Origin of the sequence: Saccharopolyspora erythraea NRRL 2338 (assembly GCF_000062885.1) — a bacterium.
GTDB lineage: Bacteria > Actinomycetota > Actinomycetes > Mycobacteriales > Pseudonocardiaceae > Saccharopolyspora_D > Saccharopolyspora_D erythraea.
This window is the reverse complement of sequence record NC_009142.1, coordinates 686,008-743,678: the sequence shown is the minus strand read 5'-3', so window position 1 is coordinate 743,678 and position 57,671 is coordinate 686,008. Positions and strand designations below refer to the sequence as shown.

50 protein-coding genes and 1 pseudogene (2 of these 51 only partly in view) are annotated in these 57,671 nt (G+C 72.1%); 28 read left to right on the top strand and 23 right to left on the bottom strand.

The genetic code is table 11. The features are described 5' to 3' along the window. A protein-coding gene (locus tag SACE_RS03320) for a copper resistance D family protein (protein WP_009951165.1) crosses the window boundary here: on the top strand, positions 1–750 show its 3' portion. 306 nt of this gene lie to the left of the window's left edge; the window shows 750 of its 1,056 coding nt (coding positions 307–1,056); its start codon lies beyond the left edge, outside the window; it ends in the stop codon at positions 748–750. A gap of 856 nt (positions 751–1,606) precedes the next feature. On the opposite strand, the gene SACE_RS03315 is transcribed toward SACE_RS03320, so the two are convergent. Continuing rightward, positions 1,607–2,401 (bottom strand): GH25 family lysozyme, encoded by a 795-nt coding sequence (locus SACE_RS03315; RefSeq protein WP_009950626.1) that lies wholly within the window; start codon positions 2,399–2,401, stop codon positions 1,607–1,609. Between the two features lie 333 nt (positions 2,402–2,734). Between SACE_RS03315 and SACE_RS03310 the strand changes: the two genes are divergently transcribed. The 8 genes from SACE_RS03310 to SACE_RS03275 all read left to right on the top strand — a co-directional run bounded on the left by SACE_RS03310 (position 2,735) and on the right by SACE_RS03275 (position 10,946). Beyond that, the gene (locus tag SACE_RS03310) at positions 2,735–3,439 is read left to right on the top strand and encodes a DUF4232 domain-containing protein (protein WP_231849914.1); all 705 of its coding nucleotides are present in this window, start codon (positions 2,735–2,737) and stop codon (positions 3,437–3,439) included. Between the two features lie 316 nt (positions 3,440–3,755). Continuing rightward, complete coding sequence (locus SACE_RS03305; RefSeq protein WP_009950628.1) at positions 3,756–4,559, top strand: alpha/beta fold hydrolase; 804 nt, start codon at positions 3,756–3,758, stop codon at positions 4,557–4,559. Between the two features lie 235 nt (positions 4,560–4,794). Continuing rightward, a complete protein-coding gene (locus SACE_RS03300; protein ID WP_009950629.1) occupies positions 4,795–5,187 on the top strand; it encodes a PRC-barrel domain-containing protein in 393 nt (130 codons plus the stop codon). Positions 5,188–5,909: 722 nt separating this feature from the next. Continuing rightward, the gene (locus SACE_RS03295; RefSeq protein ID WP_009950631.1) at positions 5,910–6,725 is read left to right on the top strand and encodes a hypothetical protein; all 816 of its coding nucleotides are present in this window, start codon (positions 5,910–5,912) and stop codon (positions 6,723–6,725) included. Positions 6,726–6,892: 167 nt separating this feature from the next. Continuing rightward, entirely contained in the window at positions 6,893–7,153 is a 261-nt protein-coding gene (locus SACE_RS03290) for a hypothetical protein (protein ID WP_011873122.1), read from the top strand. Between the two features lie 3 nt (positions 7,154–7,156). Then, entirely contained in the window at positions 7,157–7,408 is a 252-nt protein-coding gene (locus SACE_RS03285) for a hypothetical protein (protein ID WP_009950634.1), read from the top strand. 330 nt (positions 7,409–7,738) lie between these two features. Further along, positions 7,739–10,564, top strand: a complete 2,826-nt coding sequence (locus SACE_RS03280; RefSeq protein WP_009950635.1) for an FtsK/SpoIIIE domain-containing protein — start codon at positions 7,739–7,741, stop codon at positions 10,562–10,564. After that, positions 10,557–10,946, top strand: coding sequence for a hypothetical protein (locus tag SACE_RS03275; protein ID WP_009950636.1), 390 nt, complete (start codon positions 10,557–10,559; stop codon positions 10,944–10,946). The genes SACE_RS03280 and SACE_RS03275 overlap by 8 nt, the downstream gene beginning before the upstream one ends. Before the next feature lie 45 nt (positions 10,947–10,991). On the opposite strand, the gene SACE_RS03270 is transcribed toward SACE_RS03275, so the two are convergent. Then, positions 10,992–11,504 carry a DinB family protein gene (locus SACE_RS03270; RefSeq protein ID WP_009950637.1) on the bottom strand — a complete coding sequence of 171 codons (513 nt, stop codon included), beginning with the start codon at positions 11,502–11,504 and terminating at the stop codon, positions 10,992–10,994. A gap of 229 nt (positions 11,505–11,733) precedes the next feature. On the opposite strand from SACE_RS03270, the gene SACE_RS03265 reads away from it, so the two are divergent. Continuing rightward, entirely contained in the window at positions 11,734–12,750 is a 1,017-nt protein-coding gene (locus tag SACE_RS03265) for a LacI family DNA-binding transcriptional regulator (RefSeq protein ID WP_009950638.1), read from the top strand. A gap of 122 nt (positions 12,751–12,872) precedes the next feature. Here the strand turns inward: SACE_RS03265 and SACE_RS03260 are convergent, their stop codons facing one another. From SACE_RS03260 to SACE_RS03245, 4 genes are all read right to left on the bottom strand, one after another. Beyond that, positions 12,873–13,580: a sulfite exporter TauE/SafE family protein gene (locus SACE_RS03260; RefSeq protein WP_011873121.1), complete on the bottom strand. Its 708-nt coding sequence runs from the start codon at positions 13,578–13,580 to the stop codon at positions 12,873–12,875. Beyond that, positions 13,577–14,929 carry an amidohydrolase family protein gene (locus SACE_RS03255; protein ID WP_009950639.1) on the bottom strand — a complete coding sequence of 451 codons (1,353 nt, stop codon included), beginning with the start codon at positions 14,927–14,929 and terminating at the stop codon, positions 13,577–13,579. Before SACE_RS03255 ends, SACE_RS03260 begins: the two co-directional genes overlap by 4 nt. Then, positions 14,910–16,247 carry a uracil-xanthine permease family protein gene (locus SACE_RS03250; protein ID WP_009950641.1) on the bottom strand — a complete coding sequence of 446 codons (1,338 nt, stop codon included), beginning with the start codon at positions 16,245–16,247 and terminating at the stop codon, positions 14,910–14,912. Before SACE_RS03250 ends, SACE_RS03255 begins: the two co-directional genes overlap by 20 nt. Before the next feature lie 545 nt (positions 16,248–16,792). Next, positions 16,793–18,442 (bottom strand): FAD-binding oxidoreductase, encoded by a 1,650-nt coding sequence (locus SACE_RS03245; protein ID WP_009950643.1) that lies wholly within the window; start codon positions 18,440–18,442, stop codon positions 16,793–16,795. A gap of 16 nt (positions 18,443–18,458) precedes the next feature. Here SACE_RS03245 and SACE_RS03240 point away from each other — a divergent pair, with 16 nt between their 5' ends. The 9 genes from SACE_RS03240 (at position 18,459) to SACE_RS03195 (ending at position 29,558) form a co-directional block, all read left to right on the top strand. Next, the gene (locus SACE_RS03240; RefSeq protein WP_009950644.1) at positions 18,459–19,190 is read left to right on the top strand and encodes a TetR/AcrR family transcriptional regulator; all 732 of its coding nucleotides are present in this window, start codon (positions 18,459–18,461) and stop codon (positions 19,188–19,190) included. 517 nt (positions 19,191–19,707) lie between these two features. Continuing rightward, a complete protein-coding gene (locus SACE_RS03235) occupies positions 19,708–21,288 on the top strand; it encodes a glycerol-3-phosphate dehydrogenase/oxidase (protein ID WP_009950646.1) in 1,581 nt (526 codons plus the stop codon). 500 nt (positions 21,289–21,788) lie between these two features. After that, positions 21,789–22,612, top strand: a protein-coding gene (locus tag SACE_RS36000; protein ID WP_085982273.1) for an IS5 family transposase whose coding sequence is annotated in 2 segments (ribosomal slippage) — positions 21,789–22,131 and positions 22,131–22,612 — 825 coding nt in all. Because the reading frame shifts where the segments join, the coding sequence is not laid out codon by codon here. Positions 22,613–22,800: 188 nt separating this feature from the next. Continuing rightward, positions 22,801–23,643, top strand: a complete 843-nt coding sequence (locus SACE_RS03220; RefSeq protein ID WP_241868529.1) for an ABC transporter ATP-binding protein — start codon at positions 22,801–22,803, stop codon at positions 23,641–23,643. After that, positions 23,640–24,815 carry an ABC transporter permease gene (locus SACE_RS03215; RefSeq protein ID WP_009950017.1) on the top strand — a complete coding sequence of 392 codons (1,176 nt, stop codon included), beginning with the start codon at positions 23,640–23,642 and terminating at the stop codon, positions 24,813–24,815. The genes SACE_RS03220 and SACE_RS03215 overlap by 4 nt, the downstream gene beginning before the upstream one ends. Positions 24,816–25,078: 263 nt before the next feature. Continuing rightward, on the top strand, positions 25,079–26,266 hold the full coding sequence (locus SACE_RS03210; RefSeq protein WP_009950018.1) for a class I SAM-dependent methyltransferase: 1,188 nt from the start codon (positions 25,079–25,081) through the stop codon (positions 26,264–26,266). Between the two features lie 15 nt (positions 26,267–26,281). Continuing rightward, positions 26,282–27,433 carry a nucleotide disphospho-sugar-binding domain-containing protein gene (locus SACE_RS03205; protein WP_009950020.1) on the top strand — a complete coding sequence of 384 codons (1,152 nt, stop codon included), beginning with the start codon at positions 26,282–26,284 and terminating at the stop codon, positions 27,431–27,433. Between the two features lie 47 nt (positions 27,434–27,480). After that, positions 27,481–28,749, top strand: coding sequence for a cytochrome P450 family protein (locus tag SACE_RS03200; protein ID WP_009950021.1), 1,269 nt, complete (start codon positions 27,481–27,483; stop codon positions 28,747–28,749). After that, a complete protein-coding gene (locus SACE_RS03195; protein ID WP_009950022.1) occupies positions 28,746–29,558 on the top strand; it encodes a TylF/MycF family methyltransferase in 813 nt (270 codons plus the stop codon). The genes SACE_RS03200 and SACE_RS03195 overlap by 4 nt, the downstream gene beginning before the upstream one ends. Positions 29,559–29,731: 173 nt before the next feature. Here SACE_RS03195 and SACE_RS03190 read toward each other — a convergent pair whose 3' ends face one another. The 3 genes from SACE_RS03190 to SACE_RS03180 all read right to left on the bottom strand — a co-directional run bounded on the left by SACE_RS03190 (position 29,732) and on the right by SACE_RS03180 (position 33,421). After that, positions 29,732–31,036 (bottom strand): citrate synthase, encoded by a 1,305-nt coding sequence (locus tag SACE_RS03190; protein ID WP_009950023.1) that lies wholly within the window; start codon positions 31,034–31,036, stop codon positions 29,732–29,734. Positions 31,037–31,832: 796 nt separating this feature from the next. After that, on the bottom strand, positions 31,833–32,762 hold the full coding sequence (locus tag SACE_RS03185; RefSeq protein WP_009950025.1) for a carbohydrate kinase family protein: 930 nt from the start codon (positions 32,760–32,762) through the stop codon (positions 31,833–31,835). After that, positions 32,759–33,421, bottom strand: a complete 663-nt coding sequence (locus SACE_RS03180; protein ID WP_009950026.1) for a TetR/AcrR family transcriptional regulator — start codon at positions 33,419–33,421, stop codon at positions 32,759–32,761. Before SACE_RS03180 ends, SACE_RS03185 begins: the two co-directional genes overlap by 4 nt. Before the next feature lie 160 nt (positions 33,422–33,581). Between SACE_RS03180 and SACE_RS03175 the strand changes: the two genes are divergently transcribed. Then, positions 33,582–34,727, top strand: coding sequence for an acyl-CoA dehydrogenase family protein (locus SACE_RS03175; protein ID WP_021341619.1), 1,146 nt, complete (start codon positions 33,582–33,584; stop codon positions 34,725–34,727). A 1,048-nt stretch (positions 34,728–35,775) separates the two neighbouring features. On the opposite strand, the gene SACE_RS03165 is transcribed toward SACE_RS03175, so the two are convergent. From SACE_RS03165 to pdxH, 4 genes are all read right to left on the bottom strand, one after another. Then, on the bottom strand, positions 35,776–36,702 hold the full coding sequence (locus SACE_RS03165; RefSeq protein ID WP_009950032.1) for an aldose 1-epimerase family protein: 927 nt from the start codon (positions 36,700–36,702) through the stop codon (positions 35,776–35,778). Positions 36,703–36,736: 34 nt separating this feature from the next. Continuing rightward, entirely contained in the window at positions 36,737–38,128 is a 1,392-nt protein-coding gene (locus SACE_RS03160; protein ID WP_009950033.1) for an APC family permease, read from the bottom strand. A 119-nt stretch (positions 38,129–38,247) separates the two neighbouring features. After that, a complete protein-coding gene (locus SACE_RS03155; RefSeq protein ID WP_009950034.1) occupies positions 38,248–39,570 on the bottom strand; it encodes an MFS transporter in 1,323 nt (440 codons plus the stop codon). A gap of 170 nt (positions 39,571–39,740) precedes the next feature. Continuing rightward, positions 39,741–40,409 (bottom strand): pyridoxamine 5'-phosphate oxidase, encoded by a 669-nt coding sequence (pdxH, locus tag SACE_RS03150; RefSeq protein ID WP_009950035.1) that lies wholly within the window; start codon positions 40,407–40,409, stop codon positions 39,741–39,743. A gap of 317 nt (positions 40,410–40,726) precedes the next feature. On the opposite strand from pdxH, the gene SACE_RS03145 reads away from it, so the two are divergent. Then, positions 40,727–41,323 carry a TMEM175 family protein gene (locus SACE_RS03145; RefSeq protein ID WP_009950036.1) on the top strand — a complete coding sequence of 199 codons (597 nt, stop codon included), beginning with the start codon at positions 40,727–40,729 and terminating at the stop codon, positions 41,321–41,323. Positions 41,324–41,488: 165 nt separating this feature from the next. On the opposite strand, the gene SACE_RS03140 is transcribed toward SACE_RS03145, so the two are convergent. The 6 genes from SACE_RS03140 to SACE_RS03115 are packed head-to-tail and all read right to left on the bottom strand — an operon-like array spanning position 41,489 to position 46,138. Continuing rightward, positions 41,489–42,256: an urease accessory protein UreD gene (locus tag SACE_RS03140; protein WP_009950037.1), complete on the bottom strand. Its 768-nt coding sequence runs from the start codon at positions 42,254–42,256 to the stop codon at positions 41,489–41,491. A gap of 3 nt (positions 42,257–42,259) precedes the next feature. Beyond that, complete coding sequence (ureG, locus tag SACE_RS03135) at positions 42,260–43,006, bottom strand: urease accessory protein UreG (RefSeq protein ID WP_009950038.1); 747 nt, start codon at positions 43,004–43,006, stop codon at positions 42,260–42,262. Then, positions 42,996–43,697, bottom strand: a complete 702-nt coding sequence (locus tag SACE_RS03130; RefSeq protein WP_009950039.1) for an urease accessory protein UreF — start codon at positions 43,695–43,697, stop codon at positions 42,996–42,998. Before SACE_RS03130 ends, ureG begins: the two co-directional genes overlap by 11 nt. Continuing rightward, positions 43,697–45,424 (bottom strand): urease subunit alpha, encoded by a 1,728-nt coding sequence (locus tag SACE_RS03125; protein ID WP_009950040.1) that lies wholly within the window; start codon positions 45,422–45,424, stop codon positions 43,697–43,699. The genes SACE_RS03130 and SACE_RS03125 overlap by 1 nt, the downstream gene beginning before the upstream one ends. Further along, positions 45,421–45,789, bottom strand: coding sequence for an urease subunit beta (locus SACE_RS03120; protein ID WP_009950042.1), 369 nt, complete (start codon positions 45,787–45,789; stop codon positions 45,421–45,423). Before SACE_RS03120 ends, SACE_RS03125 begins: the two co-directional genes overlap by 4 nt. A gap of 46 nt (positions 45,790–45,835) precedes the next feature. Further along, positions 45,836–46,138 carry an urease subunit gamma gene (locus tag SACE_RS03115; RefSeq protein ID WP_009950043.1) on the bottom strand — a complete coding sequence of 101 codons (303 nt, stop codon included), beginning with the start codon at positions 46,136–46,138 and terminating at the stop codon, positions 45,836–45,838. Positions 46,139–46,436: 298 nt separating this feature from the next. On the opposite strand from SACE_RS03115, the pseudogene SACE_RS03110 reads away from it, so the two are divergent. The 4 genes and pseudogenes from SACE_RS03110 to sepH all read left to right on the top strand — a co-directional run bounded on the left by SACE_RS03110 (position 46,437) and on the right by sepH (position 50,805). Next, positions 46,437–47,572, top strand: a pseudogene (locus SACE_RS03110) (citrate synthase 2). A 60-nt stretch (positions 47,573–47,632) separates the two neighbouring features. Beyond that, the gene (locus tag SACE_RS03105) at positions 47,633–48,250 is read left to right on the top strand and encodes a tetratricopeptide repeat protein (protein WP_011873112.1); all 618 of its coding nucleotides are present in this window, start codon (positions 47,633–47,635) and stop codon (positions 48,248–48,250) included. Positions 48,251–48,423: 173 nt separating this feature from the next. Continuing rightward, positions 48,424–49,569, top strand: a complete 1,146-nt coding sequence (gene serC / locus SACE_RS03100; protein WP_009950047.1) for a phosphoserine transaminase — start codon at positions 48,424–48,426, stop codon at positions 49,567–49,569. 279 nt (positions 49,570–49,848) lie between these two features. Beyond that, positions 49,849–50,805, top strand: coding sequence for a septation protein SepH (gene sepH / locus SACE_RS03095; RefSeq protein ID WP_011873111.1), 957 nt, complete (start codon positions 49,849–49,851; stop codon positions 50,803–50,805). Between the two features lie 125 nt (positions 50,806–50,930). Here the strand turns inward: sepH and SACE_RS03090 are convergent, their stop codons facing one another. The 3 genes from SACE_RS03090 to SACE_RS03080 form a co-directional block, all read right to left on the bottom strand. Beyond that, complete coding sequence (locus SACE_RS03090; protein WP_009945121.1) at positions 50,931–51,158, bottom strand: hypothetical protein; 228 nt, start codon at positions 51,156–51,158, stop codon at positions 50,931–50,933. A 314-nt stretch (positions 51,159–51,472) separates the two neighbouring features. Further along, positions 51,473–52,159, bottom strand: a complete 687-nt coding sequence (locus SACE_RS03085; protein WP_011873110.1) for a DUF2537 domain-containing protein — start codon at positions 52,157–52,159, stop codon at positions 51,473–51,475. Between the two features lie 4 nt (positions 52,160–52,163). Beyond that, entirely contained in the window at positions 52,164–52,976 is an 813-nt protein-coding gene (locus SACE_RS03080; protein ID WP_009945124.1) for a TrmH family RNA methyltransferase, read from the bottom strand. A gap of 143 nt (positions 52,977–53,119) precedes the next feature. Between SACE_RS03080 and SACE_RS03075 the strand changes: the two genes are divergently transcribed. From SACE_RS03075 to SACE_RS03065, 3 genes are all read left to right on the top strand, one after another. Then, a complete protein-coding gene (locus SACE_RS03075) occupies positions 53,120–54,412 on the top strand; it encodes a multidrug effflux MFS transporter (protein ID WP_011873108.1) in 1,293 nt (430 codons plus the stop codon). Between the two features lie 64 nt (positions 54,413–54,476). Then, positions 54,477–55,412, top strand: coding sequence for an aldo/keto reductase (locus SACE_RS03070; protein WP_009945126.1), 936 nt, complete (start codon positions 54,477–54,479; stop codon positions 55,410–55,412). A 155-nt stretch (positions 55,413–55,567) separates the two neighbouring features. Then, positions 55,568–57,064: a glutamate-cysteine ligase family protein gene (locus tag SACE_RS03065; protein ID WP_009945128.1), complete on the top strand. Its 1,497-nt coding sequence runs from the start codon at positions 55,568–55,570 to the stop codon at positions 57,062–57,064. A 137-nt stretch (positions 57,065–57,201) separates the two neighbouring features. On the opposite strand, the gene SACE_RS03060 is transcribed toward SACE_RS03065, so the two are convergent. Continuing rightward, positions 57,202–57,671: the 3' portion of an ABC transporter ATP-binding protein gene (locus SACE_RS03060; protein ID WP_009945130.1), read on the bottom strand. The gene runs 319 nt beyond the window's last position; the window shows 470 of its 789 coding nt (coding positions 320–789); the start codon falls outside the window, past its right edge — the gene reads right to left on this strand; it ends in the stop codon at positions 57,202–57,204.

Below are 57,671 nucleotides of genomic sequence, written 5' to 3'. Positions count from 1 at the left end.
CGCACGCGACGCGTCTCGGTCATCACGGCTCTGGCGTGGATGTGCTTCGCACTGGCCTCGTTGCTGCTCCAGGTGCGTGAACTCGCCCCGGGCAGCGCGCTGACCACCACCGCCGTCGTCGACTACGTCGTCAGCGTCCCGGCCGGGCTGGGACTGGTCGTCAGCGCGGGAGCCGCCCTGGTCTCGGCGGCGCTGGGACTCGCGGCGCTGACTTACGGCGAGACGATCCCCGCCGAGTTGCGCACGGTCGTGGCGCTGCTCGGCGTGCTCCCGATGCCGCTGACCGGGCACGCGACGGACTGGGAGTACCACCAGTTCAGCATGCTCTCGATCGAGCTGCACGTGGTCGCTGCCGCGTTGTGGGCGGGCGGGCTCGCCGCCCTGCTGTTCTTCGTCGCGCCGCGGCGCGGACTGCTCGCGGTGGCCCTGCCGCGCTTCTCGAAGCTGGCGACGGCCGCGCTCGCGACTGTCGCGGTCACCGGGGCGTTCAACGGGCTGATGCAGCTGGCCATCACTCCCGGCGTCGGACTCGCGGGCCTGCTGACCACCGGATACGGGCAGCTCGTGCTGCTGAAGACGGCCTGCCTCGTCGCCGTGGCTCTGCTCGGGGCGCAGGTGCGATTCCGCCTGCTGCCCCGCGTCGAGCGGCACCAGAACAGCGCCCTGCTCACCTGGGCGGCAGCGGAGATCGTCGTCATGGCCGTGGCTTACGGCCTCGGCGCCGTCCTGGCCCGCTCCCCGGTCGCCTGACGAACCAGGTGGCGGCGGCCTGGCGAAGCCGGGAGGCCTGTGGCCTGGCGAAGCCAGGAGCGGCGACCCGCCAGGCCCGTGGCCGGGCGAAGCCAGGAGAAATCGGCGTTGCGCTGCGGGTCGCCGCGCGATCGCGGTGACGTGGTGCAGGCCGCTGGTGGCGATGGTCCTCGCGTAGGAGGCCTGTGGCCGGGCGAAGCCAGGAGGCCGGTGGACTGGGGAATCCGTGACCGGTGGCCTGGTGAAGCCGGAGACCAGCGGCCTTTGGCCAATCCGGGGCCGTTGGCCTGGCGAAGCGGTGAGCGTTGCCCCGGGTCAGCCCGGGGCAACTGGCCTGGCGAACTCCGTGGCCGATGGCCTGCTCAAGCCGGAAGCCGACGGCCTGGCCAGTCCGTGGCCGGTGGGCTGGCGAACGCCGTGACCTGGCGAAGCCGGAGACCGGCGGCCGGCCAACCCGTGGTCCGGCCGGTTCGTGGCCAACGGCCTGACCTACCCCATGACCTGGCGAACCCGGTACCGGTGGCCGAGCGGACCGGTCGTCGGACGGTCCCCTTCTGAGCTGCCGAGGTCGGCGATCTGCTTCCGCCCGCTGACCTGCTCCGCGCGGGGCGGGAGACTCGCGTGGTTCGACCGCCCTCGGCCTTCGTGCTGGCGGTTCGGCCCGGCGTGCGTGACCCCGTGGCCGACCCGTCTCACCTGCGCGCCCGCGGGCGCCGCGCCGTCGTCCGGTGGTCGGAGCCGGCGCGACGCCGCGACCCCGCCCGCCGCGGCCGGCGCCGCGGCTCCGGACCGGAGCGGGCAGCCGCGGCACGGGCGCTGCGCTGGTGGTCGGGCGCGGCCGCTGGCCCCGACCGGGTCAGCGCGGGATGCGCAGGACCTGTCCCACGTAGATGAGGTTCGGGTCCGCGATGCCGTTGACCCTCGCGATCTCCCGCCAGTCGACGCCGAGGCGGGCGCCGATCCCCGAGAGGGTGTCGCCGGGCTGCACGACGTAGGTCTCGGCCGGCGGCGGACCCGGCGGGGGCGGCGGCGGAGCGCCCGCTCCGGTGAGCACCGGCAGGTCGACCATCGAGACGTTGAGGTCGGTGTTGCCCGCGATGCCCGGGACCTGGCCGTCCGACGCGTGCTGGTGCATCACCACGCGGTCGGTGAGGTAGCCGGGCTCGCCCGGCGGGCGGCCGTAGTGCGCCACCCACAGGAACACGCCGGGGTCCACCCACGAGTCGGTGCCGAGCTTGCCCGCGAACCACGACGTCGAGGCGTAGACAACGACCTCGTGCCTTCCGGTGTGGCCGCGGATGGCGTCGATGAAGCCCTTCACCCACGCCGCCAGGTCCGGACCGTCGGTCTCGATGTCCAGGCAGGGCGGCAGGTTGCCCGCCGCGCTGGAGTTGAGCCGCCCGAGCTGCGCGGCGAAGTCCGCGGCGTCCTGCTGCGGGGAGTTCGTGTCGGGCCGCGCGAAGTGGTACAGGCCCGTGACCATCCCCGCGCCGCGCGCTCCGGCGAGCTGGGCGTCCAGCGTGGGGCTGACGTAGCCGATGCCTTCCGTCGCCTTGATGTAGGTGAACGCGTACCCGGCGCCGCGGACCGCGCCCCAGTCCGGCTCACCCTGGTATTTCGCAACATCGATACCCGGAATGCGCACCGCCATGCCAACCCCCTGAATTGCTTGCCTTCCCCTGATCAACCTATCGGAGATCCACCATCCGGTCGGCCCGCCGTCCGGGTCAAGATCCCCACCCGATTGGTCGACACAAGCCTGGAATAGGAGTCGAATGGAACGGTGAGCGTTCACCGGTGGGGAGCACCGCGGCGCCATTGGTGACCCTGTTCGGCGTGTTGCGTGCGTGAAATGGGTGATCTTCGAATTCCACGGGGAAAGCAGGGACGCGCATGCAACCCGCGCCCGGGTCGAACGTCTCCATGAACAGGAGAGCGAACATGACGCGCCCGCCGCGGCGGCGGGGATTGGGAGGTGGTCATCGTGGCTCTGCGACCTGTGAACAGCGGACGACCGGGCAGCGCGGCACGGCGGGGGAAGGCGGGCCTCCGCGCGGTCCAGGCGACCGGAGCGGTGTTAGCGGCGGTGCTGCTGAGCAGCTGCGGGCAGCAGAGCGGCGGCATGAGCGTCCCAGCGGTGCAGAACGCGCAGTCGCCCACGCCACCGGCGTCCGCGGCCCCGCCCGCACCGTCGAGCGGCACGGCACCGGCCGCGTCGGCCAGCGGCAAGACCGAACCGCAGGCTCCGCAGCCGAAGCCGCAGGACGCGAGCTCGCAGCGCTGCCACACCTCGATGCTGTCCGGCAGCCTCCAGCCCGGTGAGCCGGGAGCCGGGCAGCGCTACGCCGAGCTGGTGCTGACCAACACCAGCGGCGAGACGTGCAACCTCTACGGGTACGGGGGTCTGCAGCTCATCGGCGCCGACGGTCGTCCGCTGCCCACGGACCTCAAGCGCACGCCGAACCCCGGTCCGACGCTGATCCGGCTCGCGCCTGGCAAGTCCGCCAGCGCCACGCTGCACTGGACCGCGGTGCCGCACGAGGGCGAGCCGACCGACGGGCAGTGCCAGCCGACGCCGGTACGCGCCGAGGTGATCCCGCCCGACGAGACCGAGCCGCTGAGCGTGACGTGGGACCTGGGCGAGGTCTGCGGCTTCGGCTCCATCGACGGCTCGGCATACCACTCCTGACCAGCGCGAACGGAGCTGCTCGGGATTCGGGGTGACGACCGCGCCCCGGCTGCGTCGCCAACGGCGGCGCAGCCGGGCAGCCGGGCAGCCGGGCAGCCGGGCAGCCGGGCAGCCGGGCAGCCGGGACGAGGGTGCTCGTCGTGGCGGGGATCGTCGGGGGAGGCGCTGGGCGGACTGGCCCGCAACGACGGCCGCCAGGCCCGCCCGCCGCCCCGTCCGTCCCGTCACCGCGACGCTCACCTGCGGCTACGACCCGAGCCACCGGCATCCGGTGAAATGCTGGCCGCGAAGCCCCGTTCTGTGCTGGGGTGAGGCCATGGTCGAGCCGACAGCACGAGAAGTCACCGTCCCCAGCGGCAGCCTCGCGGTCCGGACCTGGTCCGCGGCCGCCCCGAGGTGGATCGCGCTGCTGGCCCACGGATACGGCGAGCACTCCGGGCGCTACCAGTGGGTCGCGCAGCAGTTGGTGGGCGCCGGGGCTTTCGTCTGCGCTCCCGACCACGTCGGGCACGGCAACTCGCCCGGCGAACGCGTCCTGTTCTCCGACGCCGACGACGTCGTGGCCGACCTGGACGCGGTGCGGCGCGAGATCTCCGCCGAGCACCCCGGGCTGCCCGTAGTCCTCATCGGACACTCGCTCGGCGGGATGCTCGCCACCCGCTACGCCCAACTGCACCAGGACGAGCTGGCGGCGGTGGTCCTCTCCGCGCCCGTGCTGGGCACCTGGCACGCGCTGGACCTGCTGGAGGCCGAGGAGATCCCCGAGACGCCGATCGACCCGGCGACGCTCTCCCGCGACCCGCAGGTCGGCCGCGACTACGCGGACGACCCGCTGGTCTGGCACGGCGCGTTCAAGCGGACGACGCTCGCCGCGATCGACGAGTGCCTGACCCGGATCAACGAAGGTGTGACGCTGCGGGTACCCGCGCTGTGGATCCACGGCGAGGACGACGAGCTGGTCCCCGAGGCCGACACCCGCACCGGGATCGACCGGATCCGCGGCTACTCGTTCCACGAGCACATCTACCCGGGCGGGCGGCACGAGCTGTTCAACGAGACGAACAAGGCCGAGGTGATGGGTGACGTGCTCACCTTCGTCGGCCGCGAGCTGAACACCTGATCAGTCGAACGCGCTCGCTGTTATCACTGGATTCGATCACTGATCAGTGATGTCGGATGCGATCCGTCAGCAGAACCAGCGATCACTTGCGTCACCCGCGCGGGTGGTGATTACCGCGTACCCGGTTGCAGGCCGCTGACCTCGGATGCAGCGTGAGATCAGCGGCGCACGGCGTGTCGGGTGCACCGGAGCGGTTCCGGCGACGCGTGCGCGCGAGATCTCGAGGGGGTTGGCGATGGACGTCGAACGCGCGCAGGACCTGATCGGCACGGCGGTATACGACCGCAGCGGCGTGAAGATCGGCCGGGTCGGCAACGTGTACGTGCACGACTCCACTCACCAGCCCGAGTGGGTGACCGTCCGATGTGGCTTCCTGGGCACCCGGGAGACGTTCGTACCGCTGAACGGGGCGTCGACCCAGGAGGACAGGATCGACGTCAGCGTGTCCAAGGACATGGTCAAGTTCGCCCCTCGCGTGGCGGCCGAACACGGCCACCTCTCCGACGCGGAGGGGCGCGACCTCTACAGCCACTACGGCATCAGCGAGCTGCCCGGCGTGGAGACCACGGGCACGCCCGGAGCCGGTCAAACCGGCACGACCGGACGCCACCGCAGGCACGACGGCTGAACGTTGCCGGAACCGCGCGAGCGCCTGAGCGGAGCGGACCTCGCGCGGGCGTGCCGAGCGAGCACGGGCCGTCGTGAGCGGAGCGGGTGCGCTCTCGTCGTTCGCAAAGCGGCGGCGGGCGCACTTCGCCGTGATCGAGTGTCACGTATTCGGGGTCGCCCGATGAGCGCGGTCTATTGCCGCATGACTCCGCGCAGTGCCGGAAAGTCCTTGCTGATTTCCGTTTCGCAGCGGTCCCACGACGTTCGCACGGCACCTTCGGGTCCGGTGCCGCATTGATCTCGAACCGAATATGTGCGGTGCGCGGGAAATGCAGACGTGCGAAATGGCGGATGGTCGCCGACCTGGGTTCGGACCGCGCTTGACGAAGCGCGGACGTGCTCGTGGAGCGCCACGAGATAAGCGGCCCCTCGCCCGCTCGCCGAGCCCGCAGGAGAGCGCCCGGACACAGCACGTGGCGGTGCGGCCGTCCACGCCGTGGGCGACGGCCCCGCCCGCTCCAGCCACACGTGCCCGGACCGCTGCTCCGAGAGATCGCCGGGTCGACAGGCGCTGTCCGGCACGTGGACCAGCGCTCCCGGACCCGCCCGAGCCGTTCGAGGCCCGAGCTGCGCCCGGCCGCGCCGCCGCCCACCGTCGTTGTCGCGGGGACGGGACCGGAGTGATGTTCACCTGTTCAACGCTTCGCACCCGCACGGGTATGGGGAACAATGCGTCCCGCGATGTCTGAAAACACCGAGCTGGAGCTCCTCATCACCGTCGTGGCCGGCGCCGAGGACGAGCGCGCCGCGCGCGACGCCTGCCGCGGGCTCGTGCGGCGCCTCGACGGGCGGATCGTGGAGTCCGGCGACTGCTCCGACGAGGAACCCGGCTGCTGGTCGGTGACCATCAGCTGCACCGGCGCGGCTTCCGGCACCGGGCCGGGCGCGCTGTCGCGCGCGGTCCGGACGTTCCTGCGCGAACTCGGTCCGGACTACGGCCGCCACCGGGTCTCCTGCGAGCCGCCGACCGCCTGGACCGTGGTGGACAACCCCGAGCTGGTCGGCGATCTCGTCGCCGGCGGCGAGCGGATGCTGGTCGAGGCGTGGACGGGTGGTTCCGCCGCTTTCGACTCCTTCGACCCGCTCGACGACCCCGACGAGCCGATGCCCGAACCGGACCCGGGACCGAGCGAGCTGGACGAGCACGGCAGGCGGCGGCCCCGGCTCGCGCTGCTGGTCGACGTCGTCACCGAGCGCCGGGCGGGCGCGGAGTGGCCCGCGCGGGCGCTGGCGAGCAGACTCTCGCGCAACGCGGTCGTCGTCGACTGGGCCGAACGCCCGCCGATGGTGCGCATCGAGCTGGACCTCGGCCCCGCGGTCGGGGAGCCGCCGGAGATCGTGACCAACGCGATCGCCCAGCTCGGCGGCAGCGGCTGGTCGCGGCTGCGGGTGGACGGCCCCCGCGCGATGGCCCGTTGGTCGGCCGCCCCCACTCCGCCATCCGGTATAGCGGCGATCGAGCTGTCGGCCGCCGCGGACGCCGCGAATGCCGACTGACTCCACAATGGACATGTAGAAACATGCTCATATATCTGGGAAGTCGCTGACCCCGGTTACGACTTCCCGGCGACCTGCCTGCGCATCTTCCCGGCCGGGGCGCTAACTTGTGCAACGGTAAACATTTCCTTCTCCCCCATCCCTTGCACCGGAGGATCGCTAGAACCATGGCAGGCGTGGAAGAGGTTCGCGCGGGTATCGCCCTGGCCAGCCAGAAGGCGTCGGAGAGCATCGCCGCCCTGCAACAGGCCACCCTCGCGCTCGAGGAGGCGCAGCAGGCGCTGGCGAACGCGACGCAGGGCAGCAGCCAGGAGGAGATCCAGCACGCGACCGGCATGCTGGCCGAGGCCGCGCACAGCCTGACCGGTGTGCAGGGCACGATCAACGCGAGCATCTCCTCCGCCGAGGGCTACGCGGGGCGGCTGTAGCTCGTGTCCGCACTCGGTGAACTCATCGCGGCGCTGAACGAGGTCGAGGACCGCCTGGAGCTGGCGCAGGGCCAGCTCGCCCGCGGCCGCCGGTCGCTGGGCGAAGCCCACGAGGCGCTGGCCCGGCTCGACCCGGAGCACCCGGAGACGGTGGTGCCTCCCGGACTGCGCCGGGCCGACGACCAGATCGAGCGCACGCAGGGCCTGGTCGACCACACCCTCGACGCGCTGCGCGGCTTCGTCACCCGGCTCTAGGCGCGGAACCGCCCGCGGCGGCACGCGGTTGGCGTCGAAACAGCGGCTGCATGCGCGGGCCCAGCGTTCGGACACCGCCCGCTGCCGACGCGGCGGACGTGATCGCGCCTGGTGGCGGGCGCCGTGATCGTGCCTGGTGGCGGGCGCACCACGTCGCGGACGTCGGCGCCCTCCCGGAGCCGTCCGGAGGCCGAAAGCGGTCCGGTGGCGGGAAATCCGCCCTCCCGTACTGCGGGACGCGGGCGTCCGGACCGCGGACGCGACTGCTGCTCGCCCAGCCGGCGGGTGGTACTTTGCTCACGGTCGGTAACCCATGTTCCGAGGTGGGGAGTGCGCAAACGCAACGAGCGCCGGAGTCGCATCGAAGCGGCCTTCGCGCGCCTGAGGTCCAGCGTCGCCACCGCACTCGGAGCCGCCGAGAACGAACGCCGCCGCATCCACGCCGACTGCGCTCAGCGCGAGTTCGCCCTGCGGATCGCCCAGATCGGCGTCGCCGAAGCCGCCCGCGACCCGTCGCGGGTCGAGGGCGCGCCGAGCCCCGCGTTCGACGCCGCGATGACCGAGGCGACGCTCGAGCGCGACGAGATCTACGCCGAGTGGACCGCCAGCGGTCCGGTGGAGCTGACCGCGCTCACCGCGGCCGCCGCTCCCGGTTCGGCCGGGCGGCCGTGGGAGGAGTGGCTCGGCTGGGTCGGCACCGCGGACCTGTCCTCCCCCGCCCCCGAGCTGTGGCACATCGGCACCGCCGAGGTGCCGGATTCCCCCGCGCCGCAACCGTTCCCGGCCGCGGTGCCGCTCCTCGACGAGTCACACCTGCGGATCACCACGCGCCCCGGGACCCGCGAGACCGCCGAAGCGCTGGTGCAGAACCTGCTGCTGCGGGTGCTCGGGCACTTCCAGCCCGGACTGGTCCGGGTGCACGTCTGGGACGTCGCCCAGCTCACCGGCACGCTGCCCGGCCTGTACCCGCTGACCAGGGCCGGGCTGCTCACCGCGCACGACCCGACGCGGCTGGACGAGATGCTGGAGGCGCTGTCGGACCACATCCGCCGCATCCACACCAGCGCGCTGCTCGGCGGCCACACTTCGCTGCGGGCGCTGGCCGCCGAGACCGGCCACCGCAGCGAACCCTGGCGGATCGCGGTGCTCTTCGGCGACGGACAGCCGCTGCGCGAAGAGCAGCAACAGCAGTTGCAGCGGATCGCCCGCAACGGCCTGGCCTGCGGGATCCAGCTCGTCATCGTCGACCTGCCGTTGACGGTCAACAGCGCGATCGAGTCGGTCACGCTGATCGACCCCGACCGCGCGCGGTGCAGCATGACCGGGCCCGAGGCGGTGATCCGGCTGGAGGAGTCGCCGCCGGGCGGCACCGTCACCAAGGCGTGTTCGGCGGTCGCCGAGGCGTTCCTGGCCCGCCGCGCCCGGGTGCGGACGTTCGAGGACCTGGTGCCCGAACAGCTGTGGACCCAGCGCTCGACGTCGGGCCTGCACGCGCCGGTCGGGTTCTCCGAGGGCGAGCCGGTGTGGGTGACGCTCGGCGACGCGAGCCCGCACACGCTGATCGGCGGCCCGAGCGGCTCGGGCAAGACGAACTTCCTCTACGGGATGCTCGGCGGGATGGCGGCCCGCTACTCCCCCGACGAACTCGAGCTCTACCTGCTCGACTTCAAGGAGGGCGTGTCGTTCGCCCAGTTCACGCCGGGCAAGCGGGATCCGAGCTGGCTGCCGCACGCGCAGCTCGTCGGGGTCAACGTCAACGCGGACCGCGAGTTCGGGCTGGCGCTGCTGCGGTTCCTGTCGGCGGAGATGCGGCGCCGCGCCGACGCGGCGAAGGCGCACGAAGTCACCAAGCTCGAGGAGTTGCGCGCCGAGGACCCGGACGGCCGCTGGCCCCGGATCGTGGCGGTGATCGACGAGTTCCAGTACCTGTTCGCCGAGCGCGACACGGTGTCCAGCCAGGCCACGACGCTGCTGGAGGACGTCGCGCGGCGCGGCCGGTCGCAGGGCATCCACCTGGTGCTGGCCAGCCAGGACGTCTCCGGCATCGAGGCGTTCTGGGGCAAGCCGGCGATCTTCGAGCAGTTCATCCTGCGCATCGCGCTGCCGAAGGCGCGGCGGGTGCTCACCGAGCAGAACACCGCCGCGATGGAGCTGCCGCGCTGGCACGCGGTGATCAACCACGAGTCGGGCGTCAAGCACGGCAACGAGATCGCCCGGATTCCCGACGCCACCGCCAAGCACACCTTCGACGACCTGCAGCTCAAGCTCTGGGAGCGGCGTGATCCCGCCGCCGCGCCACCGCGGTTGTTCGACGGTTCGCACCTCCCATCACTTGCCGCCCTCGGCGACTACCGCGGGCTGCGGCCGACCGGTGCCGCGCCGAAGGCGCTGCTCGGACAGGTCATCGACGTCGACGGCACGGCGGCCGCGGTCGAGCTGGCCCGCTCGCCGGGGCGCAACATCGCGGTGATCGGCTCGGTGCGGGTCGACGCCGCCAGCGTGCTGGGTGCGGCGGCGCTGTCGCTCGCTCGCCAGCACGAGCCCGGCGGCATCCGGTTCACCGTCGCCGAACTGGTCGACGAGGCGCACGAGGACGTCCGCGCGCTGGTCGGGGCACTGCGCGACGAGGGCCACGAGGTGGAGGTGGTCGGGCTGGACGGCATCGAGGCGGCGGTGGCGTCGCTGGCCGACACCGTCGACCAGCGCAGCGCCTCGTCGGAGGCCGTCCCGGTGCCGCACTGCCTGCTCCTCTACGCCGCAGACGCCGCGCAGACCGTCCTGGAGCGCAAGGACCCGCAGACCCGCGCCAGCGCGCTCGACCACCTGCGCAAGGTGCTCAAGCAGGGCCCGGAGCTGCGCATCCACGTGATCGGCTGGTGGCGCAGCGCCCAGCGGGTGAAGAACACCCTCGGCATGGGACCGGTCGACGACATCGGCGCGTGGGTCGCCTTCGACGTGCACGGCCAGGAGTTGCAGGTGTTCGCGGCGGGACAGGTCGTCAACTGGTCGCCGCGCGCCCGGCGCGGGCTGTTCTTCGACCGCTCGAAGCACTCGCGGCCCGAGGTGGTCCTGCCGTTCGACCTCGCGGGCACCGCCGTGCCCGAGGTCCCGGCACAGCGGTCCAGCGACCAGATCTGGGAGGAAGCCGATGAGTGAGCAGGTGCCCGCCTCGGTGCGGTACAAGGAGCTCGCCGCGGCGGCCACCACCGCCGCGCAGCGGATGCGCAGGCACGAGCAGGAGAAGGCCGCCGAGCTGGAGGAGTCGGTGACCCGCGGCAACAGCCGCAAGAAGGAGGCCGACCAGCAGCGCGAGCAGGTCGAGAAGGACGTGCGGATCCGCTGGAACCTGGCGCTGGAGGCGCTGTGGGACGAGCGGTGGCTGAAGGTCAGCAGCCTGCCGGAGCCGGACCTGTCCGCACCGCCCGCCACCCCCGAGGAGTCACGCCGCACGGTCCAGGACGCCTTCCTCGAACTGCACGACGCGCTGGACAAGCCGCGCTGGTCGGCCGGGTCCCTGCTGCGCCGCAAGAGCGGCTGACCCGCGGCCCCGCCGGTGGTCCGGCGGGGTCGCGAGTCGACGGGCTCAGACCGACGCCATCTGCGTCGTCGTGATCGCGCCGTCCATCTCCTCGCGGATGATGTCGGCGTGTCCGCTGTGGTGCGCGGTCTCCCGGATCAGGTGCAGCATGATGCGCCGCGGCGACCAGAAGACCGGGTCCGGCGCCCAAGGCGCGGGCGGGAGCTGGATCTGGCGGCTGAGGTCCGGTGTCGCCATCAGCGCCTGCTCGGTCTCGCGGGCTGCCGCGGCGTAGTCGTCGACGATCCCGGCGAGCGTTTCGCCTTCGACCATCCGGTACTGGTCCGGGTCCATCACGATCTCGGGTTCCTGCCGGGTCATGACCTGCATCCAGTAGCGCTCGACCCGCGTGAGGTGTTTGACGATCCCGCCGAGGGTCAGCTCGCTGGCGGTCGTGCGCCGCGCCGCCTGCTCGTCGCCGATCCCGCGCACGGTGATCAGCAGGAAACCGCGCTGCTCGCGGAGCGTGGCCAGGATGTCGTCGCGCTCGTCGGCAGGGGTGTTGCTCGAGGTCGTCATGGGGCTTCGCCTTCCGTTCGGTCGTTCTGGAGCGACCATACGAACGATGTAGGCCCAATCGTGGCCTACATGGGCGGCGAATGCGGCGCGAATGACGCGAAACGCTGCGCACCCGGCCGGCGTACTAGCCTGAACACGCCGTCCGAGGCAGGTGGGGACGGTTGGTGAGCGGCCTTCCCGGCGGGTTCCGGCAACGCCCGCCCGCCGGACTCGGAACCCAGGAGGCGCGATGGCCGGGGCTCGCCCCACGATCGCCGACGTGGCACGCGAAGCCGGCGTGTCCAGGACCACCGTCTCGCACGCGCTCAACGGCATCGGCAAGGTCGATCCCAGGACGCGTGAGCGGGTGGAGCGGGTCGCCGCCGAGCTCGGATACCGGCCGAGCCTGCGGGCGCAGCGGCTGCGCCGGGGCGAGGCGCGCACGATCGGGCTGGTCTCGTCGATGCCGTTCGCCGTCGCCGGTGGCCCGTCCAGGCTCGGCTTCTTCATGGAGGTCGCCGCCGCGGCCGCGGAATCGGCGCTGATGCACGGTTTCGCGCTGGTGCTGGTGCCGCCGGTGGAGGCCGATCCGCCACTGGACTCGCTCGACATCGACGGCGCGATCGTGGTCGAGCCCGACGCCGACGACAGCGCCACCAAGCGGCTGCGCGACCGCGGGCTGCCGATCGTCGCGCTGGGCAGGCAGCCGGGCACCGACCTGCCGCACGTCGACCTGCATGCCGCAGCGGTCGTCCGGCTGCTGCTGGAACACCTGCGCGAGCAGGGCGGTCGGCGGATCGCGCTGCTGGTCGGCAGCGCCCGCCGCCACTCCTACGTGGACGCCGCACACGAGTACCGGCGCTTCGCCCACGAGCACGGGATGCCGGAGCTGGTCGTGCTCGCCGAGGAGTCCGGCGGTACCGAAGCCGGCTACGCGGCCTGCGCCGACCTCCTCGACCGCCACCCCGGCGTCGACGCCGTCTGCGCCACCGTCGACGCCTTCGCCGTCGGGGCCGTCCGCGCCCTGACCGACCGGGGACTGCGCGTCCCGGACGACGTCATGGTCGCCACCCGCTACGACGGGCTGCGCGCCCGCACGTGCGAGCCGCCGCTGACCGCCGTCGACCTGCACCTCGGTCAGGCCGCGGAGGGTGCGGTGTCGGTGCTGCTGGCCGAGATGCGGCGCGGTCCGGCGCGCGGCGAGGCACCGGAGGTCCCGGTGCCGCCGCCGGTGCTCGTACCGCGCGCTTCCTCGCTGCGCCGCTGAGGGCCGCCCGGCCCAGGGGAAGGGAAGGAGGCACCCGCCCAGGCGACGAGCAGGAGGCGCCCCCGCCCGGGCGACGAGCGGGATGCACCTCCACTCAGGCAACAAACAGCAGGCGCCCCAGCTCAGGCGAAGAGCAGCACGACGCCGGAGACGATCGCGAAGACCTGCACGAGCAGGCGCATCAGCCTGCCGTCGAGCCGGTGGTGCACGAACCGGCTGAGCAGCGCGCCGAGCACCACCGCGGGCAGCAGCAACAGCGCAAGCCACAGTTGCTCGGCCCGGATGCGCTCGGTGGCCAGCAGCACGACGAGCGAGATCAGCTCGCCCGCCAGGAAGCAGACCGCGACCGTCGAGCGCAGCACCGGCGCCGGGCTGTGCTGGTAGACCAGCGCGAGCGGCGGACCACCCACCCCGGTCGCGGTCTCGGTGACCCCGGTGACCGCCCCCGCCGTCAGGAACGCCGCACGGCCCGGGCTGAAGCTCGGCGCCAGCAGCGTGACCACGGCGGCCAGCACGGTCGAGCCGCCGACGAGCAGGTTGAGCTGCGCGAGCGGGATGGCCGCCAGCACCCACAGCCCGCCGAACGTGCCCGCGAAGCGTCCGGCGGTGATCCAGCCCGCGCCGGTGCGGTCCAGGCTGCCGCGTTCGCGCCCCGCGACGTAGAGGTTGAGCGGGATCATCAGCACCAGCAGCAGGACCGGCAGCAGCGACGGCTCGACCAGCCCGACGACCGGCGCGACGATCAGGGCGAACCCGACTCCGGTGGCACCCTGCACGAACGCGGCCGCGGCGACGGCGACCGCGACGAGCACCAGGAAACCGATGCTCACGCGTCCTCCTCCCGGCACCCGGTGGAAAGCGGGTGGATCTTGCGCAGCGGGGCCCGCGCCACGACCTCCCGGCCGGTCTTCGCGGCCTCCTCGAGCAGTTCGCGGCCGTCCCAGTCAACCGGCCAGCCCCGCCACAGCCGCAACCGCCCCGCGACCACCACGGCGGTGATCTGGTCGCGGTTGGCCAGCCGGACCAGCTCCCACGGCAGGTCCCACGACGGGCACAGCTCCGGAACCCGCAGGTCGACCAGCAGGAAGTCGGCGGCCCGGCCCGCTTCGACGGCGCCGGTCACCGAGCCGAGACCGACCGCGTCGGCGCCACCGGCCGTCGCATGCCGCAACCAGGTCAGCCCGCCACCGCACGACGAGTCCCCGTTGTGCAGGCCGAAGGCCAGCCGCTGCGCGAGCTCGGCGGCGTCGGTCAGCCGGAAGCCGTCGCCGCGGGTGCCGTCGGTGCCCAGCCCGAAACGGACGCCCGACGCCGCCATCAGCGCGGCCGGGGCGACCGCGTTGCCCTTCCACCCGCTGGCCACCGGGTTGTAGCTGACGGCGGCGCCGCTGTCGGCGAGCAACCGCAGCTCGCCGGGGGTCAGCATGGTCGCGTGCGCGGCGAGCGTCTGCGGACCGAGCGCACCGACGTCGTGCAGGTGCTCCAGCGGACGCCTGCCGTGCCGCTCCAGGGACCGCTCGACGGAGGCCAGGTGCTCGTTGACGTGGATCTGGAACACCGCACCGGCCTCGGCGCACAACCGGGAGACCGCGTGCAGCACCTCGTGCTCGGCGGCCTCCGCGATCGGGATCGCCAGCGACGGGTGGACCAGCTCGGCGGAGTCCCAGCGGGACAGGTGGCGTTCACCGTCGTCGGGTTCGAAGCAGACTTCCCCGAGCACGCACCGGATTCCGGCGTCGGTCGCGGCGTCGGCGACCACGCCGATGTCCACGCGCGCCCTCGTGCCCGCCTCGGCGACGGTGGTGAAACCGCCGCGCAGGGCTTCGAGGGCCGCCAGCTTGGCCGCGACGTAGGCGGACTCCGGGTCGAGCTGCTGCTCCAGCGGGACCCAGATCCGCCGGAAGATCTCCGACGGCTCACCGAAGGCGAGGGCCTTGCCGAAGCTCTGCGTCAGGTGGTGGTGGGCGTCCACGAAACCCGGCATGAGCAGGTGGCCGTCGAGGTGCACCGGGTCCAGCTCCGGATGCGCCTCGACCAGCTCGGCGGCCGGGCCGACCGCGCGGAACACGCCGTCGGCGACGACCACCGCGTGATCGCGCACCGGGCCGCCGGCCAGCAACACCTCGGGCAGCAGCAGGAGCTCACGTGCTTGCAGCAGATCACGTTGCGGCGCAGTCATTTTCCCGTTTCTCGGTAGCGGCCCCGAAGCGGGGCAGGTGGTGGAACAACAGGTTGAGCCCGGCGGCGACGAAGGCGCCGACCGCGACCCCGCTCTCCAGCAGCATCGCGAGGTTCGACGGAAGTGCCTGGTAGAGGCCGGGTAGGAGGCTCGGCAGCAGCCCGGCCGACAGCGCCACGGCGACGATCACCACGTTGGCGTGGTCGGCGAAGTCGGCCTTGGCCAGCATCTGCACGCCGAGCACGGCGATGATGGCGAACACGACGATCGCGGTCCCACCGACCACGGCCGGCGGCACGGCGTTGACCAGGTGCGCGATCGGCGTGAACACGCCGATGAGCACCAGCACCACGCCCGCGATGACGGTGACGAACCGGCTGCGGACGCCGGTCACCCGCACGATGCCGACGTTCTCGCCGCTGGTGACCATCATCGACGTGCCGAACAGGCCGCCGAGCAGCGAGATCAGCGCGTCGCCGCGAATCGTCCTCGGCACGTCGCGGCGGACGTCGATCTCCTTGCCGACGATCTCGCCGTTGAGCACGGTCTGGCCGGTCGCCTCGGCCATCGAGGCCAGCGCGAAGATCATCAGCGGCAGCGCGGCGACCAGGTCGAACTCCGGCGGGCCGAAGGGCAGCGGGCTCGGCAGGCCCACCACGGCGGTCCGGTCGAGCCCTTCGACGTGCACGGCGCCGAGCAGCGCGGCGAGCGCGGTGCCCGCCAGCAGGCCGAAGACGACCGCGAGCTGGCGCAGCATCCCGCCGAGGAAGCGGAAGCACAGGACGGTGAACGCGACGGTGGCGAACCCGAGCAGCAGGTTGCGCGGGTCGCCGAAGCCCGGAGTTCCCGGCTTGCCGACGACGAGCACGCCGCCGGCCTTCACCAGCGTCACGCCGATGATCACGATCATCGTGCCGATCACGATCGACGGGAAGAAGCGCAGCAGCCTGGCGAACAGCGGCAGCGCGACGAAGTAGCACAGGCCGGTCAGGATCACCGCGCCGGACGCCGTGGGCAGGCCGTGCTCCTCGGCGATCGCGATGAACAGCACGACCGGCGCGCCGCCGGGCAGCATCACGAACGGCAGCCGGGCGCCGAACTTCCACGGTCCCAGCGACTGCACCAGGGTGCCGACGCCGGACAGCACGAACGTCGCCGACAGCAGCCGGACGGTGAGGTCGGGGTCGAGCCCGAGGGTCTTGCTGACCAGGAAGACGCTGGAGATGGGGCTCGCGGCCATCACCAGGACGTGCTGCAGGCCGAACGGGATCAGCCTGGACAGCGGGCGGAACTCATCGACGGGATGTGTTGCGGGCACAGGGGCCTCCCTGCGGGAAGGGCTGACGGAGCAACGCAGCGCGGACCGCGGGTGTCGGCCCCCGTGAGGTCATCACCAGGGCCAAATCGATTTGGCCATCGATGCAGCGGAAGTGTTGTGAGCCGAAGCCGGGCTGTCAAGGGGTGGGGCTTTGGCGGCGGTGGGGTTTGGCGTGGGGCTTCGGGGTGGGAGTGCCGGGCGGGCACGGCAGCGGCGGGGCTGTGGAGGCGGAGGGGACGGGAAGCGGAGTGGCGGGGCGGCTACGAGACCGACCGGTGGCAGCGGGGCGACGGAGGCGGGACGCAGCGGAGCAGGCCGGGGCGGCCAGCGGAGCGGCGGCCCGGTGAGGTGCGGACGGCGCGTAGCGGCGCGGCGGCGCCGTGCGGCGGCGCAGGCAGTTGTTTGGCGGCCCGCCGGGCGCGCGAACGGTGCGGTGGTACCCGGACGGCGCGTGGCAGGACCCAGGGGCGCGGCGCGACGGAGGGCTGCCACGGCACGCCGGCACGGGCCCGGGTCAGGCCTGGCTACGAGTGCTGCCGGGCCGATCAGGCCGGTTCGCGGCCCGGGATCAGCTTGCCGGGGTTGAGGATTCCGGTCGGGTCGATCGCCCGCTTGGCCGCCGCGAGCACGTCCACCCCGATGGTGCCGATCTCCCCGCTGAGCCACGGCAGGTGGTCTGCACCGACGGCGTGGTGGTGGGTGATGGTGCCGCGCTCGGCGATCGCCTCACCTGCGGCCGCCTTCGCCCGCTGCCACTGGGCGATCGGGTCGTCGGAGTCCCTGGCCGCGAGCACGGTGAAGTACAGCGACGCCCCGGTTTCGTAGGCGTGGGAGATGTGGCACATGACGATCGGCGCCTTGCGGTCGACTCCGATCGCGCGCACCACTGCCGAGCGCACGGCGCTGCGCAGATCCGAGACCGCCGACCAGCGCGTCGCGGTCTCCAGGGTCTCCACGCACACGCCGAGGTCGAGCAGCGCGTCGCGCTGGCGCGGTCCCGCGAAGCGGTTCGCCCGCCACGCCTCGCCCGCCTTGCGCCCCAGCCGCACCGAGCGGAGTCCGCGCAGCACCTGCAGCGTCGCCGCGCGGCGCTGCTTGAGCTCCGCGCGGGACGCGGCCTCCCAGCCCAGCACGAGCATGCACGGCTCGACGACGCCCCTGCCGCGCAGCATGGTGTGCAATGCGCGGGCCTTTATGCCGCCCGCCAGTTCGAGCTGCACCTCGGTCTCGTCCACATCGGACAGCCGGGTCACGTCGGCCAGCGCGTGCGCCTGCGCCAGCGCGCGGACCGCGTCCGCGCCCGCCTGCCAGCCGTCGAGCACCCACGCCTCGTACTGGTGCTCGGTGGCGGCCGGCCGCACGCGCAGCGCGACCTCGGTGATCACGCCTAGCGCGCCCTCGCTGCCGACCGCGAGCTGACGCAGGTCGGGTCCGGCGGCCGACGCGGGCGCCGCGCCGAGCCGCCAGTCGCCCGCAGGTGTGGCCAGCCGGACGCCCTCGACCATGCTCTCGAAGCGCCCGTATCCCGCCGACGCCTGACCGGCGGAGCGGGTCGCGGCGAAACCACCGAGGGTCGCTCGCTCGTAGGACTGCGGGAAGTGCCCCAGCGTGAAGCCGTGCGAAGCCAGCACCGCCTCTGCTTCGGGCGCGCGTACACCCGCCTGGAACACGGCGATCCGCGACACCGGGTCGATCGAGACGAGCTGGTCGAGCCTGGTCACGTCGAGCGCGATCACCGCGGCCTTGCCGCCGCACAACGCGCTGACCCCGCCGACGACCGACGTGCCGCCGCCGAAGGGCACCACCGCCACGTCGTGGCGGACGCAGACGTCGAGGACCCGCTGCACCTGCTCGGGGTCGGCGGGCAGCACCACACCGTCGGGCACCGCGAGCTCCGAACCGGTCCGCCGGCGCATGAGGTCGGTGTAGGACATGCCGCCCGCCCGACCGAGGCGCGGTGCGACTTCGGTGAGCACGTGCTGGTCGCCGACCACATCGGCCAGCTCCGCGCGGACCGCCTCGCCGAGCGCGCTCTCCGGCACGTCGAGAAGCGACGCCGGTACGGCCGGGGTGCTCTCCTCGACGAGGCCGATGCGCTCGCGCAGCCAGCGCAGCGCGTGTGCCGACAACGGCGCGGCCGCGGCACCCGAAGGAGTCCAGCTCCCTCGCAGGGTGTGGTCGATCAACTCGCTCACCAGTACAGTGTTACATATGGCGTCCGAGCGTCACAGGTCAACATCGGCTCGCCGGGCGGACCTCGTCCGGTCCGCGCCGATCGCGTCGACGCGGGCTCCCGAGGCGGACGAGCCCGGCGCCGACCAGCACGTCCGGACAGCCGAGCACATCCGCCGGGCACCGAACCGCGTTGGGGACGCCGAGCTGCTGACCGCCGCCCGCGAGTGCGTGCTCGACCTCGGGGTGCGGCGCAGCACGCTCGCCGAGATCGCCCGCCGCGCCCGCGTCAGCCGGATGACCCTCTACCGCCGCTTCCCCGACGTCGACAGCCTGGTGACGGCGTTGATGACCACCGAGTTCGCCGAGATCCTGCACCACGCCCGGGCGGCGGAGGGAACCGGCAGCGCGCGAAACAGGCTGGTCAACGCGGTGCTGCGCTGCGTGCGGCTGCTGCGGTCGGCACCGCTGCTGCGCCGGGTCCTGGAGACCGACGCCGAGCTGCTGCTGCCCTACCTCGTCGAGCAACTGGGGAGCACCCAGCTCGCCGCGGAGCGCTTCCTGCGGGACTACCTCGTGCAGGGCCACCTCGACGGCTCGATCCGGCGCGCGGACCCAGCCGCGCAGAGCCGGGCGCTGCTGATGACGTTGCAGTCCTTCGTCGTCTCGACCGGACCGGCGGAGACGGGCGTCGACCCGGCCGCCCTGGCCGAAGAGCTGGCCCACCTGCTCGACGCCGCGCTGCGGCCCGAGACCGCGGACGCGCCATGACTGCCCGGGGAAAGGCAGGGGAAGCCTCGGTCAGGCCGACGGCGGCGGTGACGGATGCGCGGGTCGGGGCGGCGGGGCACGTCGCCGACGGCGGAGCGGCGGAACGCGTCGCGGGCCGCGGAGCGGCGGGGCGTTCCGTGCATGGCGGACCGGCGGGACGCGTCGCGGACGGCAGAGCGGCGGGGCGCCCCGCGCATGGGGGACCTGCGGGACACGCCGTACACGGCGACGCGGCGGGGCATGCCGCGGGCGGCGGATCGGCGGGGTGCGTCGTGCACGGCGGAGCGGTGGGGCGTCTCGTGCATGGCGGACCGGCGAGCCGCGCCGTACACGGCGACGCGGCGGGGCACGTTGTGCACAGCGGACAGGCGAGCCTCGTCTCGCACGGCGACGCGACAGGAGACCTCGCGCACGGCGGACCAGCGGGACACGCCGCGGACGGCGGAGCGGCGGGACGCAGCCAGTCGGGTCGTCCGGGTATTCAGCCAGGCATTCACCGCCGACCAGAGGAGGCGTCTTGATCACCACGCCGCTGCCCGCCGGATCGTTGCGCGCCACCTCCCTCAACGCCTCGCGGCGCGCCGAGGAGCTCTCGGCGGTGGGCGACGACGAAGTCGACGTGCTGGTGGTCGGTGGCGGCGTCACCGGCACCGGTGTCGCGCTCGACGCGGCGGCGCGCGGGCTGTCGGTGGCGCTGGTGGAGGCCGAGGACCTGGCCTGGGGGAACTCGCGCTGGTCGAGCAAGCTGGTCGACGGCGACCTGGCGAGCCTGACCGCGGGCGACCTGCTGACCGCGCGGGAGAGCGCGGTCGAGCGCGGGGTGCTGATGACCCGCACCGCCCCGCACCTCGTGCGGACGATGCCGCAGCTGATCCCCCTGCACCAATCGGCGTCCCGGCGGGCCGAGCTGCTGCTGACCGCTGGTCTGCGCGCCGGTGACGCATTGCGCCGCGCGGCGCGCACACCGTCGTCCGCGCTGCCTGCCCCGCGCCGCGTCTCGGCCCCGGAGGCACTGGCGCTCGTACCCGGACTGCGCGCGGCCGGTCTTCGGGGCGGACTGCTCGGTTTCGACGGCCAGCTCGTCGACGACGCCCGGCTCGTGATCGCGCTCGCCCGCACCGCCGCCGGGTTCGGCGCCCGCGTGCTCACCCGGGTCCGGGTGACCGCCCTGGACCGCGACGGCGCGGACACGGTCGACGAGCGCTCCGGCGAGTCCCTGCGCATCCGGGCCCGCTCGGTGGTCAACGCGACCGGGGTATGGGCAGGCGTGCTCGCACCGGAGGTGCGGTTGCGCGCTGTGCGCAGCGCGCACCTGGTGGTGGACGCCGACGCTGCCGGTCTGGCCGGGACGTCGCTGATCGCGCCCCTGCCGACCGGCGGCTTCCTGCGGTTCCTGCCGCAGCCGGACGGCCGGGCCTACCTGGGCGCCACCGAGGGCCAGACGCTCGACACACCGGCGGAACTGAGCGTGCCACGAGCCAACGAGTCCGATGTGGACACACTGCTCTCCGCGGTGCGCGACCTCCTGGGCGCACCGCTGGAGCGCACGCACGTCATGGGCTCGTTCGCGGCGTTGCGCGCGGTCCCGGAGGTCTCCGGAGGATCGCGGCTGCGGCGGCGCCCGGAGCCGCTTTCACGCAGGCACAGCGTGCTGACCTCCCCGGACGGGATTGTGACCGTCGCCGGAGGCAGGCTCACGACCTACCGCAGAGCCGCCGCCGACGCCGTGGACACCGCCATCGAAGCCGCCGGAATGCCCGCAGGACCGTCGCGAACCACGGCGGTGGCGCTGGTCGGGGCGGCCGGACGCCACCAGCTCACCGACATCGAGGCCGACGCGCGACTGGTCGCCAAGTACGGGACGGAAGCGGTCCGGGTCGCGGCGCTCTCGGAACTCGACCCCGACCTCGCCGACACCATCGCCCCGGGCCTGACCGCGGCGGAAGTCCTGTGGGCAGTCCGCCACGAAGGCGCCCTGGACGTCGACGACGTCCTGGACCGGCGAACCCGCATCGGCCTCGACGCGGGAGCACGCGCAGCTGCGCGGCCAGCGGTCGCGGAGCTGGTGAACCGCGCGCTGGAGGGGGTCTGGGCGTAGGGGCTTTGGGGTGGCCTTGGCTTGGGGGCTTGGCTTGGCGGCTTGGCTTGGCGGCTTGGCTTGGGGGCCTTGGCTCGGGGGGTCGCTTTGAGGGCGGGGCGCGGCGGTTTCGGGGTGGTCTGCTTGGCTTGGCGGCTCGCTTTGAGAGCGGGGGCGCGCCAGTTTTCGAGGCAACGGCCCTTGGCATCGCGGCCCACTTTGAGAGCGGGGGCGCGGGAGTTTTCGACGCATCCAGTGGGGCCGGCGAGTCACTTTCAGCGCGGGGGCGCGCGGGTTTTCGACGCAGTCACCCTGGCCTTGTAGGTCGCCTTGGGAAGGGGTTTCTGGGGCGCTCGCCGCCTCCAGACCCCCGGCAGGTCTCCGGGATGAGTGGGTTTTCGAGGCATCCTGCGGTTTGGCGGGTGGCGGTTCTCATCCCGTCGACCTCCACGAGGCCTAAGACCACATCTCATTTGGGTGTGCCCTTGGGCGTGGGATATCGTTGATCAACTGTGAGCGATGTGGAGAAGTGGTGTCCGGAGCCGTTGTGGCTGCTGGCGCGTTCGCTGTTGCCCGAAGCGCCGCAACGCCACCAGGGCGGAGGTCGGCGTCGGCTGGACGACCGCGCGGTGCTGGCCGCGATCCTGTACGTGCTGCAAACCGGGTGCGCCTGGTCAGCGCTGCCCACCTCGTTCGGAGTCAGCTGCGCCACCGCACACCGCCGGTTCACCGAGTGGTCCCAAGCCGACGTGTTCACCCGGCTGCACCAGGAACTGCTGGACCTGCTCGGCACCGCTGGAGCGATCGACTGGTCCCGGGCATCGGTGGACAGCATGCATATCCGGGCGGTCAAAAGGGGGACCTGACCGGCCCCAGCCCGGTGGATCGAGGCAAGCCCGGCTCGAAGATCCACGCGATGAGCGACCGCAGTGGCATCCCGCTGGCCGTGGTCATCTCCGCGGCCAACCGCAACGATCACCGGGAACTTCAGACGGTGATCGATGCGGTTGCGCCGGTCAGAGGGTCTGCCGGACGGCCTCGACGTCGGCCGCGCAAGCTGCACGCCGACAAGGGCTACGACTATCCGGTCTGCCGACACGCGTTGCGTCGGAGAGGAATCATCGCCCGGATCGCTCGCCGGGGTATCGAGTCGACCACCCGGCTGGGACGCCACCGCTACGTCATCGAACGCACCCTGGAGTGGGTTTCCCGGTTCCGTCGGCTGGCTCGCCGCTACGAGCGCAAGGCCGCCCACTACGCGGCATTCGCCAGCCTGGCCTGCGCGGTGATCTGCTACCGCCGCGCCGCCAAACTGGATCTGCTCACCCATAACAACCCCAAATGAGATCCCGTCTAAGGGCTGGCGCCAGGTCGACGGGATGAGAACCTGCACCGCCCGTGTGCGTGAGACGGGTGGGAGGGGTGCGACGCCCTATAGGGTGAGGTTCGCCGGTTCGTGTGCGACAGGGGGCGAATGTGCTGGAGGTCGACAACGTCTCCAAGCGCTACGGGGACGTCGTTGCGCTGGAGGGGATGACGTTCTCCGTGCACGCGGGCGAGATGTTCGGGTTCGTCGGCAGCAATGGGGCGGGTAAGACGACCACCATGCGGATCGCGCTCGGGGTGCTGGCCGCCGACGCCGGTGAGGTGCGGTGGAACGGTGCGCCGCTGGATCTGGATGCGCGCCGCCGGATCGGCTACATGCCCGAGGAGCGGGGTCTTTACCCCAAGATGCGTGTTGCCGCCCAGCTCGCCTATCTCGGTGAGTTGCACGGCATGTCCCGCGCGCGTGCCGCCGATGCCGCCGAGCTGTGGACCGGGCGGCTCGGCCTGTCCGAGCGTCGCGACGAGGAGGTGCAGAAGCTCAGCCTCGGCAACCAGCAGCGGGTGCAGCTCGCGGCTGCGCTGGTGCACGACCCCGAGGTCCTGGTTCTCGACGAGCCGTTCTCCGGGCTCGACCCGGTGGCCGTGGAGGTGATGAGCGAGGTGCTGCGGGACCGTTGTGCGGCCGGTGTGCCGGTGGTGTTCACCAGTCACCAGCTCGACCTCGTCGAGCGGTTGTGCGACCGCGTCGGGATCGTGCGCGACGGTCGGATGGTTGCCTGCGGCACAGTCGCCGAGCTGCGCGATGCGGGGCCGGCGCGGCTGGTCGTCGACGGCCCGGACGGTGGAGGTGCGTGGGCGCGCGACCTGCCCGGTGTGCGGGTCGTGGGCGTCGACCGCGACCGCACGACCCTGGAGCTGACCGACGGCACCGACGACCAGGCCGTGCTCCGCGCGGCGGTGGCGGCGGGGCCGGTGCGGGAGTTCCGGCGTCTGCGGCCGACGCTGACCGAGCTGTTCCACAACGTCGTCACCGAGGAGCCCGTCGCATGAGCGTGGTGTGGCTGGTCGCCCGGCGCGAGGTCGTCACCCGGGTCCGGACGCGCTCCTTCGTGGTGGGCACGCTGGTCACGATCGCCATCCTCGGTCTCTACGTGGCGGTGACGATGTTCGTCGGCGCCAACCAGACCACCAAGGTCGGCGTGGCAGGGCAGGCCACCGCCGTCGCCGAGCAGCTGCGGGTGGTCGCGGACGAGCGCGGCAAGGCCCTGGAGGTCCTCGATGTCGATGACGAGGCCGCCGGCCTGGCCCGGCTTCGCGACGGCGAGCTGGACGCGCTGGTCACCGGTGCCCCCGACGCGTTGCGCCTGGTCGTCGAGCAGCAGGCCGACCCGGAGCTGGCGGGCGCGCTGGACACCATCGCCAGGCAGCAGGCGCTGGATGCCGAACTCGCCAAGTCCGGGCTGGACCCGGCCGCGGTGCACTCCACCATGGACAGCGCGCAGGTGCTGGTCACCAGCCTCGAACAGCCCGACCCGCAGCGGGGTGAGCGCATCGGCATCGCCGTGGCGGCCGGGCTGATGCTCTACATGTTCCTGATCATGGCCGGGCAGACGGTCGCGCAGGGCGTGGTCGAGGAGAAGTCCAGCCGGGTCGTGGAGATCCTGCTGTCCACCATCCGCCCCGGGCAGTTGCTGACCGGCAAGGTGATCGGCATCGGGCTGGTCGGCCTGCTCCAGTTCGGCATCATCTCCGGCACCGGCCTGGCCGCGGCGGCGGGCGCCGGCGCGGTCACGCTGCCGAAGGGCGCGCTGGCCGGTTCGCTGGCGCTGACGCTGGTGTGGTTCGTGCTCGGGTACTTCTTCTTCGCCACGATCCTGGCCGCGGCCGCGTCGCTGGTGTCGCGCCAGGAGGAGCTGCAGAGCGTCGTGAGCCCGGTGAGCGTGCTGCTCGTGCTGCCTTTCGTCGTCGCCGTCTCGGTGCTGCCGGGCGACCCCGACAGCACCACCGGCGCCGTGCTGTCGCTGGTCCCCGGCTTCTCCCCGGTGCTCATGCCGATGCGCGCGGCACTGGGCGTCGCCGCGACGTGGGAACTCGTGGTGTCGGTCGTGCTGACCCTGGTCGCGACGGCCGCGCTGCTGCGGCTCGGCGGCCGCGTGTACGCCGGCGCCGTGCTGCGCACCGGCGCCCGGGTCCGGCTCGGCGACGCACTCCGGCGTTCCTGACGACTACGGCGAATCGGTCGAAATTCGGCAATCATGACGATCACCCGTTCGCATTCCCATACCCGCGGAGAATAACTAGTTTGTGTGAAGAACGCGGGCAGACCTGGGCTGTCCGCGCCGATCATGCTCCAATCCTGCGGGTGATCTGGCGGCCCGACGGGGGGAATGATTGCAATGGTGCACCTATTCCGGTCCAGCCGAAACGGCGCCTCTCCCCGCCCACGCCCAGGTCGGTGAACACATCCGAATGCGGGGAGTCAGACTTGCGGGACCAGGACCACACCCATATCGCCGAGCGCATCATTCTCGCCACCGGCGGACAGGAGCGTGAACTCCGCCGCACCACGGCCGAAATCGGATTCCACGAGGTTTGCCGGGTACTGCTGGACGAAGTGCTTTTCCGGTGCGACGTCTCCAATTCCGAACCAGTGGTGGTGGAGCTGGAAATCACCGACGGAGCCGCGCTGGTGCGTTATCCGATCGCGCTGGTGCGCGGTCGGCGCCCGGAGGTGGCCGACGACCCCGGCCACTCGCCCGAAGCGCGGTTCAGCTTCGACGTCGTCGACCTGGCGAACGAGCTGTTCGGCCCGCGGCGTTCGCGCGGAGCCGCGGCCCGCCGCAGCGAGCTCACCTCCTCCTCCCCGTTCTCCGGCGGCAGGCTCGACATCGACGCGGCACGCCGGATGGCTTCGGTGCACCGCGCCATCAGCGCGCTCGCCGAAGCCTGCTCCGGCGGCTCGTCGAGCCTCAACGCGCTCGCGATCCGCTACGGCACCGACAAGTGGGGCGGCCTGCACTGGTACACCCCGCATTACGAACGGCACTTCGCCGACCTGCGCGACGAACCGGTGCGGCTCCTTGAGATCGGGATCGGCGGTTACGACGTCGACGGCTTCGGCGGCGGTTCGCTGAAGATGTGGAAGCGCTACTTCCGGCGGGGTCTGGTGCACGGGCTCGACATCTACGACAAGTCATTTCTCGACGGCACCCGCATCCGCACCCTTCGCGGCGACCAGAACGACCCGGCGTACCTGACCGCCATCGCCGAGGAAATGGGGCCGTTCGACATCGTCGTGGACGACGGAAGCCACGTCGGCGAACACCAGCTCACCTCCTTCCACGCGCTGTTCCCGCACATCCGCCCCGGCGGCTTCTACGTGATCGAGGACCTGCACACCTCCTATTGGCCGGAATACGGCGGAACCGACGCGCCTGTGCGCGGTTCCGGTACCGCGCTCGGGCTGCTGACCCAGTTGCTCGACGGACTGCACTACGAGGAAAGAGGCGATTCCGGCGGGGTGCCGTTGCCCGGCGTGGACGACCGGACGGTGGCGCTGCACGTCTATCGGAATATCGCTTTCGTCGAGAAGGGCGTGAATGCCGAAGGCGGCATCCCGCTCTGGACGAAAGCTCCGAGCCAGTCCGTCGCCGCCGCCACGACGGCCCGTTGAGCCCAGGAGGCTTTCATGCGCGTGCTGCTGAGCAGCCTGCCCGCCGCCGGCCACCTCTACCCGCTCGTCCCGTTCGCGTGGGCGCTGCGCTGCGCCGGGCACGACGTGCTTGTCGCCGCGCCCAGCGACCTCGTGCCGGAGGCGACCGCCACGGGCCTGCCGGTGGCGGCGGTGACCGACGGCCCCATCGGCCTGCGGGACCTCCTGGAGCGGCTGAGACGGCTCCCGTGGTTCGGCGGTGACCACGCCATCCTCGGCTCGCTGCACGACTTCGCCACCGGCGCCGACGACCGCTCCCCGCTGACCGACCTGGTCGAGCAGACCCTGCCCGGCACCGAGGCGCTGGTCCGCGACTGGCGCCCGGACGTGGTCCTGCGCGACATGGCCGACCTCACCGGGGTGCTGGCCTGCGCCCGCACCGGTGTGCCGTTCGCCGAGCACTGGTGGGGTCTGGCCGCACCGGCGCCGGCGAGGGGCGAGCTGCGCAGGATCTTCGGCGACCTCTTCGCCCGCTTCGAAGCCCGCACGCCCCCGAGGCGTGCGCTCACGATCGACCCGGTGCCGCCCAGCTTCCAGAGCGACGACGCCCCGCCCGTCTACCGCTCCCGCTACGTGCCCTACAACGGCCGCGCGGAGCGGCCCGCTCTGCCACCGAGGTCTCAGACCCCGCGGATCTGCCTCTCCTTCGGCACGCTGCTGACCGGAGACGGCGTGTCCGGCCTGGCCGAGCGGGTCCTGGACGCGGCGCACCGGCTGGGCGCCGAGGTCGTGCTGGCCGCGGACGAGCCACCGGTCGAATCGCACCCGGCGTTGCTGGCCGCCGGGCGGCTTCCGCTCGACCAGGTCCTGGCGAGCTGCGACGCGCTGGTACACCACGGCGGCTCGGGCACGATGCTCACCGCCCTGTGCCACGGGCTCCCGCAACTGGTGTTCCCGCACGGGTCCGACCACTTCGTCAACGCCGACCGCCTGCGGTCGCTGCACCTGGCCGCGGTGCTCAACGCCCGTGACGACCCGACCCGCGTCGAACGCACGCTGCACGCGGTGCTGACCGACGAGGGCATGCGCGCCGGTACCCGCAAGATCGCCGACGAGATCGCCGCGCAGCCCGCTCCGGCCGACCTGGTGCCGCTGTTCGAGGCGACCGTCGAGGACCTGGCGGCGTGACCGGCCCCGGCGGAGGACGAGCCGACACCACCAGAAAGGACCCCGCAGTGCAGCCCGACCAGTCCCCCACCCCCCGGCCCGAGTCCCGCCACAGCCCCGCGGCCGCCTGCCCGCACGCCGCGGTGCACCGCGAGGAACGCCCCGGCGGCCTGGTGACCTGGCAGATCAGCGCTTTCTCCGAGGCGCGTGCCGCGCTCGGGGACAGCAGGTTCAGCAAGGACCCCCGGCGGCTCGGCGAGGCGCTGCGCGCCGGCGGCAGGTCGATGTTCGCCGAGTACGGCGACAACCTGCTCGACAACCTCCTCAACAGCGACCCGCCCGACCACACCAGGCTGCGCAGGCTGGTGGGCAAGGCTTTCTCGCCCGCCACCATCGAACGGCTCGGACCCACGACCCAGCGGCTCGCCGACGAACTGGTCGCCTCGATGCTGCCCGCGGGCCGGGCCGACCTGCTCGCGCAGTTCGCATACCCGTTCGCGTTCGGTGTGATCGCGCGCGTCCTCGGTCTCCCGCCCGACTCCTACCGGATCTTCCAGCGCTGGACCGAGTCGATGACCGCGCCCCGCGAGCAGGGCACCGACCGCATGGTCGCCGCGCGACACCTGTGCGAACACGTGACCGAGCTGGTGCGCCGCAGCCGGGAGTGGCTGGCCAGCGCACCGGCCGAGACGCTGCTCGACGAGCTGGTCAGCGCCCGCGACGACGGCGACCGGCTGTCGGAGAACGAGCTCGTCGCCACCGTGCTGCTGCTGATCATCGCCGGCCACGAGACCACGGTGAACCTCATCGGCAACGGCGTGCACGCGCTGCTCCAGCACCCCGGCCAGCTCGCCCTGCTCCGCGACCACCCGGACCTGATCGACGGCGCGGTGGAGGAGCTGCTGCGCTTCCAACCGCCGATCAGCAAGACGACGCTGCGCGTCACGACGACCGACGTCGAGGTGGCAGGCACCGAGATCCCGGCAGGCAGCATCGTCAACGTGCTGGTCCCCGCCGCCAACCGCGACCAGCGGCAGTTCCCCGATGCCGACCGGCTCGACATCACGCGGCCCCCGTCGGCGCACATGTCGTTCGGCCACGGCATCCACTACTGCATCGGCGCGCCGCTGGCCCGGATGGAGGGCCGCATCGCCATCGGCGCGCTGCTGCGCGGGCTCCCCGGGCTCCGGCTCGCCGAACCCGCCGCGGAGATCCCCTGGCGCGCCAGCAACATCCTGCGCGGACTGCAACGCCTCCCGGTCCGCTTCGACTCCGCCGGGGCCGACGACGAGGTGCGCGACCGCCGCCACGCCGGTGCCGCGCGGGTGCACGCGTGAGCGCCACCGGGCTCTCGCGGCCGGACGCGCGGGAGCGGACGGGTTCGCCGGACGCCAACGGCACCCGGTACCTGGAGCTGATGAAGAGGGTCCTCACCAACGTCGTCTACGAGGACGTCACCCACCGGCTCGACCACGCCAACGCGCGCGGCAACCCCCGCTTTGACCCGGAGCGCCGCCGCAACGGCCTGGACTGGCCGTCGGTCGCGCACACCATGATCGGGCGCAAGCGGCTGGACAACCTGCACGACTGCCTGGAGCGGGTGGTGGCCGACGACGTGCCCGGCGACCTCGCCGAGACCGGGGTCTGGCGGGGCGGCGCGTGCATCTTCATGCGGGCGTTCCTCGCCGCGCACGGCATCACCGACCGCCAGGTGTGGGTGGCCGACTCCTTCGAGGGGATGCCCGACACCGACGGCAGCGCTCACGACCTCGACCGGGAGCTGGCGCTGCACCGGATGAACGAGGTGCTCGGAATCCCGCTGGAGGTGGTGCGGGACAACTTCCGCCGCTACGGACTGCTCGACGAGCAGGTGCGGTTCCTGCCCGGCTGGTTCGCCGACACCTTGCCGGCCGCCCCGGTCTCCGAGCTCGCGGTGCTCCGGCTCGACGGCGACCTGTACGAGTCGACGATGGACGCCCTGGTGCACCTCTACCCCAGGCTCTCCCCGGGCGGCTTCGTCATCGTCGACGACTACGCCCTGCCGCCGTGCCGCGCCGCGGTGCGCGAGTTCCGCCGGGACAACGGCATCCACGAACCCGTCGAGTGGATCGACTACATGGGCGTCTACTGGCGTCGCGAACGCTGAGAAGCCCGCCTTCGGTCTTCGAAGCGGCACCCGCCGGACGCGAAGCGGCCCCGGGTTCCAGGCCGGGTCGGCCTGGGCACCGGGGCCGTGATGCGTGTGGGCGGCGGGTGCGCCGCCCCGGAGCGCGAACGGTTACGAGAAGGATTCAGACCGGGTCAGCGCCGGTCGTCACCTCAGCGCTGAGCGATCGGCGTGTAGGACCGCTCCGCCTGGCCCGTGTAGACCTGGCGCGGTCGGCTGATCTTGCGGGCCGGGTCCTCGAGCATCTCCCGCCAGTGCGCGATCCAGCCGGGCAGGCGGCCGAGCGCGAACAGCACGGTGAAGAACTTCGTCGGGAAGCCCATCGCCTTGTAGATCAGGCCGGTGTAGAAGTCGACGTTCGGGTAGAGCTTGCGCTCGACGAAGTAGTCGTCGGCCAGCGCCTTCTCCTCCAGCTTGAGCGCGATGTCCAGCAGCGGGTCATTCGCGCTGAGCTTGCCGAGCACCTCGTCGGCGGTCTTCTTGATGATCGCCGCGCGCGGGTCGTAGTTCTTGTAGACCCGGTGCCCGAAGCCCATGAGCTTGACGCCCGGCTCCTTGTTCTTGACGCGGTTGACGAACGAGTCGACGTCACCGCCGTTGCGGTTGATGCCCTCCAGCATCTCCAGCACCGCGCTGTTGGCGCCGCCGTGCAGCGGCCCGAACAGGGCGTTGATGCCCGCCGAGATGCTGGCGAACAGGTTGGCCTCCGAGGAGCCGACCATCCGCACGGTCGAGGTCGAGCAGTTCTGCTCGTGGTCGGCGTGCAGGATGAACAGCAGGTCGAGGGCGCGGGTCAGCGTCGGGTCGACCTCGTAGGGCTCGGCCGGGAAGCCGAAGGTCATCCGCAGGAAGTTCTCCACCAGCCCGAGCGAGTTGTCCGGGTAGAGGAACGGCTGGCCCACGGACTTCTTGTAGGCGTAGGCCGCGATGGTCGGCAGCTTGGCCAGCAGCCGGACCGTGGACAGTTCGACCTGGTTGGCGTCGAACGGGTTGAGGCTGTCCTGGTAGAAGGTGGACAGCGCCGAGACCGCCGAGGACAGCACGGGCATCGGGTGCGCGTCGCGCGGGAATCCGTCGAAGAACTGCTTGAGGTCCTCGTGCAGCAGGGTGTGCCTGCGGATCCGCTCGGCGAAGTCCTCGTACTGCTGCTGGGTCGGCAGCTCGCCGTAGATCAGCAGGTAGGAGACCTCGATGAAGTTCGACTTCGCCGCGAGCTCCTCGATCGGGTAACCGCGGTAGCGCAGGATGCCGGCGTCACCGTCGATGTAGGTGATGTCGGAGGTGCAGGCCGCCGTATTGACGAATCCCGGATCCAACGTCACCAAACCGGTCTGGGCCAGCAGCTTGCCGAGATCCACACCAGGCGCGCCCTCGGTGGGCTGCGTCACCTGCATTTCATGCTCGCCGCCGTCGTAGCGCAGCGCGACGGTACGTTTGGTGGTCGCGTCGTCGGGCATTCGGGAACCTCTCGCGCTCGTCAGGGGCGGCTTGCGTCGCCGACGACCCGCGCCCCGGGCGGCCGTGCTGTCCGGGCTGCGTTGTCGATCGCGCACATGCGCCGGCCGGGGTGTCCGAACCGCCGCAGCACCACCCCGTTGGGGTCCTGTCGGTAGTCACGCTAGACCGCAGGAGGGCCCTCGCGCAGCAATCGGGTTTGGCCTTTTGGGCAGGTGGGACCACGATCACATCGATCGCACGCGTTCGGCATGCCCCGATTTCAACCCTCCGAAACCGGTTCAGACCACCGCTGTGACCAGTGCGCGCCTCCGTTGGCGGGTACCCGCACTCGTCCAGGCGTCCGAGCGTGCCCGACACCATAACGGTGGCATCACACACGCACGTACGCCCGAAAGTGTCGTGGTGCGTTCAGCTCAGCCGTGTCTCCGGCGGTCGCCGCGCGGTTGCGACGAAGGCAGTCGGGCGTGGTCGCTCACCGTGACGTCGCGGAGAGGCTGCGACGGTCACCCCGGGCGGAAGTGCGGGCACGCCGGGTACCGCTCCCGTCACATCGGACGGCCATCGAGGACCGACGGCGCGCAGCGGGTCGCCCGCGAGGCGCCGGTCATTTCCGCGCTCCCCGGCACCGCGCGTCTCGGCCGTCCGGGCCAGTGGCCGCCTCGAAACGGGCGCGAACGTGCGGAGCGGGGCTGACAAGCGGTCGGGCGCGAACGTGTGGGGGCAGGCGCACCCGCCCGCACACGTTCGACCCCACGAGCCCTGGCTCGACCCGGACGAGGCTGTCCGGGTCCGCGCTCAGTCCACCTCGGAGGCGAACGGCGGCTCCGCGCCCGGGCGCGACACGGTGACGGCCGCGGCCGCCGCCGCGAACCGCAGCGCCCGCTCCCAGTCCTCACGGCCGAGGGCGCGGACGCCGTCGACCGAAAGCGCGTCGTTGCGGTGCAGCCAGCCCAGCAGCGCCGCCTGGACGGTGTCGCCCGCGCCGATCGTGTCGGCGACCTCGGCCCGCACGCCGGGCACCTCGAACAGCTCGCCGGAGGCGGTGAGCACCGACAGCCCCTCCGCGCCCCTGGTCATGACCACGGCCGCCGGACCGGCCTGCTGCCAGCGGCGCAGCGCCGTCGCCAGGTCCTCGCCGCCGGCCAGCCACTCGGCGTCCTCCTCGGACACCTTCAGCAGGCTCACGGCGGGCAGCCAGCTCGCGAAGCGCTCCCGGTAGGCGGAGGGGTCCTCGATCAGGTCGGCGCGGATGTTGGGGTCGAGGGCGACGAACCGGCCGCGCTCGGCCTCGCGGAACAGCACCTTCTCGTACACCGACGCGGCGGGCTCCAGCACCATGCCCAGCGTGCCGAAGGCGACCGCCGAGGTCTCGGCGGGCAGCTCCCGGTCCTCGACGAACCGCACCGCGGTGTCGGCGGTGTGGAAGCTGTAGCGGGCCGAACCGTCCTCGGCCAGCCCCACCACGGCCAGCGTCGTCGGCTGCGGGCCGCGCTGCACCAGCGAGGTGTCCACATTGGAGTCGTGCAGCCGCTCGACCAGCTTGTCGCCGAACTGGTCGGTGGAGACGCGCGCGAAGAAGCCCACCGGCACGCCGAGCCTGCCCAGCGCGATCGCGACGTTGTACGGGCCGCCGCCCAGCCGCGGGTGCAGCGGCCCGAGCTCGCCGTCCGCGGTGGACTGATCAGGGACGAGGTCGACGAGGGCCTCTCCGCCGATGACGATCACTTTTCCTCCGAACTGTGGTCGCGCCCGTTGTCACCCTGCTCCGCCGACAGGCCGCCGAGCAGGAACTGCGAAAGCGCCGCGAACGCCTCCGCGTCCGACAGCCCGGTGCGCTCACCGATCTCGCCACTCTGGATGCCGTTGATCGTCCGGCCGACCATCTCGGCGACCAGCGCGGCGTGCACCTCGCGGAAGACGCCCTCGCGGACGCCGTCCCGGATGTAGCGGCGGACGCGGTCCGCCGCGGCGTGCGCGTTGGCCTCGTAGGTGGCCCTGGTCGCGGAGTTGGCCGCCATGTCCTCGATGAACTCGCGGGATGCCGGCCGCAGCGCCTCTGCTGCGGCATCAAGGTACACGCGCATGCGGTCGCGGACGTCGGTCACCGTCTCGACGCGGCCCTCCACGAAGGCGGTCGCGGTCTTGAAGTAGTGGCCGACCACGCGCACGGCGAGCTGCTCCTTGCTGCCCGCCAGCGTGTACAGCGTCGACTTCGAGCAGTGCAGGCGGCCCGCGAGGTCGTCGAGCGTCAGGTGCGCGAAGCCCTCGGCCAGGAACAGGTCGCGCAGCCGGTCGAGCAGTTCCGCCCGCCGGGCGCTGACCTGCCGCGTTCCCGCCTGCCTGGGACGCGGCCCGCCTGCGAGCGAGCGGTCGGAGGTGGTCATCGCCTGAGACTGCCACAGCCCGGTACCGCCATAGAGCGATTCCCCTCCGGGCCGACGGTCAGTACTCTGGAGAGTCCCACAGTACAGTCTTCGGTATCGATGTTGATCGCTCCCGGTGTCGACGTCGTTGCCGCACCCGGCACCAGGAGCGCGAACCGTGATGCCTGCCGACCGCCTGCTTCCCACCCCCGAAGCAACCGACCTGCTCGCCCTGACCAGGGAGATGGCCCGCGACGAGCTCGCGGGGGCCGCCGCCGGGCACGAGGCCGCGGGCACCTTCCCGCGGGAGGTCTTCGAGCTGCTCGGCAAGTCCGGCCTGCTCGGCCTGCCCTACCCGGAGCAGTACGGCGGCGGCGAGCAGCCGTACGAGGTCTACCTGCAGGTGCTGGAAGAGATCAGCCGCGCCTGGATGACCGTGGGCGTCGGCCTGTCGGTGCACACCATGGCGTGCTTCCCGCTGGCCCACTTCGGCACCGACGGGCAGCGGGAGAAGTGGCTCCCCGACATGATCGGCGGCCGGACGCTCGGCGGGTACGCGCTCTCGGAGTCGCACGCGGGCTCCGACGCGGCGGCGCTGAGCACGCGCGCGGTGCGCGCGGGCGACGCGTACGAGGTGACCGGAACCAAGTCGTGGATCACCCACGGCGGCGTCGCCGACTTCTACACCCTGATGGCGCGGACCTCCGACGACGGCCCGCGGGGCATCAGCTGCCTGCTGGTCGACGGCACGACGCCCGGCCTGTCGGCGGGCACACCCGAGCACAAGATGGGGCTCACCGGTTCGCCCACGACCGAGCTGCGCTTCGACGGCGCGCGGGTGCCCGCCGAGCGGCTCGTCGGAGCCGAGGGCGACGGGCTCAAGATCGCGCTCGCCGCGCTCGACTCGGGCCGGCTCGGCATCGCGGCCTGCGCCGTCGGCCTCGCCCAGGCGGCGCTGGACCTGGCGGTGGACTACGCCAAGCAGCGCGAACAGTTCGGGCGGCCGATCATCGAGTTCCAGGGCCTGGAGTTCCTGCTCGCCGACATGGCCGCGGTCGTCCACTCGGCCCGCGCCACCTACCTGGACGGCGCGCGGCGCCGCGACGCCGGCATGCCGTTCGGCATGCAGGCGTCGGTGGCCAAGCTGGTCGCCACCGACGCGGCGATGAAGGTGACCACCGACGCGGTGCAGGTCCTCGGCGGCGTCGGCTACACCCGCGACTTCCCCGCCGAGCGCTACATGCGCGAGGCCAAGGTGCTGCAGATCTTCGAGGGCACCAACCAGATCCAGCGCATGCTCATCGGCCGCCACCTGGCGAAGAGCTGAGGGGGATGGCGGGGGCGCGGGCCGCAGGCGGTGCGTGCCGGGTGGCGCGGGCCCGTGTCCGGTGGCGCGGTGCGTGCCGGTCCGTCGCGGAACGGAAGAGCGGCCGTCTCGTCAGTCCCGCGCATCGGCGCGAAGCACCGCGCCCGCGGGAATTCGCAGCCACGCCGTGGACTCCGCTTCCCACCCGCTGAGGGTGGTCGGCGCCCCCTGCACCTCTGATGCAACACCCTCGGCGTACAGCAAACCGCCCGCGGAAAGATGGACCGCATCGAGACTCCCGACGACTCCTCTCCAGTCGACGTTCACCCGACCATCCGAGGTTTGGACCGGGAACGCGTGCACGAGCCGCAGATAATCCTCCAGACGAATCGATCGTGTATATGACGGCAACGTCCTCGTCGAAGAAGAACCGATAGCGTTTCCGCTGCTGCCACTTGGCCAGTTTCGACTCTGCCCAGTCCCAGGCCGTCGTGCCGTCGGGGAGAAATGAGGACGTCCAGAACGCAGCATGCGGTTTCGAAGCCATGCCGACCCAGTCCTCCGGGTCCCACAACCGGAACTTGGGGAGTGCGAGGCTCGCCGAGTAGCGCGCCTGCGGGCACGGCAGACCCTCCATGGTGAACCAGCCCCGCTGGAGCCGCTGCGCCACCTTGCCGGCAACCGAAGCTTCGACCTGCTCGCCCGGATCTGGCGGACCATTCGGATCATGCAGCGCTGATCCGCTGAAAACTATTTCCGCGTACAGGTCGACGTCGCCAATCCGGTCGAGTTCGCTCGGATCCTCACGGAACCGGTCGCAGAGTTCGCGGAGCAGCGGCGATGCACAGCCCCCGGGTTTCTTTCTTCGCGGATCGAACATCTCGATCACGACGCTATCGGCCCGAGAGCACATCGCAGTACCAACGAAAGTTGATAAACGGCGTTTTGAGCAGTCCTACCCAAGTGGCCGCGTGCATTCCGCGCGGCCTTCGAACTCGAGCTTCCGGGCGCCCCGGCAAATGACGTCGAACCACGTGGTCCTGACGAATCGCTTGCCGGGGCCGACTGCTCAGAGAGGGCGGAGGCCCCAGGAGGCGATCCAGGTTTCGCCGGGCTGGAGGACGAGCAGGTCCTCCCCCGAGTTGAGAGCGGCCGGGGGGCAGGTCATCGGCTCGATGGCGACCGCGCGGCCCCGCCCGGGGAAGTCGTCGGCGGTGTAGACCTGCACCCACTTGAACACCGGATCCGCCCACAGCTCGACGCCGTGGCCGGTGGGGTCGGTGAGGGTGTGGCGGATGCGTTCTCGCGGGTCGTCCGGGGCGGGCGCGGCGCCGCCGAAGGCGGTGTCGAGCAGGACACCCGCGAGCCTGCGACCGGTGCGGAACTCGATCTCGTCGCCCTGCAGCGCCCTCGGTGGCCGGGTCGGAAGCAGCCGCTCCGGGTCGACCGGCAGGACGCTGGAAGCCGCCAGCCGCAGGACGCAGTCGTCGGTCTCCGCGTGCCCCGCCCTCGGGTAGGGGTGCACGCCGACGCCGAAGGGCGTGGCTCGGGCGCCGAGGTTCTCCACGGTGTGGGTGACGGTGAGCCCGTCGTCGTCGAGGGTGTAGCCGATGGAGGTCAGCAGCGGCACCGGCCAGCCCGGCTGTGCCACCACCATCGCGTGCAGCACGACCGTGGACTCGGCGTGCTCGACGAGCCGCCACGGCGCGTGCCGCAGCAGGCCGTGGATGGCGTTGTGCCGCGCGGGCTCGGAGAGCGCGAGCTGCTGCGGCTCGCCGTCCAGCGTCCAGTGCCCGTCGGCGACCCGGTTCGGCCACGGCACCAGCACCGCGCCAGCCGCCGACGGCGGCTGCTCGTCGGGCCCGTAGGTCTCCGAGTACGGCACCCCGCCGACCTCGAACGCGCGAAGCGCCGCGCCGACCTCGGTGACGACGGCCCGCGCGGCGCCATGGGCGATCTCGAACTGCCGGCCGGTGGCGGGAACTGGATCATTCACGTGACCACTGTATTCCGGCCACCGGCCCGGCGGCCTACTTGCTGAGCTTGGCGGCGTCGAATCGTGTCCCGCCGGTGACGAAGTAGTTAATCACCCAGAAGATCACGCCGATGCCCAGCAGCGCACCCGCGATGAGGTACTCGTCGACCGGGCGGCCCGACAGCGGGCTGGCGAAGAACGCGCAGCTGAGCGCACCCAGCACCGGCACCCAGGTGGGCGCCTGGAAGTGCTCGTGCTCGACCTTGTGCTTGCGCAGCACCAGAACCGCGACGTTGACCACGGCGAACACCGCGAGCAGCAGCAGCGAGGTGGTGCTGCCGAGGTCGGAGATGTCCAGCAAGCTGACCAGGACCATCGCGATGATGCTGGTGAACAGGATCGACACCCACGGCGTCTGGCGGGTGCGGTGCACCGCGCCGAACTGCTTGGGGATGATCTTCTCCTGCGCCATGCCGTAGACGAGCCTGCTGGCCATCAGCATGTTGATCAGCGCGGTGTTGGTGACCGCGAACAGCGCGATCGCCGAGAACAGGATCGGCGGGAACCACGGCGCGGCGGCCTGCACGACCAGCAGCAGCGGGCCGTCGGACTCGGCGAGCTCGGCGGTGGGCACCAGCGTCGAGGTGATCAGCGCGATGACCAGGTAGATCGCGGCCGTGATGCTCAGACCCATCAGCAGCGCGCGCGGGAAGTTCTTCGCCGGGTTCTTGGTCTCCTCGGCCATGTTGACCGAGTCCTCGAAGCCGACCATCGCGAAGAACGCCAGCGCGGTGGCCGAGGTGATCGCCAGCAGCGGCGAGGTGTCGGCGTTGAACTGGGTGAGCCTGCTCGGGTCGGGCACCAGGTCCGGGTTGCTGCTGCCGCCGAAGACGGCGAACGCGCCGAAGACGATGACGATCAGCAGACCGGTGAGCTCGACGCAGGTCAGCACCACGTTCATCTTCACCGACTCGCCGACGCCGCGGAGGTTGATGCCGGCCAGGATCAGCAGGAAGCCGATCGCCACCGGCCACGCCGGGACTCCCGGGACGATGGCCTCCAGGTAGTCACCGCTGAAGGCCTGCGCGGCCGACGACGCCGAGGTGATGCCGGAGCACATCACCGCGAAGGCGATCAGGAACGTCACGAAGTGCACGCCGAAGGCGCGGTGCACGTACAGCGGGGCGCCGCCCGCCTTCGGGTACTTGCCGACCAGTTCCAGGTAGCTGAAGGCGGTCAGGAACGCCACGAGGAACGCGACCAGGAACGGGATCCACAACGCGCCGCCGACCTTGCCGGCGACCTTGCCGGTCAGGGAGTAGATCGTGGTCCCGAGGATGTCTCCCACCACGAAGAACAGCAGCAGTTTCGGACCCATGACCTTCTTGAGGCCAGGGTTCTGCGCACCGCCGGGCGCGTCGTCGTTCACGGTCGTTTCGTTGGCCATAGCTGAGCAGTGTGCAGGTTGGGGTGGACGCTTGTCTGCCCACCCCTGAACAAAGTGCACTGGTTGTTGCCACCCGGCCTCAGCAACACGCCCATCGCCACCGTGACGTATGCCTCCGGTTACTCAGCGTTGGCTTTCTCCGCCGGTTCATCGCTCTCCTGGGGAGCGCGGTATCGCCAGAAGGCAGGCAGGCAGAACACCGCCAGGATGGCGAAGAACACGACCAGCGCTCCACCGCCCGCGACCGCCGCCCCCGTGCCGACGACCGCGCCGCCCGCGCCGTGCAGCACGTCGGCCAGCCGCGGGCCGCCCGCGACGACGACGGTGAACACGCCCTGCATCCGGCCGCGCATCTCGTCGGTGGCGGCCGCTTGGAGCATCGCGCTGCGGTAGACCATGCTGACCAGGTCCGCGCCGCCGCCGACGGCCAGGAACAGCACCGCCGGCCACAGGGCGTCGGACATCCCGAACCCGATCACCGCGACGCCCCAGGCGACGACGCCGACGGTGACGCCCACGCCGTGGCGCTGCACGCGGTGCAGCCAGCCGGACAGGACGCCGAACACGAAGGCGCCCAGCGGGATCGCCGCGAACAGCAGCCCCAGCGCCACGCCCCCGCCCGGCGGGTCGCCGAAGGTCCGCTCGGCCATCTCCGGGAACAGCGCGCGCGGCATCCCGAACACCATCGCGATGATGTCCATCAGGAACGACGCCAGCAGCACCTTGTGCAGCGTCAGGTAGCGGAAGCCGTCGAGGATCGAGCGCAGGCCGGCGCGGGCCGGAGCGCCCTCGTTGGGCGGCAGCGGCGGCAGGCGAAGCACCGCCCACAGCGCCGCGCACAGGGCGATCGCGTCGATCAGGTACAGCGCCGGCAGTCCCAGCAGCGGCAGCAGCATCCCGGCCAGCAGGGGCCCGGTGATCGCGCCGAGCTGGAAGACCGTGGTGCCCAGCGCCTGCGCCGACGGCAGCAGGTGCAGCGGCAGCAGCCGCGCGATGGCGGCACCGCGCGTGGGCATGTTCACGGCGAAGAAGGTCTGCTGCGCGGCGAACAGCACCAGTACCAACCACACCGACGGGACGCCCGCGGCGGCGACGAGCCACAGCAGCACGGCCGTCACCGCGAGACCGCCGTTGGTGACCAGCAGCAGCCGGCGCCGGTCGACGGTGTCGGCGATCGCGCCGCCCCAGAGGCCGAACACCAGCAGCGGCACCAGCCCGAACAGGCCCGCCAGGCCGACGTAGGCCGACGAGCCCGTCAGGTCGTAGACCTGCTTGGGCACCGCGACGGAGCTGACCTGGGCACCAACCGAAGTGACGATGTTGGAGAGCCAGAGCCTGCGGTAGGCCGGATACCGTAGTGGCCGGGTGTCGAGGAAGACCTTGCCGAGCCGGGACCGGAGGGTCCGCCGTTCCGCCACCGCCTCGCCGCTGCGCTTTTGCACAAGTGCAGGACCCTAGCCGTTAGTGCGGCTAACAGCATCGGAGTTTCCGGGGGCGTGTGACCGAACTCGCCGCCGAGCGCAACCGTTCGGGGTAATGGCAGAGCCCCGCGAAGCTCGTCGCGGGGCTCTGCTGGTCGGTTCGGACCTACGGCTGGAGAGGCGGCAGGCGCTCAGGGTGCGAGGCGCTCCACGACCCAGGCGCCGTCGTTGTTGCGGAAGCGCAGCCGATCGTGCAGCCGGTCGGGGCGGCCCTGCCAGAACTCCACCGACTCCGGCACGATCCGCCATCCGCCCCAGTGCGGCGGGACCGGGACCTTCTCGGCGTCGGCGAACCGGCGTTCGATGCCGTTGAGAGTCGACTCCAGCGCCGAGCGGCCCGAGACCACCCGCGACTGCGGCGAGGCCCACGCGCCGAGCTGCGAGCCCCGCGGGCGCTCCGCCCAGTACTCGGCGGTCTCCTCCTGGCTCACCTTCTCCACGGTGCCCCGCACGTTGACCTGGCGCTGCATCGCCAGCCACGGGAAGGTGGCCGCCGCGAACCGGGTCACCTTCAGGTCGTGGCTCTTGGCCGAGGTGTAGTTGGTGAAGAACACCACTCCCCGCGCGTCGAAGCCCTTGCACAGCACCGTCCGCGAGGACGGCAGGCCGTCGGCGTCGGCGGTGGCCAGCACCATGGCGTTGGCCTCGTGGATCGAAGGGTCGTGCACGGCCTGCTCGAACCAGAGCGCGAGCTGCTCGTGCCAGGTCCCGGCGAGCGAACCTTCGTCCAGCGAACCCGCCTCGTAGGACACTCGCATGGACGGCAACGTGGCCGTGGGGGTGGAGTTCGCCTCCGACATCCGCTCTTCCTCCCTGACTCGTCCGGCATGTCCTGCGGCACGACTCGACTACTTCCGGCGGTCGTCCGCCGGACGGTACGGGTTGAACTGGCGGGCGCGCGTGGTGGGCGCGCCGGACACCGGTACGACGGTAAACGGCATGGGAACTGTTGCCGAATCGCCGATGGTTCACGATCGATTCCGTAAACGATGCAGTGAGGGGACCCACACTCGTTCGGCCGCTGACGAAACGGACGAGTCGGACGCGCTGCGCGCCGCCCCGTCCGGACGGATGCTGAGCAGTCCGGGCGGCGGAGTCCGACAGCTGGGGGTTGCCGATGGGCGAGGAGGCGGGCGGCCGGGTCCTGGCGCTCTCCGACGGCGTGTTCGCGATCGCCGCGACGCTGCTCGCGCTCGACCTGCGGGTGCCGGAGGGGCTGCCGTCCGGCGAGCTGCACGCCGCGCTCCACCGCATGGTGCCCCCGTTGCAGGGCTACGCCATCGCCTTCCTGGTGATCGGCGTGCTTTGGCTGGGCCACCACCAGCTCTTCGCGCTGATGCACCGGATCGGCCCGCGCGTCGCCGCCCTGAACGTGCTGCTGCTCGGGTTGGTCGCGCTGCTGCCGTTCCCGTCGTCGGTGGTCAACGACTACGACGACGAGCCGGTCGTGGTGATCTCCTACGCGCTGAACGTGTGTTTGATCGCACTGGTACAGGTGGCGATCGTGGCCGTGGCCCTGCACGAGGGCGACTTCGTGCCCGGGGTCACCAGGGCACGTGCGTACGTGCCGTCGGCGATCACCGCGGGGGTGTTCTTGGTCTCCGTTCCACTCGCCCTGGTCAGCACGCAGTGGGCGATGCTGAGCTGGTTGTTGCTGATACCGGGGCACTTCGTGGAAGCCCGCGTCAACCGCGATCCGCGGAGCGGTGGTTGAGCGGGCGCAACGTCCGATTTCCGCCGGACACGGCCGTTCGCGGTGCTCCCACTGCCTACTGTGGACTTCCCCGAAGACGTGAGCGGCCGTTTCGCCCTTGCCGGCGCCGGTTTCGGCCGTCCAGGCGAGCGACCGCACCGCCACGCGAAGTGGGGTCACAGTCCCTCACCACAGCTCTCGGGTCAGGGCTTCGGCGTCCGGGTGGTGGCCGAGCGCCTCGGCGAGACCGCGCTGGGCGGTGACCGCGTCGGCTGCCACCGACGTCGCCAGCGCTCCGCCGCCGGAAAGCGGGGCCAGCGACCACCACTGTCCCCCGGCGGGTGCCGCCGGGTCGTGGTCCCACACCACCGTCTCGGCGGCCAGCACCCGTGCGCCCGCGAGGTAGCCCGCGCTGGCCGCCAGCCGTTGCTCGCCGATGTCCAGCCGCTGCCGGAGCAGCGGCGTGCCCGCCCGCACGACGTGCGTGCTGGTGGTCAGCACCCCCGGGCGCTCCCCGTACCTGCCCAGCACCAGGACCTCGCGGCAACGGGCGCGGGCGTGCTCGGCGAGCTCGACCCGCATGTCCGCCCGGTGGTCGGCGCGACCGCTTACCACCGTCGCCTCCGGCAGGTACTCGACGGTCCCGCCCGCCTCGACCTCGATGCGAACGGTGGCGCGGCTGTGCCCGGTGCGCTGACCGGGCAGCGCGACCGTCGCCGCCGTGCCGCTCAGCCGCAGCGCGGCACCGGCACCGACGTGCACGCGCAGGTCGACGCGGTCACCGCCCATCGGAGAGGTGGCCGAGCCGACCAGGTGCACCACGGCCGGGCCGCCCGCGGCCGACGCGACGCCGCGGCGCGGGATGAGCGTGATCGGCGGCTGCGACCGCAGTTCGCGGACGACGTTGCGGCCGTCGGCGGCCAGCTCGACGCGCAGCGCCGCGGTGGCCCTCACGACTCACGCACCGACGACGACCCCCGCCGCGAGCTGCTGCCGCACCCACGCCGAGACGTCGGGGGCGTTGGGCGTGCGGGTCAGCGACTGCGTGATCACCGGCAGCTCGCCGCGCATCCGGTGCGCGTCGGCGACCATGACCGCCATGTCCGCGCCGACCTGCTCGGCGAGGTCCACCTTGTTGATGACCAGCAGGTCCGCGGTGGTGACGCCGGGGCCGCCCTTGCGCGGCACCTTGTCGCCGCCCGCCACGTCGACGACGAAGACCTGGCTGTCGGCCAGACCACGGCTGAACACCGCGGTGAGGTTGTCGCCGCCGCTCTCGACGATCACCAGCTCCAGCCCCGGGTGGCGCTCCTCCAGCTTCTCGACGGCGTCGAGGTTGGCGGTGATGTCGTCGCGGATCGCGGTGTGCGGGCAGGCGCCGGTCTGCACGGCCTCGATGCGGTCGGTGTCGAGCACGCCCGCCCGGCGCAGGAAGTCGGCGTCCTCGGTGGTGTAGATGTCGTTGGTCACCACCGCGAGGTTGACCTCCGAGCCGAGCGCCCGGCAGAGCGCCGCGGTCAACGCGGTCTTGCCGCTGCCGACCGGACCGCCGATGCCCAGCCGGAAGGCCCGTCCGCCGCGCGGCGCGACGCCGTAGGGGTCGGGCTCGGCGGCCGTCGGGTCGAAGTTGACCTGGTGCCGGTGGCCGTGGCCGTGGCCGTTGCCGCCGTGCTCGTGGCCGTGGTCGTGGTGTTCAGGAAGCAAAGAGACGCACCTCTTCCCGGTGATGCCGATCGTGCGACTCGGCGAGCAGGTCCAAGGCCGGGGCCCCGGGCGCCGGCAGGTCCGCCGGGTCCAGCCCGGCGGCCGACGCGGCGGCGTCGGCGATGCCGTCGAGGTCGTTGGCCAGCTCGGCCACCACCGCGTTGACCGCGAAGGGGTCGAGCCCGAGCAGCCGGACTCCCGCCGACGACGGTCCGCTGACGGCGAGGTAGCCCGCGGTCAGCGCCGCCTCCCTGGGCCCGGAACCGGCCGTCGCGGCCAGCACCCCGAGCACGATCGGGTGGTGTGGCCGCGGGGTCGCGGCCACCAGTTCGCGAAGCTCCGGCGAGGGCCACGCGGCCCGGCCGGCGCGGATCGTTCCCCTGCCCTGCGCGCGGGACGCCTCCCGCTGCGCGGGCGAGGGAGTGCGCGCGTCCAGTTCGGCGTCCAGCCGCAACCAGTGCTCCTGCCGGACACCGCGGGCCGCGGCGTGCGCGGCGGCCGCGGCGAACACCGCCTGCAGGGCACCCGCCCCGTGCAGCCGCCCGTACAGGAACTCGCGCAGGTCGGCGATGCCGGTGACCAGACCGCGAGCGGCGGCCTCCTCGACACCGCCGGAGTGCACGTGGCCCCCGCCGGGGAACCGTGAGTCGGCCAGCGCGAGCACCGCGAGGCCGGAGCGCGGGCCGGGCATCAGAACAGGAAGTAGCGCTGGGCCATCGGGACCTCCGAGACCGGGTCCTGCTCGACCAGGTCGCCGTCGATGCGCACCGCGAAGCTGTCCGGGTCGACCGCGATGTCCGGGGTCGCCGAGTTGTGCGGCAGGTCGTGCTTGGTGACCCCGCGGGTGCTGTCGATGGACACCAGTTCCGTCGACAGGCCGAGCCGGTCCGGCAGGCCCGCCTCCAGCGCGTCCGGTGCGACGAAGAACATGCTGCTCGCGGCGGCGGCGCGGGGCTGCGCGCCGAACATCGGGCGGCCCACGCAGGGCTGCGGCGTCGGGATGGAGGCGTTGGCGTCGCCCATCGCCGCCCACGCGGGGAAACCGCCCTTGAGCACCACGTCGGGGCGCACGCCGAAGAACTTCGGCTCCCACAGCACCAGGTCGGCCAGCTTGCCGACCTCCACCGAGCCCACGCGCCCGCTGATGCCGTGCGCGATGGCGGGGTTGATCGTGTACTTCGCGACGTAGCGCTGCGCGCGGGCGTTGTCGGCCCGCCCGTCACCGGGGAGGGCACCGCGCTTGCGCTTCATCACGTGCGCGGTCTGCCAGGTGCGGATGATGACCTCGCCGACGCGGCCCATCGCCTGCGCGTCCGAGCTCATGATGGAGATCGCGCCCATGTCCTGCAGGACGTCCTCGGCCGCGATCGTCGAGGGCCGGATGCGGCTCTCGGCGAAGGCGAGGTCCTCGGGCACCGACGGGTTGAGGTGGTGGCAGACCATCACCATGTCGAGGTGCTCGTCGATGGTGTTGACGGTGTGCGGGCGGGTCGGGTTGGTCGAGGACGGCAGCGCGTTGGGCTCCGAGGCGATCCGGATGATGTCGGGCGCGTGCCCGCCGCCGGCGCCCTCGGCGTGGAACACCGAGATCGAGCGGCCGTTGACCGCCGCCAGCGTCGACTCGTAGAAGCCCGCCTCGTTGAGCGTGTCGGCGTGCAGCGCGACCTGTACGCCGGACTCCTCGGCGACCCGCAGCGCGCTGTCGATCACCGCCGGGGTCGCGCCCCAGTCCTCGTGGATCTTGAAGCCGCCCGCGCCCGCGCGCAGCTGCTCGCGCAGCGCCTCGGCGCGCATCGTGCTGCCCTTGCCGAGCAGCAGCACGTTCACAGGCATGAAGTCCATCGAGCGCATGACGCGGCCGAGGTTCCACGCGCCAGGGGTGACGGTGGTGGCCTTGCTGCCCTCGGCCGGTCCGGTGCCGCCGCCGATGAGCGTGGTGAGCCCGGCCGACAGCGCGACCTCCACCGCCTGCGGGCAGATGAAGTGCACGTGGCAGTCGATGCCGCCCGCCGTCAGGATCTTGCCGTTGCCCGCGATGACCTCGGTGGACGGCCCGATGACGAGCGCGTCGTCGACGTCGTCGCCCGCCTCGGGGTTGCCCGCCTTGCCGATGCCGGCGATGCGGCCGTCCCGGATGCCGATGTCGGCCTTGACCACGCCCCAGTGGTCGAGGACGACCGCGCCGGTGATGACCACGTCCGGGGTTCCCTCGGCGCGGGTGGCCGCCGCCTGCCCCATCGACTCGCGGACGACCTTGCCGCCGCCGAACACCACCTCGTCGCCGGAGCCGCCCGGACCCTGGCTGCGATCCTCGGTGACCTCGATGAACAGGTCGGTGTCGGCGAGGCGGACGCGGTCGCCGGTGGTCGGGCCGAACAGCTCGGCGTAGCGGTCCCGGTCGATCGACGGTGTGCTCACTCGAAGTGCCCCTGGCCTTTCTCCCCGTAGTTCGGCGCGGTGGGTTCGTGGCCGCGGCCGTCGAGCTCGCCCGCGTACTCGGGCCGCAGACCGGGCACCCGCCGCGATCCGCCGACCGGCACCAGGCGGACCTCCCGCTCCACCCCCGGCTCGAAGCGCACGGCGGTGCCCGCGGGGACGTCGAGGCGGTGGCCCCACGCCGCGGCGCGGTCGAACTCCAGGCCCTCGTTGACCGCGGCGAAGTGGTAGTGCGAACCGACCTGCACGGCGCGGTCGGCGCGGTTGACCACGGTGATCCGGACCCGCGGGCGGCCCGGGTTCAGCGGGACCGGCCCGTCGCCGGTGATGATCTCTCCGGGTCGCATCGGCAACGCTCCTCCTCGCCGGGCGGTCGAACCCGCGGTCGCGCGGTCAGTTGATCGGGTCGTGGACGGTGACGAGCTTGGTGCCGTCGGGGAAGGTCGCCTCGACCTGGACCTCGCGCACCATGTCGGCCACCCCGTCGAGCACCTGTTCGGCGGTCAGGACCTCGCGGCCGGACTTCATCAGCTCGGAGACGCCGCGCCCGTCCCGCGCACCCTCCACGACGTGGTCGGTGATGAGCGCCACGGCTTCCGGGTGGTTCAGCTTCAGACCGCGGTCCATGCGCTCGCGGGCGAGTCGGGCCGCGAGGTGCACGAGAAGCTTGTCGCGCTCGTGGGGAGCAAGGTGCATGCTGCTTCTTTAGCACACCGCTACCAGCGCCAAATCGATGTGACCAGGCGTTTTACCTCGACATGATTGTTTGTTTACAACCTTTTTTCAGGCGTTTGCGCTCGCAGGCGTTGCTTTGGCGAGCGCGCTGTGATCTTCGTCATCAGTTCGGTGAGGGCACTCGATCCGATTGCGTGAGCGCCACCCCGCGGTGCACTGTTGCACGACGACCACGGCCGCTTCCGCGTTCCGAACCCCCGCCACGTCGAAACCGCGCGCGCCCGCGCGCGGCACCACCGAGCGTGAGAGACGAGGCATCATGAGCAACGCAGGCGAGTCCGGTTTCCGCCCCGGCCTGGAGGGCGTGGTCGCCTTCCGGACCGAGATCGCCGAACCCGACCGCGACGGCGGCGCGCTGCGCTACCGCGGCGTGGACATCGAGGACCTGGTCGGCACGGTCTCCTTCGGGGACGTGTGGTCGCTGCTGGTGGACGGCCGCTTCGGCGACGGCCTGCCGACCGCCCCCGACCTCGCGCTCCCGGTGCGCACCGGTGACGTGCGGGTCGACGCGCAGGCCGGGCTGGCGATGCTGGCGCCGTCGCAGGGTTTCGCGCCGCTGCTGGACATCACCGACGAGCAGGCCCGCGAGCAGCTCGCCCGCGCGTCGGTGCTCGGGCTCTCGTACGTGGCGCAGTCGGCGCGCGGCGACCTCCCGCCGGTACCGCAGCAGCGCGTCGCGGAGGCGGCGACCACGACCGAGCAGTTCCTCACCCTCTGGCGCGGCGAGCCCGACCCCCGCCACGTGCGGGCACTGGACGCCTACTGGGTCTCTGCCGCCGAGCACGGCCTGAACGCCTCGACGTTCACCGCCCGCGTGATCGCCTCCACCGGGGCCGACGTCGCGGCGGCGCTTTCCGGTGCGGTCGGCGCGATGTCGGGGCCGCTGCACGGCGGTGCCCCGGCCCGCCCCGGGTGCTGCCGATGATCGCCGAGGCCGAGCGGACCGGCGACGCCCGCCGGGTCGTGGAGTCCATCCTCGACCGCGGCGAGCGGCTGATGGGCTTCGGCCACAGGGTCTACCGGGCGGAGGACCCGCGGGCGCGCGTGCTGCGAAACACCTGCGAACAGCTTTCGGCGCCGCGCTTCGAGGTGGCCGCGGAGCTGGAGCGGGCGGCGCTGTCGGTGCTGCGGGAACGCCGTCCGGACCGCCAGATCGAGACCAACGTGGAGTTCTGGGCGGCGGTGGTCCTGGACTTCGCCGAGGTGCCGACCACGATGATGCCCGCGATGTTCACCTGCGCCCGCACCGCGGGCTGGTGCGCGCACGTGCTGGAGCAGAAGCGCACCGGGCGGCTGGTCCGCCCGTCGGCGCAGTACGTCGGCCCGGCTCCGCGCGCGCCCCAGGACGTCGAGGGCTGGGGCTCGATCAACCCGATGGTCGCCGCCGCGGGCTGACCGCACGGCCGGAGGCGGGCGCGCCGACCTGCCCGCCTCCGGCGGCGGTAGCCTGGAGTGGTGGCGGTCACACCACTGCCGGATGGCAGGCGGCGGCTGATCGACATCTCCTTCGCCGAAGCGCTGGAGGACGACGCGGAGACCGGCGGCCAGCGCAGCGACGAACTCGTCGAAGCCGCGACGTACTGGCGACGCGCGGGCGACCACGATCGCGCCCGGCGCGCGCTGCTGGCCGCCGTGGACGCCGACGACGGCACCGGTTTCTTCGACGCGAAGGCCGCCTACGCCGCGTACCTGATGCTCCGCGGTCTGCGCGAGAGTGCCGACGAGCTCTTCGCGCGGCTGCTGCAGTCCCGCTCCACCCGCGAGCAGACCTACCTGTCGGCCGCCTGCGCCTACGCCCGCGACGGACGCCCGCGCGTCGCGCTGCGCTGGGCCAACGTCGGGCTCCAGCGGCTCGTGCCCGAAGGATTCCCCCGCGACTTCGCCGGCGGCGATCCCGGCTACGAGCTGCTCCGCTTCCGCCGGTCCCTGCGGCAGCGCCTCGGCGAGCCCGCCGACGCCCTCGACGAGGTCTTCGACCAGGCGCTGCACCGCGGGCGTGAGCTGAGCGAGCGCATCCGCACCCTCCGGCGGCAGGCCGGCGCGCCTGCCGCCGACACCACGGACACCGCGTGAGCTGGGCGGCGTTGGCCAAAGCGAGGACAGGGCAGTAAGTTGCGGTGCGGCGACTGCGGCGGCGGTGCCGGCCGGGCACCCGCCGGCCGCGGCCAAGCGCGAGGAGCCGGCAACGGCGCCGGTCATCCGGCCACGCATGAATGGACAAACTCACAACGCCCGGAGGCGCCGGCATGACGCAGGCCGAACCCAAGACCGACCCGACGACCCTGCAACTGCCCAGCGAGCTCAAGCCCGCCGACGGCCGCTTCGGCTGCGGACCGTCCAAGGTCCGGCCCGAGCAGCTGTCCAGGCTCGCCGACGAGGGTGCCGCGGTGATGGGCACCTCGCACCGCCAGAAGCCGGTGAAGTCGCTCGTCGGCCGGGTCCGGGAGGGTCTGCGGGAGCTGTTCTCGCTACCCGAGGGCTACGAGGTCGTCCTCGGCGTCGGCGGCACCACCGCGTTCTGGGACGCCGCGTCGTTCGGCCTGGTCCGCGAGCGCGCCCTGCACCTGACCTACGGCGAGTTCTCCTCGAAGTTCGCCAAGGCCACCAAGGGCGCCCCGTTCCTGGCCGACCCGGTGGTCGTCTCCGCCGAGCCCGGTGACGCGCCGGACCCGGTGTCGGACCCGAGCGTCGACCTGATCGGCTGGGCCCACAACGAGACCTCCACCGGCGTGATGCTGGCGCCGTCCCGGCCCGAGGGCTCGGAGAACGCGCTGATCGCCGTGGACGCCACCTCCGGCGCGGGCGGCCTGGCCTTCGACGCCCGCGACGTCGACGTCTACTACTTCGCCCCGCAGAAGTGCTTCGCCGCCGACGGCGGGCTGTGGCTGGCCGCGATGAGCCCGGCCGCGATCGAGCGGATCGGCGAGATCGGCTCCACCGACCGCTGGGTGCCGGAGTTCCTGTCGCTGCCCACGGCGCTGGACAACTCGCGCAAGGACCAGACCTACAACACCCCGGCGGTCGCCACGCTGTTCCTGCTGGCCGACCAGATCGAGTGGATGAACGGCCAGGGCGGGCTGGACTGGTGCGTCTCGCGCACCGGCGAGTCCTCGCAGCGGCTCTACCAGTGGGCCGAGGCCTCGGACTACGCGAAGCCGTTCGTCACCGAACCGGCCAAGCGCTCGCAGGTCGTCGGCACGATCGACTTCGACGACTCGGTCGACGCCGCGGCGGTGGCCAAGGCGCTGCGCGCCAACGGCATCGTCGACACCGAGCCCTACCGCAAGCTGGGCCGCAACCAGCTGCGCGTCGGCATGTTCCCGGCGATCGACCCGGACGACGTCTCGGCGCTGTGCAAGTCCATCGACTGGGTGGTTTCCCAGCTGCACTGAGCCGGCCCGGCGCCATCGCCGGCCCGAGCGGGTCCGGACCGCGGTTCGCTGACTCGCACAACTGATCTTCACTCGATGAGCGGCATCCGGCCACTAAGGGTGATCACCGGGTGAAGATAAGTGGTTCTACCTGTTCGCACGGTGACCACCGATCGGGCAAGATCGGATGCTGAGAGGGTGGTCATCGAGACGACGAACCCGGCGTGCCTCCTGCGTCAAGGGGGCGCGCCGGGTTACTGTCACAGCTTGGTGACATGTAGTCGGCGGGAGGCTGGCGTTATGCGAGCGCTGCGGGTGGTCGGGCTGGACGAGGACGGTGAGACCGTCATCTGCGAGGACCCCGAGAACGGGGACCGCTTTTCCGTGCCCGCCGACGAACGCCTGCGTGCGGCGGCCCGCGGGGATCTGACCAGGCTCGGCCAGGTACAGATCGAGATGGAGGCGCAGATGCGGCCGCGCGAGATCCAGGCGCGGATCCGCGGCGGCGCGTCCGTCGAGCAGGTCGCCGAGGCCGCGGGCATCCCCGAGCAGCGCGTCGAGCGCTACGCCTATCCGGTGCTGCTCGAACGCGCCCAGGTCGCCGAGATGGCCCAGCGCGCTCACCCGGTCCGCGAGGACGGACCGGACGTGCAGACGCTCGGTGAGGTCGTCGCGCACACCTTCGGCATGCGCGGCCACGACTACAACGAGACCTCCTGGGACGCCTGGCGCGGCGAGGACGGCAAGTGGGTCGTCGAGCTCCAGTGGAACGCGGGCCGTTCCGAGAACGCCGCGCACTGGGTCTTCCACCCGGGTGCGCACGGCGGCACTGTCGCCGCGCTCGACGACCACGCGGCGGATCTGCTCGACCCGTCGCCGAACCGCCCGCTGCGCACCGTCCGGCCGGTGACCGAGCTGGCAAGGGAGGCCCTGGAGCTCGACCAGCAGTCCGGTGCCGAACGTGCCGAGCCCGCGCCGCCGCACCGCGCGGAGCCTTCCGCTTCGGTGCCGCCGCTCGACCTCGACGGCGCCGCGCCCGCGGCGAAGGCGCCGGAGGCGCCGGCAGCCGCGGAGCCCGACGACGAGCCGGAGGCGCCCGCCGACGACGCCGAGCCGGGCGAAGCCCCGGCGGAGGCGGCGACCGCGGAGGACGAGGCCGGGCAGCGCAAGGCGGAGCCGCAGCGGCGCGGCCGCAAGAACCACCCGATCGTGCCGTCGTGGGAGGACGTCCTGCTGGGAGTCCGGTCGCACCGCTGAGCGGGCCAGGCACGGCAGAACCGGAGGGGCCGGTGATCCGCGGATCACCGGCCCCTCCGGTTTTTCGGCGCGATTCGGGTGTCGCACGACACCGTGCTGGATCGTGGCTTCGGCGCGCGACGCCGTCACAGCTCTGCCAGGTGCACCGCCGACGAGGCGGTCGTGCGCAGGGCCTCGGCCATGCGCTTGCGGTGCCGGTCGACGGCATCCGCGCTGACGCCTTCGGCGGTGGCCCAGGCGAAGTCGTCGGCCGTCACGCGCAGCGCCGCGTTCAGCGTCGCGGCGCGGACACGGATCTCGGGGGCGTCGGCGGGCAGTCGCGAAATCGTCCGGGTCGGGATCGATGTCGGCAAGCATGCCCGCCTTGCACCGCCCGAAGCGCTACCACCGCGGACTGCGCCGGGTGTTCTACCTGGCCGCGCTGTCGAGCATCAAACGACCGCGCCCTCGCCGGCCCGCTGGGCGCGCGGGCTGACGTCCGTTCTGCTTCGAAGCGGCGCAGCCGCTTGTCCACCCCCGCAACCGGCACCGCCGAGGGTTCTCAGGCGTTCTCCGGCGAGGACAGCTTTTTCGCGGCGTTAGCTGATACGCGAGAAAAAGATCCCGGAGCCAAAGGGCGCCTGAGGGTCCACCACCCACACGCCCAAGGTCAGCCCGAAGACAGCTCCTAGTGCACGCCGGGGGTACTTGGCCCGAGCGCGCTCAGCAGCAGCGCGATCCAGGCCAGCACGACGCCTGCCGCGGTGCCGAAGGCGACCCACCGCCACACCGGGATGCGCCTGCCGAGCCAGATCGACGGCGCGAAGCCCGCCGCCACGACGACGTTGACGCCGATCGCGAGCGCGGGGCTGACCTCGGCGAGGCCCTGGGTCACCACGACCAGCGTGACCACCACGATCGCGGCGATGATCGCGGTGATCGTGAGCCCGGTCGCCCACGGTGTCGGCGGCACCGGGCCGGGACGCCCGCCCCGGGCGTACCAGCCCGTGTAGCGGCCTGCCGCCTGCCCGGAGGTGCGCCTGCGACCGACGCGGTCGACCTCGCCGGTCACCGGGTCCGCGTAGCCGATCTCGCCGCCGGTCTCCACCGCCAGCCGCAGCGCGAGCTGACGTCCGCGCTGGGAGACCTGGGTGGCCACCTCGCCGGACACCGCTGCGAGCTGCGCCTCGGCGTCCTCCGCCGACTCACCGGCGGGTGCCTCGCTGATGGCGTCCACCACGTGCGCCCACTCGTGCAGCGCGTCGACCAGCGCCTCCGGCAGCGGCAGGCGCGCCGGGTCGACCTCCCGCTCGGCGCCGTTGACCAGCACCGCCCGTCCGGAGCGGGCGCGAAGTTCCCACGTCGTCGACTTCATCGGCTCAGATCCCGCTCATCGCGTGGAAGGCGATCGCGCCCGCGGTGGCCACGTTGAGCGAGTCGACCCCGCCCGCCATCGGGATGCGGACCGCGACATCGGCCGCGGCGATGGCCTGCTCGGTCAGGCCCGGTCCTTCCGAACCCAGCACGACCGCGACCGGTCCGCTGTCCAGCGCCGCCTCGCGCAGCGACACCGCGTCCGCGCGCGGCGTGAGCGCCGCCACCCGGAAACCGCCGTCGCGCAGCAGGTCGAGGTCGTCGGGCCAGGACTTGAGCCGGGTGAAGGGCACCCGCAGCACGTGCCCCATCGAGACCCGGACGCTGCGCCGGTACAGCGGGTCGGAGCAGCCTTCGCCGAGCAGCACGCCGTCGACGCCGAGCGCCGCGGCGTTGCGGAACAGCGCGCCGAGGTTCTCGTGGTCGCCGACGCCTTCGAGCACCGCGAGCCTGCGGGAGGTCGCGACCAGGTGCTCGGCGGTCAGTTCGGGGGCGCGGTCGGCGACCGCCAGCACGCCCCGGTTCAGGTGGAAGCCGACGACGGAGGCCATCACGTCGGGCTCGGCGACGTAGGCGGGCACGTCCAGCGGCGCGAGCAGGTCGGCGAGGGCCTCGATGCGGCGCCGGACGCCGAGCAGTGCGCGCACCGGGTACGGCGAGGCGACCAACCGCTCGACGACGACCACGCCCTCCGCGATCACCAGGCCGCGGCCGCCGGGGCGGTCCGGGCGCCGGTCCGCGGTCGACAGGTCGCGGAAGTCGTCGACCCTGGGGTCCTCGACATCGGTCACCTCGACGATCTGCGCCACGTACCGCATTTTCGCATTGCCCGGAATCCGCCGTCCGGGGCCGATGATGATCCAGCTCACAGGGATCAATTCGGGCTTCGGCGGCATAACTCGGGCGGTCCCGGCGTTGTTGCTTGCCGAAAGCAACGATTTCCAGGGAGCGAGGAGCACCCATGCCCCGGGCCGAGGAGGAAGCAGTCGAGGCCGGAAACTCCAGTTTATCCAGAAAAGCCCGTTTTGCCCTGATCCTGGGCGGGCTGACGGCGTTCGGGCCGCTGTCGATCGACATGTACCTGCCCGCCCTGCCCGAACTCACCCGCGAGCTGGGCGCCACCGAGGCGCAGGCGCAGCTCACCCTCACCGCCGTCCTGCTCGGCCTGGCCTTCGGCCAGCTCTTCGCCGGGCCCGTCAGCGACGCCGTCGGCAGGCGCAAGCCGCTGCTGGCCGGGCTGGCCGTCTACATCGCCGCGACCGTCCTCTGTGCACTGACCGAGTCCGTGCACACCCTGGCGGTTCTGCGCGCGGTGCAAGGGTTCGGCGCGGCGGCGGGCATGGTGATCGCCCGCGCGTCGGTGCGCGACCTGTACTCGGGTGCCGAGGCGGCGAGGTTCTTCTCCTCGCTGATGCTCGTAGTCGGGCTGGCGCCGATCCTGGCGCCGGTGATCGGCGGGCAGGTGCTCGCCCACACCACCTGGCGCGGGGTCTTCGTCGTGCTGACCGCCTTCGGCGTGGTGCTGATGGCGGTCGCGGCGTTCGCGCTGCCCGAGACCAAGCCGAAGCAGTGGCGCCAGCCGGCGCGGATCGGCTCGACGTTCCGGACCTTCGGCACCCTGCTGGCCAAGCCGTCGTTCCTCGGATGCGCGCTCGCGGCGGGACTGGCGATGGCCGCGATGTTCGCCTACGTCTCCGGTTCGTCGTTCGTGATGCAGAACATCTACGGCATGTCGCCTCAGACCTACGCGATGGTCTTCGGCGCGAACGCGATCGGGCTGGTGGCCGCGGGCCAGGTCAACGCCAGGCTGGTCGGCCGGGTGGCCACCGAGGCACAGTTGCTGACCACCGCGCTGCTCACGGCGTCGGTGGCCGGTGCGGTGCTGGTGACCACGGCGCTGCTCGGGCTGCCGCTGCCGGTGCTGCTGGGCGCGCTGTTCGTGATGATCTCCTCGCTGGGCTTCGTGATGCCCAACACCACGACGCTGGCGCTGGCAGAGCACCGCGAGGTCTCCGGCAGCGCGTCGGCGCTGCTGGGCGTCAGCCAGTTCGTCGTGGGCGCACTGGCGGCTCCGCTGGTGGGAATGGGCGGCGTGGGATCGGCGTTGCCGATGGTGTCGGTGATGTTCGGTGTGATCCTCGCGTCGGCGGCGGTGTTCCTCACCCTCGGGCGGCGTGGCGGGCCGTCCCAGCGGATCGTGGCCACGCGGACCAGCGGCTCGGCGCGGGCCGAGGTCGCGGCCACCGAACGCTGACACGACCCGGGCTGGGGCCCGCGGGCCCCAGCCCCTGCCACGTGGAGAGGAAGTTCTTTCGGCCATGGCTCGACTCGGCGACAGCGACCTCGACGTCTTCCCCATCTGCCTCGGCGGCAACGTGTTCGGCTGGACCGCCGACCGCGACCGGTCCTTCGAAGTCCTCGACGCCTACGTGGCGGCGGGCGGCAACTTCGTCGACACCGCCGACGTCTACTCCGCCTTCGCCGAGGGCAACGCGGGCGGCGAGTCCGAGGCGGTGCTGGGCGAATGGCTTCGCGCCCGCGGCAACCGCGACCGGATCGTGATCGCCACCAAGGTCGGGATGTGGGACCGGCGGCCGGGCCTGGGGGCCGAGAACATCCGTGCGGCGGCGGAGGATTCGCTGCGCAGGCTGGGCACCGACCACATCGACCTCTACTACGCGCACCGCGACGACGAGCGGACGCCGCTGGAGGAGACGCTGGCCGCCTTCGACGAGCTGGTGCGCTCGGGCAAGGTCCGCCACATCGCCGCCTCGAACTACACCGCGCCGCGCCTCGCCGAGGCGCTCGAGGTGTCCAAGCGTGAAGGATTCGCACGTTTCACGGCGTTGCAGCCGCACTACAACCTCGTCGAGCGCGCGGAGTTCGAGGGCGAGCCGGCCGGGCTCGCCGAGCGCGAGAACCTCGCGGTGCTGCCGTACTTCGCGCTCGCCAAGGGCTTCCTCACCGGCAAGTACCGCCCGGGCGACGCCAGCTCCGAGAGCCCCCGCGCCGAGCGCGCTCGCGCCTACCTCGACGAGCGAGGGGTGAAGGTGCTCGCCGCACTGGACGAAATCGCGACTCTGCGTGACCTCCCCGTTGCCTCGGTGGCGTTGGCGTGGCTGCTCGGAAAGCGGAACGTGACTGCACCGATCGCCAGTGCCCGCAACACCGAACAGCTCTCGGCTCTGCTCCCGGCAGCCGAGAGCGCGCTCACCGACGCCGAGGTGGAACGCCTCGACGAGGCGTCGGCCTGACCCCTGCCGCGCCCCGCCCGGGTGAGGGCGTCCTCCACCGTTTTGGCCTCTGTACCAGTGGGTATCGATGTGTCACGGTGGGTCTCCCATTGATGGAGTGCTGACGTGCGCGCACGCGGCGCTGACGTGCTTGGCCGACCGAGCGGGGAGACGGCATGGGAAGGCACGTGGACAACCGGGTGTTCAGGCCGGTGGATCGGCAACGCTATCGGGAAAAGATGCAGCGGGGGCTCGACGCGCTCGCCCGGATGCTCGCCGAGGGCAACTTCTCCTTCCCGCACCAGCAGATGGGGCTGGAGATGGAGCTGCACCTCGTCGACGAGCACATGGAGCCGTCGATGTCCAACACCATCGTCCTGGAGAAGATCAGCGATCCGGCGTTCACCACCGAGCTCGGGCAGAACAACGTCGAGTTCAACGTGGAGCCCCGGGTGCTGGCAGGCGACGGCGCGCTGCACCTGGAGGAGGAGCTGCGCACGGCGCTGGCGCGCGCCGACGGCAAGGCGCACGATGCGGGCGCCAAACTGGTGATGATCGGGACGCTGCCCACCGTGCGCAGGGCGCACGTCGAGCCGCACTGGCTGACCAAGCTGCCGCGCTACCAGCTGCTCAACGAGCAGATCTTCAACGCGCGCGGCGAGGAGACGCTGCTGGACATGGAGGGCGTGCCGCTCGCCGACGGCAGCAGCGACAAGCTGCGCTCCTACGCCGACTCCATCCAGCCGGAGTCGGCATCGACCTCGGTGCAGCTGCACCTGCAGGTCGCGCCCGAGGACTTCGCCGCCCACTGGAACGCCGCCCAGTGCCTGGCGGGCATCCAGCTCGCCATCGGCTCGAACTCGCCGTTCCTGCTCGGCAAGGCGCTGTGGCACGAGACGCGGATCCCGCTTTTCCAGCAGGCCACCGACACCCGCTCGCAGGAGCTGAAGAACCAGGGCGTGCGGCCGAGGGTGTGGTTCGGGGAGCGCTGGATCACCTCGATCTTCGACCTGTTCGAGGAGAACGTGCGCTACTTCCCCGCGCTGCTGCCGGAACCGGAGGACGAGGATCCGGTCGCGGCCCTGGACGCGGGGCGGGCGCCGGTGCTGGCCGAGCTGCGGCTGCACAACGGCACGATCTGGCGGTGGAACCGCCCGGTCTACGACCTCGTGGACGGGGTGCCGCACCTGCGGGTGGAGAACCGGGTGCTGCCGTCGGGGCCGACGGTGGTCGACGTGCTGGCCAACGCGGCGTTCTTCTACGGGGCGCAGCGCGCGCTCACCGAACAAGATCGTCCACTGTGGACGAGGATGTCGTTCGAGGCGGCCGAGGAGAACTTCTTCGCCGGCGCCCGCAACGGCACGGACGCACACCTGTACTGGCCGAGCGCGGGCTGGGTGGCTCCCGACGAGCTGGTGCTGCGCAGGCTGCTGCCGATGGCCCACGACGGCCTGCGCGCGTGCGGTGTCTCCGACGCCGCCCGGGAGCGCTACCTCGGGATCATCGAGCAGCGCTGCCTGAAGCGGCAGACCGGTGCCACCTGGCAGCGGGACACCGTGGTGGCGCTGGAGCGGCGCGGCATGGACCGGCAGGAGGCGCTGGCGGCGATGTTGCGCCGCTACATCGAGCTGGCCGAGAACGGCGACCCGGTCCACACCTGGCCCATCGGGTGATACGCGAGCACTCCGGAGCCCGAGGACGTCTGAGCTGAGTGCCTGTCTTTGATCTTCTAAGCGGCACAGCCGCTTGGCCCGCCCCCGCAACCGTGAGGTTCCGCCCACGCAAGGTGACCCCTCAGACGGGGTGACGACTACGGCGCGGTCGGTCCGGTCGCGACCGCGCCGTGGATCTCCAGCACCGGACGGCCGTCGACCACATGCGCACGGCCCCGCACGCCGAAGACGTCGGCGAGCAGGCCGGCGGTGAGCACCTCGGCCGGTGCCCCGGTGGCCACGACGCGACCCGCGTCCAGCACGGCGATGCGGTGGCAGTACTCGACCGCGTGCCGCAGGTCGTGCAGGGTCAGCAGCACCGCCAGCCCGTCCGATGCCAACGCGGCGAGCAGGTCGAGCACGCCGAACTGGTGCCGCAGGTCGAGGTGGTTGGTGGGCTCGTCGAGCACGAGGACGCGCGGTCGCTGCGCCAGCGCGCGGGCGATCGCGACCCGCTGCCGCTCTCCACCGGAGAGCGTCCCCACGTCGCGGCCGGCGGCATCGGACAGCGCCGTCGCGACCAGCGCCTCGCCGACGATGCGCCGGTCCTCGGCTCGCATCGGCTCCA

Coding starts and splice junctions, on each gene's coding strand:
- SACE_RS03065 (WP_009945128.1), top strand. CDS start 55,568: ATGGGAAGGCACGTGGACAACCGGGTGTTCAGGCCGGTGGATCGGCAA.
- SACE_RS03205 (WP_009950020.1), top strand. CDS start 26,282: ATGCGCGTGCTGCTGAGCAGCCTGCCCGCCGCCGGCCACCTCTACCCG.
- SACE_RS03305 (WP_009950628.1), top strand. CDS start 3,756: ATGGTCGAGCCGACAGCACGAGAAGTCACCGTCCCCAGCGGCAGCCTC.
- SACE_RS03070 (WP_009945126.1), top strand. CDS start 54,477: ATGGCTCGACTCGGCGACAGCGACCTCGACGTCTTCCCCATCTGCCTC.
- SACE_RS03315 (WP_009950626.1), bottom strand. CDS start 2,401: ATGGCGGTGCGCATTCCGGGTATCGATGTTGCGAAATACCAGGGTGAG.
- SACE_RS03175 (WP_021341619.1), top strand. CDS start 33,582: ATGCCTGCCGACCGCCTGCTTCCCACCCCCGAAGCAACCGACCTGCTC.
- pdxH (WP_009950035.1), bottom strand. CDS start 40,409: ATGTCGGAGGCGAACTCCACCCCCACGGCCACGTTGCCGTCCATGCGA.
- serC (WP_009950047.1), top strand. CDS start 48,424: ATGACGCAGGCCGAACCCAAGACCGACCCGACGACCCTGCAACTGCCC.
- SACE_RS03115 (WP_009950043.1), bottom strand. CDS start 46,138: ATGCACCTTGCTCCCCACGAGCGCGACAAGCTTCTCGTGCACCTCGCG.
- SACE_RS03215 (WP_009950017.1), top strand. CDS start 23,640: ATGAGCGTGGTGTGGCTGGTCGCCCGGCGCGAGGTCGTCACCCGGGTC.
- SACE_RS03265 (WP_009950638.1), top strand. CDS start 11,734: ATGGCCGGGGCTCGCCCCACGATCGCCGACGTGGCACGCGAAGCCGGC.
- SACE_RS03160 (WP_009950033.1), bottom strand. CDS start 38,128: ATGGCCAACGAAACGACCGTGAACGACGACGCGCCCGGCGGTGCGCAG.
- SACE_RS03145 (WP_009950036.1), top strand. CDS start 40,727: ATGGGCGAGGAGGCGGGCGGCCGGGTCCTGGCGCTCTCCGACGGCGTG.
- SACE_RS03255 (WP_009950639.1), bottom strand. CDS start 14,929: ATGACTGCGCCGCAACGTGATCTGCTGCAAGCACGTGAGCTCCTGCTG.
- SACE_RS03180 (WP_009950026.1), bottom strand. CDS start 33,421: ATGACCACCTCCGACCGCTCGCTCGCAGGCGGGCCGCGTCCCAGGCAG.
- SACE_RS03075 (WP_011873108.1), top strand. CDS start 53,120: ATGCCCCGGGCCGAGGAGGAAGCAGTCGAGGCCGGAAACTCCAGTTTA.
- SACE_RS03300 (WP_009950629.1), top strand. CDS start 4,795: ATGGACGTCGAACGCGCGCAGGACCTGATCGGCACGGCGGTATACGAC.
- SACE_RS03190 (WP_009950023.1), bottom strand. CDS start 31,036: ATGCCCGACGACGCGACCACCAAACGTACCGTCGCGCTGCGCTACGAC.
- SACE_RS03120 (WP_009950042.1), bottom strand. CDS start 45,789: ATGCGACCCGGAGAGATCATCACCGGCGACGGGCCGGTCCCGCTGAAC.
- SACE_RS03085 (WP_011873110.1), bottom strand. CDS start 52,159: ATGAAGTCGACGACGTGGGAACTTCGCGCCCGCTCCGGACGGGCGGTG.
- SACE_RS03240 (WP_009950644.1), top strand. CDS start 18,459: ATGGCGTCCGAGCGTCACAGGTCAACATCGGCTCGCCGGGCGGACCTC.
- SACE_RS03295 (WP_009950631.1), top strand. CDS start 5,910: ATGTCTGAAAACACCGAGCTGGAGCTCCTCATCACCGTCGTGGCCGGC.
- SACE_RS03080 (WP_009945124.1), bottom strand. CDS start 52,976: ATGCGGTACGTGGCGCAGATCGTCGAGGTGACCGATGTCGAGGACCCC.
- SACE_RS03220 (WP_241868529.1), top strand. CDS start 22,801: ATGACGTTCTCCGTGCACGCGGGCGAGATGTTCGGGTTCGTCGGCAGC.
- SACE_RS03290 (WP_011873122.1), top strand. CDS start 6,893: ATGGCAGGCGTGGAAGAGGTTCGCGCGGGTATCGCCCTGGCCAGCCAG.
- SACE_RS03270 (WP_009950637.1), bottom strand. CDS start 11,504: ATGACGACCTCGAGCAACACCCCTGCCGACGAGCGCGACGACATCCTG.
- SACE_RS03130 (WP_009950039.1), bottom strand. CDS start 43,697: ATGCCCGGCCCGCGCTCCGGCCTCGCGGTGCTCGCGCTGGCCGACTCA.
- sepH (WP_011873111.1), top strand. CDS start 49,849: ATGCGAGCGCTGCGGGTGGTCGGGCTGGACGAGGACGGTGAGACCGTC.
- SACE_RS03275 (WP_009950636.1), top strand. CDS start 10,557: ATGAGTGAGCAGGTGCCCGCCTCGGTGCGGTACAAGGAGCTCGCCGCG.